At 69.5% G+C, this 56,311-nt stretch carries 52 protein-coding genes and 1 pseudogene (1 of these 53 cut by a window edge); 37 read left to right on the top strand and 16 right to left on the bottom strand.

Going from position 1 to position 56,311, the window contains the following annotated elements; translation table 11 throughout:
- A protein-coding gene (locus ACIHFD_RS57695; protein ID WP_397374173.1) for a hypothetical protein crosses the window boundary here: on the bottom strand, positions 1-420 show its 5' portion. The gene continues 162 nt to the left of window position 1, outside the view; only the first 420 of its 582 coding nucleotides appear in the window; the start codon lies at positions 418-420; its stop codon lies off the left edge, out of view.
- A 235-nt stretch (positions 421-655) separates the two neighbouring features.
- Here ACIHFD_RS57695 and ACIHFD_RS57690 point away from each other — a divergent pair, with 235 nt between their 5' ends.
- From ACIHFD_RS57690 to ACIHFD_RS57680, 3 genes are all read left to right on the top strand, one after another.
- Complete coding sequence (locus ACIHFD_RS57690) at positions 656-877, top strand: hypothetical protein (protein ID WP_397374172.1); 222 nt, start codon at positions 656-658, stop codon at positions 875-877.
- A 127-nt stretch (positions 878-1,004) separates the two neighbouring features.
- Entirely contained in the window at positions 1,005-2,054 is a 1,050-nt protein-coding gene (locus ACIHFD_RS57685) for a recombinase family protein (RefSeq protein ID WP_397374171.1), read from the top strand.
- 23 nt (positions 2,055-2,077) lie between these two features.
- A complete protein-coding gene (locus ACIHFD_RS57680) occupies positions 2,078-2,710 on the top strand; it encodes a hypothetical protein (RefSeq protein ID WP_397374170.1) in 633 nt (210 codons plus the stop codon).
- Positions 2,711-2,898: 188 nt separating this feature from the next.
- Here the strand turns inward: ACIHFD_RS57680 and ACIHFD_RS57675 are convergent, their stop codons facing one another.
- Positions 2,899-3,651 (bottom strand): GNAT family N-acetyltransferase, encoded by a 753-nt coding sequence (locus tag ACIHFD_RS57675; protein ID WP_397374169.1) that lies wholly within the window; start codon positions 3,649-3,651, stop codon positions 2,899-2,901.
- A gap of 345 nt (positions 3,652-3,996) precedes the next feature.
- Here ACIHFD_RS57675 and mobF point away from each other — a divergent pair, with 345 nt between their 5' ends.
- Positions 3,997-8,145, top strand: a complete 4,149-nt coding sequence (gene mobF, locus ACIHFD_RS57670) for a MobF family relaxase (protein WP_397374168.1) — start codon at positions 3,997-3,999, stop codon at positions 8,143-8,145.
- Positions 8,146-8,198: 53 nt separating this feature from the next.
- On the opposite strand, the gene ACIHFD_RS57665 is transcribed toward mobF, so the two are convergent.
- Entirely contained in the window at positions 8,199-8,468 is a 270-nt protein-coding gene (locus ACIHFD_RS57665) for a hypothetical protein (RefSeq protein ID WP_397374167.1), read from the bottom strand.
- Between the two features lie 501 nt (positions 8,469-8,969).
- Between ACIHFD_RS57665 and ACIHFD_RS57660 the strand changes: the two genes are divergently transcribed.
- From ACIHFD_RS57660 to ACIHFD_RS57645, 4 genes are all read left to right on the top strand, one after another.
- Entirely contained in the window at positions 8,970-16,895 is a 7,926-nt protein-coding gene (locus ACIHFD_RS57660) for a polymorphic toxin-type HINT domain-containing protein (protein ID WP_397374166.1), read from the top strand.
- A gap of 2 nt (positions 16,896-16,897) precedes the next feature.
- On the top strand, positions 16,898-17,287 hold the full coding sequence (locus ACIHFD_RS57655; RefSeq protein WP_397374165.1) for an ankyrin repeat domain-containing protein: 390 nt from the start codon (positions 16,898-16,900) through the stop codon (positions 17,285-17,287).
- Between the two features lie 157 nt (positions 17,288-17,444).
- A complete protein-coding gene (locus tag ACIHFD_RS57650; protein ID WP_397374164.1) occupies positions 17,445-18,227 on the top strand; it encodes a hypothetical protein in 783 nt (260 codons plus the stop codon).
- Positions 18,224-19,276, top strand: a complete 1,053-nt coding sequence (locus tag ACIHFD_RS57645) for a ParB/RepB/Spo0J family partition protein (RefSeq protein ID WP_397374163.1) — start codon at positions 18,224-18,226, stop codon at positions 19,274-19,276. The genes ACIHFD_RS57650 and ACIHFD_RS57645 overlap by 4 nt, the downstream gene beginning before the upstream one ends.
- A gap of 146 nt (positions 19,277-19,422) precedes the next feature.
- On the opposite strand, the gene ACIHFD_RS57640 is transcribed toward ACIHFD_RS57645, so the two are convergent.
- The 3 genes from ACIHFD_RS57640 to ACIHFD_RS57630 form a co-directional block, all read right to left on the bottom strand.
- A complete protein-coding gene (locus tag ACIHFD_RS57640; protein ID WP_397374162.1) occupies positions 19,423-20,016 on the bottom strand; it encodes a YdcF family protein in 594 nt (197 codons plus the stop codon).
- A 339-nt stretch (positions 20,017-20,355) separates the two neighbouring features.
- A complete protein-coding gene (locus ACIHFD_RS57635; RefSeq protein ID WP_397374161.1) occupies positions 20,356-21,147 on the bottom strand; it encodes a GntR family transcriptional regulator in 792 nt (263 codons plus the stop codon).
- A 132-nt stretch (positions 21,148-21,279) separates the two neighbouring features.
- Positions 21,280-22,062 carry a GntR family transcriptional regulator gene (locus ACIHFD_RS57630; RefSeq protein WP_397374160.1) on the bottom strand — a complete coding sequence of 261 codons (783 nt, stop codon included), beginning with the start codon at positions 22,060-22,062 and terminating at the stop codon, positions 21,280-21,282.
- 195 nt (positions 22,063-22,257) lie between these two features.
- Between ACIHFD_RS57630 and ACIHFD_RS57625 the strand changes: the two genes are divergently transcribed.
- The 22 genes from ACIHFD_RS57625 (at position 22,258) to ACIHFD_RS57520 (ending at position 40,282) form a co-directional block, all read left to right on the top strand.
- Positions 22,258-22,476: a BldC family transcriptional regulator gene (locus ACIHFD_RS57625; RefSeq protein WP_363984420.1), complete on the top strand. Its 219-nt coding sequence runs from the start codon at positions 22,258-22,260 to the stop codon at positions 22,474-22,476.
- On the top strand, positions 22,476-23,843 hold the full coding sequence (locus ACIHFD_RS57620) for a hypothetical protein (protein WP_397374159.1): 1,368 nt from the start codon (positions 22,476-22,478) through the stop codon (positions 23,841-23,843). Before ACIHFD_RS57625 ends, ACIHFD_RS57620 begins: the two co-directional genes overlap by 1 nt.
- Complete coding sequence (locus tag ACIHFD_RS57615; RefSeq protein WP_397374158.1) at positions 23,840-25,036, top strand: hypothetical protein; 1,197 nt, start codon at positions 23,840-23,842, stop codon at positions 25,034-25,036. The genes ACIHFD_RS57620 and ACIHFD_RS57615 overlap by 4 nt, the downstream gene beginning before the upstream one ends.
- Positions 25,033-25,797 carry an SsgA family sporulation/cell division regulator gene (locus ACIHFD_RS57610; RefSeq protein ID WP_397374157.1) on the top strand — a complete coding sequence of 255 codons (765 nt, stop codon included), beginning with the start codon at positions 25,033-25,035 and terminating at the stop codon, positions 25,795-25,797. Before ACIHFD_RS57615 ends, ACIHFD_RS57610 begins: the two co-directional genes overlap by 4 nt.
- Positions 25,794-26,048 carry a hypothetical protein gene (locus tag ACIHFD_RS57605; protein ID WP_397374156.1) on the top strand — a complete coding sequence of 85 codons (255 nt, stop codon included), beginning with the start codon at positions 25,794-25,796 and terminating at the stop codon, positions 26,046-26,048. The genes ACIHFD_RS57610 and ACIHFD_RS57605 overlap by 4 nt, the downstream gene beginning before the upstream one ends.
- Complete coding sequence (locus ACIHFD_RS57600; RefSeq protein WP_397374155.1) at positions 26,049-26,486, top strand: ATP-binding protein; 438 nt, start codon at positions 26,049-26,051, stop codon at positions 26,484-26,486. It abuts the gene before it with no gap.
- Positions 26,483-27,172: a hypothetical protein gene (locus ACIHFD_RS57595; RefSeq protein ID WP_397374154.1), complete on the top strand. Its 690-nt coding sequence runs from the start codon at positions 26,483-26,485 to the stop codon at positions 27,170-27,172. The genes ACIHFD_RS57600 and ACIHFD_RS57595 overlap by 4 nt, the downstream gene beginning before the upstream one ends.
- Before the next feature lie 3 nt (positions 27,173-27,175).
- The gene (locus ACIHFD_RS57590; RefSeq protein WP_363984433.1) at positions 27,176-27,553 is read left to right on the top strand and encodes a hypothetical protein; all 378 of its coding nucleotides are present in this window, start codon (positions 27,176-27,178) and stop codon (positions 27,551-27,553) included.
- 10 nt (positions 27,554-27,563) lie between these two features.
- Positions 27,564-29,894, top strand: a complete 2,331-nt coding sequence (locus tag ACIHFD_RS57585) for a hypothetical protein (RefSeq protein ID WP_397374153.1) — start codon at positions 27,564-27,566, stop codon at positions 29,892-29,894.
- A 236-nt stretch (positions 29,895-30,130) separates the two neighbouring features.
- The gene (locus tag ACIHFD_RS57580; protein WP_397374152.1) at positions 30,131-30,475 is read left to right on the top strand and encodes a hypothetical protein; all 345 of its coding nucleotides are present in this window, start codon (positions 30,131-30,133) and stop codon (positions 30,473-30,475) included.
- Positions 30,476-30,590: 115 nt separating this feature from the next.
- Positions 30,591-33,044 (top strand): DNA translocase FtsK, encoded by a 2,454-nt coding sequence (locus ACIHFD_RS57575; RefSeq protein WP_397374151.1) that lies wholly within the window; start codon positions 30,591-30,593, stop codon positions 33,042-33,044.
- A gap of 86 nt (positions 33,045-33,130) precedes the next feature.
- Positions 33,131-33,973 (top strand): M48 family metalloprotease, encoded by an 843-nt coding sequence (locus tag ACIHFD_RS57570; protein ID WP_397374150.1) that lies wholly within the window; start codon positions 33,131-33,133, stop codon positions 33,971-33,973.
- 46 nt (positions 33,974-34,019) lie between these two features.
- Positions 34,020-34,460 carry a hypothetical protein gene (locus tag ACIHFD_RS57565; RefSeq protein ID WP_397374149.1) on the top strand — a complete coding sequence of 147 codons (441 nt, stop codon included), beginning with the start codon at positions 34,020-34,022 and terminating at the stop codon, positions 34,458-34,460.
- Positions 34,457-34,954, top strand: a complete 498-nt coding sequence (locus ACIHFD_RS57560; RefSeq protein WP_397374148.1) for a Pycsar system effector family protein — start codon at positions 34,457-34,459, stop codon at positions 34,952-34,954. The genes ACIHFD_RS57565 and ACIHFD_RS57560 overlap by 4 nt, the downstream gene beginning before the upstream one ends.
- Positions 34,955-35,014: 60 nt before the next feature.
- The gene (locus tag ACIHFD_RS57555) at positions 35,015-35,404 is read left to right on the top strand and encodes a hypothetical protein (protein WP_397374147.1); all 390 of its coding nucleotides are present in this window, start codon (positions 35,015-35,017) and stop codon (positions 35,402-35,404) included.
- A gap of 107 nt (positions 35,405-35,511) precedes the next feature.
- Entirely contained in the window at positions 35,512-35,661 is a 150-nt protein-coding gene (locus ACIHFD_RS57550; protein WP_397374146.1) for a hypothetical protein, read from the top strand.
- Entirely contained in the window at positions 35,658-36,254 is a 597-nt protein-coding gene (locus ACIHFD_RS57545) for a hypothetical protein (RefSeq protein WP_397374145.1), read from the top strand. Before ACIHFD_RS57550 ends, ACIHFD_RS57545 begins: the two co-directional genes overlap by 4 nt.
- Positions 36,251-36,949: a hypothetical protein gene (locus tag ACIHFD_RS57540; protein ID WP_397374144.1), complete on the top strand. Its 699-nt coding sequence runs from the start codon at positions 36,251-36,253 to the stop codon at positions 36,947-36,949. Before ACIHFD_RS57545 ends, ACIHFD_RS57540 begins: the two co-directional genes overlap by 4 nt.
- The gene (locus tag ACIHFD_RS57535; protein WP_397374143.1) at positions 36,946-37,218 is read left to right on the top strand and encodes a hypothetical protein; all 273 of its coding nucleotides are present in this window, start codon (positions 36,946-36,948) and stop codon (positions 37,216-37,218) included. The genes ACIHFD_RS57540 and ACIHFD_RS57535 overlap by 4 nt, the downstream gene beginning before the upstream one ends.
- A 959-nt stretch (positions 37,219-38,177) precedes the next feature.
- On the top strand, positions 38,178-38,405 hold the full coding sequence (locus ACIHFD_RS57530) for a hypothetical protein (RefSeq protein ID WP_397374142.1): 228 nt from the start codon (positions 38,178-38,180) through the stop codon (positions 38,403-38,405).
- A 285-nt stretch (positions 38,406-38,690) separates the two neighbouring features.
- Positions 38,691-39,950 (top strand): hypothetical protein, encoded by a 1,260-nt coding sequence (locus ACIHFD_RS57525; RefSeq protein WP_397374141.1) that lies wholly within the window; start codon positions 38,691-38,693, stop codon positions 39,948-39,950.
- Positions 39,947-40,282 (top strand): hypothetical protein, encoded by a 336-nt coding sequence (locus ACIHFD_RS57520; RefSeq protein WP_397374140.1) that lies wholly within the window; start codon positions 39,947-39,949, stop codon positions 40,280-40,282. The genes ACIHFD_RS57525 and ACIHFD_RS57520 overlap by 4 nt, the downstream gene beginning before the upstream one ends.
- Positions 40,283-40,883: 601 nt before the next feature.
- Here the strand turns inward: ACIHFD_RS57520 and ACIHFD_RS57515 are convergent.
- A complete protein-coding gene (locus ACIHFD_RS57515) occupies positions 40,884-41,363 on the bottom strand; it encodes a MarR family winged helix-turn-helix transcriptional regulator (RefSeq protein ID WP_397374139.1) in 480 nt (159 codons plus the stop codon).
- Positions 41,364-41,451: 88 nt separating this feature from the next.
- Here ACIHFD_RS57515 and ACIHFD_RS57510 point away from each other — a divergent pair, with 88 nt between their 5' ends.
- On the top strand, positions 41,452-42,300 hold the full coding sequence (locus ACIHFD_RS57510) for an LLM class flavin-dependent oxidoreductase (protein ID WP_397374138.1): 849 nt from the start codon (positions 41,452-41,454) through the stop codon (positions 42,298-42,300).
- Positions 42,301-42,510: 210 nt separating this feature from the next.
- Here the strand turns inward: ACIHFD_RS57510 and ACIHFD_RS57505 are convergent, their stop codons facing one another.
- Positions 42,511-43,332 carry an alpha/beta fold hydrolase gene (locus tag ACIHFD_RS57505; protein ID WP_397374137.1) on the bottom strand — a complete coding sequence of 274 codons (822 nt, stop codon included), beginning with the start codon at positions 43,330-43,332 and terminating at the stop codon, positions 42,511-42,513.
- Positions 43,329-43,766, bottom strand: a complete 438-nt coding sequence (locus tag ACIHFD_RS57500; protein WP_397374136.1) for a MarR family winged helix-turn-helix transcriptional regulator — start codon at positions 43,764-43,766, stop codon at positions 43,329-43,331. The genes ACIHFD_RS57505 and ACIHFD_RS57500 overlap by 4 nt, the downstream gene beginning before the upstream one ends.
- A 147-nt stretch (positions 43,767-43,913) precedes the next feature.
- On the opposite strand from ACIHFD_RS57500, the gene ACIHFD_RS57495 reads away from it, so the two are divergent.
- Together ACIHFD_RS57495 and ACIHFD_RS57490 are read left to right on the top strand one after the other, a co-directional pair.
- Positions 43,914-44,042: a hypothetical protein gene (locus ACIHFD_RS57495; RefSeq protein ID WP_397374135.1), complete on the top strand. Its 129-nt coding sequence runs from the start codon at positions 43,914-43,916 to the stop codon at positions 44,040-44,042.
- A gap of 364 nt (positions 44,043-44,406) precedes the next feature.
- A complete protein-coding gene (locus tag ACIHFD_RS57490; RefSeq protein WP_363984463.1) occupies positions 44,407-45,000 on the top strand; it encodes a hypothetical protein in 594 nt (197 codons plus the stop codon).
- Positions 45,001-45,597: 597 nt separating this feature from the next.
- Here ACIHFD_RS57490 and ACIHFD_RS57485 read toward each other — a convergent pair.
- The gene (locus tag ACIHFD_RS57485) at positions 45,598-45,819 is read right to left on the bottom strand and encodes an SDR family oxidoreductase (RefSeq protein WP_397374134.1); all 222 of its coding nucleotides are present in this window, start codon (positions 45,817-45,819) and stop codon (positions 45,598-45,600) included.
- Between the two features lie 189 nt (positions 45,820-46,008).
- Here ACIHFD_RS57485 and ACIHFD_RS57480 point away from each other — a divergent pair, with 189 nt between their 5' ends.
- Positions 46,009-46,686, top strand: coding sequence for a hypothetical protein (locus ACIHFD_RS57480; RefSeq protein ID WP_363984342.1), 678 nt, complete (start codon positions 46,009-46,011; stop codon positions 46,684-46,686).
- Positions 46,687-46,893: 207 nt separating this feature from the next.
- On the opposite strand, the gene ACIHFD_RS57475 is transcribed toward ACIHFD_RS57480, so the two are convergent.
- Positions 46,894-47,280 carry an alkylmercury lyase gene (locus tag ACIHFD_RS57475; protein ID WP_397374133.1) on the bottom strand — a complete coding sequence of 129 codons (387 nt, stop codon included), beginning with the start codon at positions 47,278-47,280 and terminating at the stop codon, positions 46,894-46,896.
- A 96-nt stretch (positions 47,281-47,376) separates the two neighbouring features.
- On the opposite strand from ACIHFD_RS57475, the gene ACIHFD_RS57470 reads away from it, so the two are divergent.
- Both ACIHFD_RS57470 and ACIHFD_RS57465 read left to right on the top strand, forming a co-directional pair.
- On the top strand, positions 47,377-47,778 hold the full coding sequence (locus tag ACIHFD_RS57470) for a heavy metal-responsive transcriptional regulator (RefSeq protein WP_397374132.1): 402 nt from the start codon (positions 47,377-47,379) through the stop codon (positions 47,776-47,778).
- 40 nt (positions 47,779-47,818) lie between these two features.
- The gene (locus ACIHFD_RS57465; protein ID WP_397374131.1) at positions 47,819-48,289 is read left to right on the top strand and encodes a YdeI/OmpD-associated family protein; all 471 of its coding nucleotides are present in this window, start codon (positions 47,819-47,821) and stop codon (positions 48,287-48,289) included.
- A 67-nt stretch (positions 48,290-48,356) separates the two neighbouring features.
- On the opposite strand, the gene ACIHFD_RS57460 is transcribed toward ACIHFD_RS57465, so the two are convergent.
- Both ACIHFD_RS57460 and ACIHFD_RS57455 read right to left on the bottom strand, forming a co-directional pair.
- A complete protein-coding gene (locus tag ACIHFD_RS57460; RefSeq protein ID WP_397374130.1) occupies positions 48,357-49,448 on the bottom strand; it encodes a transposase in 1,092 nt (363 codons plus the stop codon).
- Positions 49,436-51,403 (bottom strand): DUF4158 domain-containing protein, encoded by a 1,968-nt coding sequence (locus tag ACIHFD_RS57455; protein ID WP_397374129.1) that lies wholly within the window; start codon positions 51,401-51,403, stop codon positions 49,436-49,438. Before ACIHFD_RS57455 ends, ACIHFD_RS57460 begins: the two co-directional genes overlap by 13 nt.
- Before the next feature lie 180 nt (positions 51,404-51,583).
- Between ACIHFD_RS57455 and ACIHFD_RS57450 the strand changes: the two are divergent.
- Positions 51,584-53,241: pseudogene (locus ACIHFD_RS57450) on the top strand (Tn3 family transposase).
- Positions 53,242-53,595: 354 nt separating this feature from the next.
- Here ACIHFD_RS57450 and ACIHFD_RS57445 read toward each other — a convergent pair.
- From ACIHFD_RS57445 to ACIHFD_RS57435, 3 genes are all read right to left on the bottom strand, one after another.
- A complete protein-coding gene (locus tag ACIHFD_RS57445) occupies positions 53,596-54,243 on the bottom strand; it encodes a Crp/Fnr family transcriptional regulator (protein ID WP_397374128.1) in 648 nt (215 codons plus the stop codon).
- A 937-nt stretch (positions 54,244-55,180) separates the two neighbouring features.
- On the bottom strand, positions 55,181-55,867 hold the full coding sequence (locus ACIHFD_RS57440) for a hypothetical protein (protein ID WP_397374127.1): 687 nt from the start codon (positions 55,865-55,867) through the stop codon (positions 55,181-55,183).
- Between the two features lie 33 nt (positions 55,868-55,900).
- Entirely contained in the window at positions 55,901-56,128 is a 228-nt protein-coding gene (locus ACIHFD_RS57435; protein WP_397374126.1) for a hypothetical protein, read from the bottom strand.
- Positions 56,129-56,311 lie beyond the last annotated feature (183 nt).

Raw genomic sequence — 56,311 nt, 5'->3', positions numbered from 1 at the left:
CCGCGGTTGTACATTCCGGGCGCCGTCACCGGTCGAGACGATGCCGGAGTTGTCGCCGCCGATAGCGATCGACCGCTCGCCTTCGGCCGCCACCTGAGTCGCCTTCTGCTCAGCGGTCGCCGTCTCAGGCAGGGCGATGCCGGCGGCCGGGGTGCGGTCGGCGCGTGTCTGCGCGCGCAATGCCACCACCGCGACCACGAGCCCGGCCGCGCCCAGCAGCATGCCAGTGAACATGCCGATCACGCTGGCCCGTTGATCCAGGGTGGACAGCAGTTCCGGGGGCAGATGCAGCGGATCGGCGAAGAACCACAGCAGCCCCGCCACCAGCGAGGCCACCAACACCACGAGCGCGATGATCGCCATGCCGCGCCACAGCCGCGACCCTGGCGCGCGTTCCGCCTCGAGCGTCGTCTTCGACATGCCTCCAGAGTGCTCCCCAACCGGCGCGAGCGGGACCGAAAGTAGCGAAGGCGTTACCTGCCATCACGACAGTGCAAAACGGTCGTTTACGGGACGGCCGTGCAGAGGACTCCGGACATCGGCGTTTCCGCAGAAACGCGCGTCCCGAAACTTGTCCCGAAAGCCTCCCCGGGACTCTTGTGTTTCGGGACGGTTTTCGGGACAGTGAGTAAGCCCACCGAAGAGAGGCCAGCTCATGAAGATCAACCAGATCCGCGACATCGCCCGCTGCTACGACGACGGCGGCACGGTCGAGAGCTGGGACGTCATCACCGACGACGGCCCCGCGACCGTCCACGCCACCCTCGCCGCGGCGGTCCAGATCGAAGGCGTCGGGGTCCCGATCGAGATCACCCCCACGCCGGAGTTCCTGGCCACCCTGCGCGAGTGGCAGGCGGCGGGCATCGGCACCGACTGACCGCGAGGGCGGCGGGCCCTCGGGGCGCCCGCCGCCTCCTCCTGTCGCTGTCCGAAGTCGTCTGCACGGATGTCCGAACTCCCGTGCACGGGAACGTCCCGGCACAACAGATCGTGAACGGAGCATCATGACCGAGACGGCGGAGCGCCGGGGGCTCGCGAACGCGATCCGCGTCGGCTACGCCCGGATCTCCACCCGCGCCCAGGACCACGCGGCGCAGCTGGAGTTGCTGGGCGGTGCCGACTGCCGCGAGATCGTCGAGGAGACCATCTCGACCCGTCGCGCCGAGCGGCCCAAGCTCACCGCGACGTTGAACGGCATGAAGGCGGGCGACACGCTGGTCATCACCAAGCCCGACCGGGTGGCCCGCAGCGTGAAGGAGCTGCTGGTCTTCCTGGAAGACGAGCTGGCGCCGCGCGGCATCAACCTGCACATCCTGAGCGGCATCTGCGCCGGCATCCACCGGCCGAACGGGCAGACGATGGGGGACAAGATGCTGTTCCTGGTCGCCGCGATGGCCGCCGAGATGGAGCGCGACCTGATCCAAGAGCGGACCCTGGACGGCCTGGCCGCCGCCCGCGCCGCCGGCCGTACGGGAGGCCGCCCGGTCAAGGTGAGCGACGACGTGCTCGCCGCCGCCCGTGCTCGCCGCGCGCGCGGCCAGTCGGTCACGCAGATCGCCCGAGAGCTCGGCGTGGGGCGCAGCACGCTGTACCGGGCGCTCGAAGACGACGACCCCGCTCTTGACGCAAACGCCATGACGGCGGCCGCCGCCGACCACGACGTGGACCAGGACCCCGACGACGACCAGCCCGCCGTCCCGGCCACGGCAACGAGCTCGCCGAGCCCGGCGCCGGAGCCCGCCGGCGACGACGACGTCGCGCGGCCGTGGACCTCCGAGGCCGACCCGGCCCGGCGGCCGTCCTGGTACACCGACGCCGAGCTCGACGCCGTCCAGGTCGTGGCGACCGGCCGCGGTGACGGCGTCTACCGCGTCATCATCGCCGGTGAGCTGCTGGGCACCGTCGGCCCAGCCCGCCATGGATGGAAGGCCCGCCGCCGTAGCGGCACCGAGGTCACGCGCACCCCGGGCATGCGGCGAACCCGCAACCAAGCCGTCGTGGAACTGGTCGCCGACACCGAGTTCTCCTGGAAGATCCACCACGACGCACTGTGACGATCGAACCGAAGGAACCCGACATGACGTCCACCGTGCGCAGCGTGCTGCTGCCGGACCTCGACATCGACATCACCCACGCCATGAACGAGCTGGAGGAGCTGCTGCTGACCTACGCCAGCTACGAGTACACCGGCGACGTCGAGCCCGGCGAGCTGCCCGCCCCGCTCGCCCACCGCGCCGCGCTGGAGGCCCTGCAGCGGCTATCGGAGGCGATCACGCCCACCCAGGGCGAGCGCGCCGTCAAGGCCGGCACCACCGGCCGCCTGCTGGCCCCGGGCGGCAGCTACGAGCTCGTGCCCCTGCGCCTGGTCGAGGTCGAGGCGGCCGACGTCGACACCCTCGCCGCGGCCGCCCGGGTACTCGGAGACCCGCACGCCCGCCAGGCCGTACGCGACGGCCTGGAGGACGGCCGCGCCGACCTGCCCGCCGGCGAACTGGTCAAGCGCGCCGCCCAGCTGGCCGGGCTGCTGGACCTGGCCGACACCGACGACACCACGATGCTCCGCGAGCGCCTGGCCGCCGCCGGCCCCGCCGACGACGTCGTGCTCACCGGCGCCGAAGAGGACGCCTACCGGCGCACCGTCGACCGGCTCAACGCCATGTGGGCGCTCGGCGACCCGCTCGCCCGCTTCATCTACGATGGCCGCCGCTGACCCCCGGGTACGGGCCCGACGGCTCCCCCTGAGCAAGGGCGGCCTGAAGGACCCCGAGAGCCCCCGGCCCCCTTGGAACTGCGAGGGGGCCGGGGGCTCTCTTCGTGCCGGGTTCCCCTGGAAGGGGAGGGTTTCTGGACTTCCTGGACAGGTCCACGCGCACGCGCGCGGGAGGCAGATGACAGTGCTCAGCCGGGCAGTTGCCGGCGGTGGAAGATCCGCTCGTCCGCGCCAGGGACCGCGTTGGCATGGATGCCCAAGACGACCCACAAGTCGATGGGTTCGCCGGGTTGCTGGACCTCGAATCCGGAGCGGCGGTAGAAGGCGTCCAGGCCCGGGGTGGGCGGCATCTGTCCGTACAGCAGCATGTACCCGCAGTGGAAGTAGATCTGCTTGCAGCGTTTTAGCAGAGCGGCGCCGACGCCTTGGCCGCGGGCGTGCTCGGCGACCGCGACGGCTTTGATCTTTGTCAAGGTCACGCTGGCCAGCATGGTCGTCTGCTGTCCGCTCTGTTCGGACAGGGAGATGAGGCCGCTGCGGACAAGTTCGGTGACGAGATTGCCGGGTGGGTAGGCGAGCAGGGTGCCGACGACCCCCTGATCGCGGTGGTCGGCTACCAGCACCAGCGAGGCGTGCAGATAGGCGCTCACCACGCCGCCGGTGGCGAACTCGATCGCCATGTGTCGCTGGAAATCGAGCTGTCCCTGGCGGATGCCCGTCCGCAGGCCGGCGCCGCTGGAGCCGTCGCGGACCGCCTCCGCCAGGGCGTCGTCGAGCTGTACCCCGGCCAGCGGGGCAAGCTCAGCGATGGCGGGCAGGTCGGCCGGGATGGCTTGCCGCACCCGGATGCGCGCGGGGCCCGCCCATCCCTCGGTGAGCGTGCGTTCGGTCAACTGCCCACCGGCCGCTGCTGCCCGTCGCAGGCGCCTGCCTTTGCTCATGGGCGCGTGATCCTTCCGATCGACGAAGGCGTGCAGGTCGCCTGCCCGCGCTCAATCTCCAAGTCTCATCGACCGTTTCGGGATGCGCTATCGGTATGCGCGCGCGGGCGCGCCCAGAGTGCTCGAACCCCAGAGCCAAGATCTCTAAGAAGGATCCCTGCATCCCATCAAGCCCACTCAGCAACACCCCCAAATCCATTCACTGACTCACATTGTTAGAACTTTCGACTCATAAGTGTCACTATTGAAGTGAAAGCCATGATCAAAGTAAGAACCCACGTATGGCTACGCGCATACAAGGAGCGAGAAAGCCGCAGATCACGGGCGCGTTCGGGGGTGGTCCGGGTGGCATGGGTGACGGTGCTCGGTCCGGACCGGACGCAGATCGACTACCGGCTGAGTGAGGGCGCCGGCTGCGATCAGGTGAGCTACCGGCTGGCCGACGGCCAGGCTCCCGGTGAGGCCGCGCCGGCGATTGCCGAACAGGAGGCGGGGCGCGGCCTGACGTGGATCGGGGCCGGCCTTGCCGAGCTGGGGCTGGCGGAGAAGGGGATCGCGGCAGGCCTGCCGTTGACCGCCGAGCATCACAAGGCCGCCCGGGCGCTGATGGACGGCTGCCACCCGGGCACCGGCGAGCGGCTGGTCGAGCCGAAGAAGGCGAGTCACCCGCTGTCGCGTCTGGCCGCGATCCCGTTGCTGCAGGCGCTGCAGCAGGCCGCCGACGAGCGCGAGGTCACCGTGGAGACTCTGGTGTCCGGGGTGAAGTGGGCGGTCAAACGCGCGGGCAGGCTGGCGCGCGGGGTCGAGCGTGAGGGCGCGGCCCACCAGATCCCGATCGGGGACGCCGAGCGGCTGGCGGCCGCCGCTGGCCTGGACCTGGACCTGGACGCGCTGTATGACCCGGACCGGCTGGAAGCCGCCCGCGCTCACCGCGACGCTCGGGTGCAGGTCGGCAATCGCGGCTACGACGTGACCTTGGATCTGCCGAAAAGTGTGAGCGTGTTGTATGGGCTGGCCGATCCCGCGTTAGCCCAGGGGATCGAGGACGCCTTCGCCCGGGCCGTGGCCGACACGGTGGCCGCCATCGAACAGTGGGCCGGGTACGGCATCCGCGGCCAGAAGGGCGACGGCAAGCTCGGCAGGCGGGTGGAGGGGACGGGCCAGATCGGGTGGATCATGTGGCACCGATCGGCCCGGCCGACTGGCGGGCAGGTCGGCGACCCGCATCTGCACGCCCACGTCGTGCTCGCGAACATGACGCGCTGCGTCGACGGCACGTGGGGTGTGTTCGGCGACGGCAGCCGTGATCTGTACCGGCATGACAAGGCCGCCGGCACCTTGGTGCAGGCCCGGTTGCGGCGCCTGCTCACCGAGCGGTACGGCCTGGCCTGGACGCGGGACCCGCACACCGGCGCGTGGGAGATCGTCGGCGTTGGCGCCGAGCTGCGGGAGCTGTACTCCAAGCGCGGCGGCCAGGCCGCCGCCGAGTTGCTCGGCGCGATGGGCCTGGACGATGTCGCCACGGCGAGCACCGCCCAGCGCAAGGTGGCCGGCGCCCGGACCTGGGAGGCCAAGAACAGCGCCCCGGCCGCGCCGGTGGATACCCGGGCGTCCTGGCGCGCGCAGGCCCGCGCCGCTGGCTACGACCCGGCCGCCGTGACCGCCGCCTGTCTGGGCGCCGCCCAGGGCTTAGCGGAGCGGCCCAGCCCGGCCGCGATCGCCGCGTGGATCTGGCGGCCCGACGATGGACTGACCGGCCACACCAAAATCGTCTCCCGGTCCGACGTGCTTGCCGAAGTGATCGATGCGCTGCCGGACGGCGTCGCGAGCCTGGCCGACGCCGACGCGCTCACCGACCAGGTCCTCAAGCACGGCCCCGTGATACAGCTGGCGACGCCCGCCAGCGCCGCCACGTTGACCAACGGCCAGTGCTACACCTCCAGCGACATCATCGACGCCGAACAGCAGGCGCTGGCCTTGACGCGCGCCGAGTACGGCGCGGGCCTGGCCCTGGTGGACGCGGCGGCCGCCGAGCTCGCGCTGGGCGCGTTCGAGGCCGGCGCCGGGATCGCCCTGTCGGACTCCCAGCGCCAGGTGCTGGAACGCCTGGTGGGCGGCGGCCACGGCGTGGAGGCGGTCATCGGCGTGCCCGGCGCGGGCAAAACCATGATCATGGCGGCGGCCCGGTCGGCGTGGGAGAGCCGCGGCCTGGTCGTGGCCGGCGCCGCCACCGCCGCGGTGGCGGCCATGGGCTTGGCCGCCGAGTCCGGCATCGCCTCCGACACGATCGCCACCTGGCTGCTGCGCATCAAGAGCGGGCCCGGCCTGAACGGCGTCGACGTCCTGGTCGTCGATGAGGCCGCGATCGTCGATGACCGGCAGCTGACCGTGCTGCTGACCGAGGCTCAGCGCACGGCCACGAAGGTGGTGCTGATCGGCGACCCGGTCCAGCTGCGGGCGATCGGCGTCGGCGGGCTGTTCGCCGCGATCCACCGCCAGGTCGACGGCCTGGTGCTGGGCGAGAACCGGCGCCAGCGTGACGCCGGCGAGCGGGCCGCCCTGGCGCTGTGGCGGGGCGGGAAGCGTGAGCAGGCGCTGCGCACCTGGGGTCAGGCCGGGCGGGTGCATGCCGGGCGCGGCGCGGACGACACCATGGCGGCGATGCTGGCCGACTGGCAGCAGGCCCGCCAGGCCTACCAGGGGGACGTGCACGCCGAGCTGGCGAACGTGGCGCTGCTGGCCGCCAGCAACGCCGACGTCGACCGGCTCAACGCCGCGGCGCGGGCGGTGCGCCGCGCCGCCGGCGAGATCACCGGCCCCGACGTGCGCTACCGCCAACCCGGCGGCCGCAGCATCGCTCTGGCGGTCGGCGACCACGTGCGCGTGCACACCAACGACTACCGGGCCCGGCGCGGTCAGGGTGCCAACGTGCTCAACGGCTACCGCGGCCGCGTGATGGCGATCGACGAGCGGCGGCGGGTGCTGGTCGAATGGCGCGCCCCGTACGCGGACGGGCCGCGCGTGGAGCAGGAATGGATCACCCCCGGCTACGTCGCCGCCGGCGGGTTGGGCCACGGCACCGCCCTGACAGTCGCCTCCGCCCAAGGCGCCACTGTGGACCGGGCGCTCGTCTACGGCCACGGCCTGGACCCGCACAGCCTGTATGCCGCGATGTCCCGGGACCGGGAGACGGCCCGCCTGTATCTGCCGCGCGAGCTGCTGGAGAGCGACGCCGACAGGGCCCGGCTCGGCGAGCCCGACAACCACGCCATCGAGCTGCAGCGTGCGCTGGCCGCCTACGCCGCCACCCTGCGCGGCGATCGCGCCGACCGCCTGGTGACCGCCGAGCCCGAGCCGATCGCCCGCCAGCACACCGAACGGGAGCGCGCCGCCCAGCTCACCTCGCCATCGACGCGCGCTCCGCGGACAGTCGAGCAGCTGACCGGCCGGGCCCGCGACCCGGACCGCCACGACGCCGAGCGCACTGCAGAGCCGTCGACGGCCGCCGGCCCGGCCGACGCCGGTGACGACGGCCTGCGCCAGGCCCAACGGGACCTGCAGGACGCCGAACGCGAGGCGAAGGCCGCCGTCCAGCGCGCCAGCGCCCTGCTGACCCTGACCCGGCAGCCGCACGGGGTGGGCCTGCTGTCCGACGCCCAGCTGGCCGCCCGCATGAAGCCGCTCACCCAGCACGCCACGGCGGCGGCCCTCACGTTCGCGGCCGCCGAACAGGAGGCCCAGCACTACGCCCGCGACGGCGGCGGCCTCACCGAACGGGCGCTGCAGCAGATGTGGGCCCGGCTCACCGAACAGGTCCGCCAGATCGACGCCGCCGAGCACGCCGCCCACCGCCTGCAGCAGGCCCGCCAGAACGTCCTCGACGACCGTGAACAGCTCCGCCAGCTGCGCGAGCGCGAGGCTGATCTCCAGCGCGAGCTGGACGGGCTGGGCCGGCTGCGCCCCTCCCACCGGGCCCGCCGCCGCGAACTGGACGCGACTCTGCCCCGCCTCCGCGAGGACCTGGCCGCCGTGCGCGAGCACCTGGCGCCCGTCCTGAAGGAAGGCCCCGCCCTAGAGCGGGCCGCCCAGCAGGCCGCCGCCGCAGCGCCGCCCCGGGCGGCCTGGCCGCTGGTGCGGCGCCAGCACCACGACCTCGAACGCGACCTGGCCACGGTCCAGCGCGCTGCCCGGGCCCGCGACGTCGACGACGCCACCTACCGCGCCGGCCGCGCCCGCCATACCCACGAGGTCGCCCAGCAAGAGCTGGCCGCCCTCCGCGGAGAGCGCGAGCGCCGCGCCGTCCTGCCGCCCGACCGGCGCGAGCTCGAACGCGCCGCCCGCGCCGAGCACGCCCGACGCCAGCGCGCGGCCGCCGCCCGGACCGACGACCCCACCCGCCCCACACCTGGGCTGCGGCGCGAGCACGAGCGCCGCCAGGCCTACCGGCCGCCACCCGACCGCGGCGTCGACCGCGGTCCCGGGCTGAGCCGCTGACCCGCCCGGACCCCGCCGGCTACGCCGACGGGCGGCGGGGACCCGGGGATGGGTCAGCGCATGCTTTCGGCCATCAGCTGGTCGATACGGTCCGGATCGGTTCCGGTGGCGGCGGCGATCAGCGGCACCAGGCCGCTTGCCGCGGCGATGTGTTGCCCGGCGAGCGGGCCGATGCTCACGTGCGGGGCGTCGGCGACCGGGTCGTCAGGCAGGTCGTTGCGCCACAGCTGCGCCCACCAGCTGCCGGTGCCCTCATCCCAGCCCCACACGCTGCGGTTCTCCCAGCCTTGCAGAAGAAACCCGAAGGGCCCAGAACGTCTCATGCTCGTCTCCCCTCGCCCGTCACGCTTTCGCCATGGTCATGGTTACGTGCGGTGGGTTCCAACCGGACCTGGACAAACTTTCCCAAGATCCGGCCATCACGCTGCTGACCTGGTGACGAGCACGGTGTGCCCAACCACCAGGTTGCAGAAGTTCCGCCCTGATTGCGGCCACCGACGGCCCCCTCTGCCAACGAGACGATCTCACGCGGACAGCGCCTCAACCACTGCGCGACACATGGTCCAAGGTCGTGGGCTTTCATCCGGTACGTCACACTCCGTGCCGTTTAGATGGCGAAAATCGCTCTTGTTGCGCGATCTTGCGATAGTTACGCTTTGCCCGTTTGGTAACTGCTCCGAGCCGCACGAGTCAGGACCGTTCCTGCCGGGTGGGGTGGAGCGACGTCTGGCGCCCCTCGCGGGTGTCCCTCGTTGTGGGTCGGAGTGTGACGGCGTATGCGCCGGTATTTGGCGTGGGCTCGTTCTGGGCGAACGTCCGCCGTGGTGGCGGCGATTCTCGTGAGCCTGGTGCCCGGATTGCTGGGCTTGCAGCCGTTACCGGCCGTCGCTGATGCGCTCGCGCCGGCCGCGACGGTCGCTTTCCAGGGCTCGCCGGAGACGCCGAAACAGGCGTTCGGGTCTACCAAGGCCTTGCCGACGCTCACTTCGAGTGAGGCGACGCGGACTTCTGCCGCCGCGGGTACGCCGGCGAAGAGCGTCAAGGCGCCGAAGAAGGCGCTGCCGCAGGAAGAGCGCACGGGTGTCACACGTGAGCCGAGGGTGGCCCGCAAGCCGGTGAGCGACGCTTCGGTGTTCATGGCGCAGTTGGCGGCGGAGCCGCCGTGTGGTTCGTATCAGCCGTGGCAGCGGGGTGTGTACGTCGCTTACGGGACGAATGTCTCGTATAACAAGCAGATCTGGAAGGCCATCCAGAACATTCCGTCCAGCCTCAATACCTTCCCGCCGACGACGAACGACCCGTCGTGGCAGTTGGTCGGTCCCTGCCCGCCCCCGCCGGCGCCGACGATCACCTCGATGTCTCCAGACAACGGCATGCAGGTGATGACGGCCACGCCCACGTTCAGCGCTACGGCCACCACGTGGGCGGGCGGCACGATCAGCTTCGACTTCGAGGTGTGTGACACCCCGTCGATGTACGGCTGCCGCACGTACAACGACTGCTGCCGGACGTCGTCCGGCAGCGTGACCGTGCCGGATGGCGTGCTGGCGTGGGGACGCCAGTACTGGTGGAGGTTGACTGCGAGGGATGCTTCCACCATCGGTGGCCAGAGCTCGTCCTCCTCGACGCGGACGTTCGTTGTCGGTGTGCGTCAGCCGACGATCACGTCGCAGTTGTCCACGTCGGGCGGGAGCGGCCAGGAGTTTCATCAGCTGGCCGGCAATTACACGACCGGGTTCACCGACGCGCAGGTCAGTTCGGTGGGGCCGCCGTTGTCGGTGGTGCGCTCGTACAACAGCGTGGATCCGCGGCGCACCGGTATCTTCGGCGCCGGTTGGTCGACCCGGTGGGACATGCGGATCGTCCCGGAGCAGATCCGGGGCCGGGAGTCGCTGCTGGTGACCTACCCGGACGGGCGCCAGGTTCGTTTCGCGAAGAAGGCTGATGGCAGCTATCAGCCTCCCCCCGGCTTGCCCGCGACCCTGGCCGAGGCCTCGAAGTCGCCGACCTGCCCGGCGGGGACGACCTGCACGGGCTGGGCGCTGATGGACAAGACGTCGACGACGTATGTGTTCGACGAGAACGGACGCTTGACGAAGATCGTCGATGGGCGGGGGCGTGCGCAGACGCTCGTGTATGGGCAGGATGGCAAGCTCGCCCAGGTCACCGCGCCGGGGGGCCGGTCGCTCCAGTTCGCCTGGACCGGCGCCCACGTCACGTCGGTGTCCACGGCGCCTGTCGACGGCAAGCCGCTGACCTGGACCTACTCCTACAACGGCGATGTTTTGGAGAAGGTGTGCAATCCCGAGGAGGGCTGCACACAGTACGCCCACGCCTCTGGGTCGCTGTATCGGACCACGGTGCTGGACTCCGACCCGATGGGCTACTGGCGGCTGGGCGAGAGCACCGGGACGGATGCGAAGGACCTCGGCTGGGGCAACGAGGGTAGTTATTACAGCGGCGGCACGCTCGGCAAGCCGGGTGCGCTGAGTGGTACCTCTGACACCGCCGTCGAACTGGACGCCGATGACTATGTCTCCCTGCCGGTGGATGTTCTTCCGCGCGTGGGCAAGTGGGCGTCCTTTGAGACGTGGTTCAAGACGACCAGCACGGGTCCGATCCTGCAGGTGCAGTACCAGTGGGGTACGACCAAACACTCGGTCCTGCAGGTGGCGGCTGATGGCAAGCTGTCTGCGGCCTATCTGCCCTCGACTACGCCCATCACCTCCGCGGCCGCGGTCAACGATGGCGGCTGGCATCATGTCGTGCTGACCGTCGCAGGTGATGCACATACCTTGTACCTGGACGGTCAGGTCGCAGGGACGCTGACGGCGGCGGTCGACAACCCCGAGGACTGGCCGTACGCGTCGGTGGGCGGGCTTGCCGCGAGTTTCGACGAGGTTGCCGTCTATGACCGTCCTCTGTCGGCTACCGAAACCGCCACCCACTTCGCCGCCCGCGCCGCGGCGCCGAACAAGCTCACCAAGGTCACTCTGCCGTCCGGGCGCGTCTGGGCTGACAACGTCTATGACCCGGCCAGCGACCGTCTCACGACTCACACCGACCAGCACGGCGGCACGTGGAAGATCGGCGAGCCCGTCTATGACCGGACCACCGGCCTGAGCACGGTCGCCGTCACCGACCCGCAGGACGGCACCCTCCCTCTCCAGTACGTGTACGACGCGTGGCGCGGTTACCGGATCACCTCGTTCACCGACCAGCTGGGCAAGAAGACGACCTACAGCTACGACACCGGCGGCTTCCCGCAATCGGTCACGGACCCGAACCTCAACACTGTCACGTCCTACAACGACGCCCGCGGCAACGTGCTCGAGAGCTGGACCTGCCGGACGACCAGCTGCCAGATTGTCCGCAGCGAGTACTACCTGAACGCCACCGATCAGTTCGACCCGCGCAACGACCGCCTGCTCAAGGTCCGCGACGCCCGTTCCGCGAGCGCCACCGACAACACCTACGTCACCAGCTTCGAGTACAACGCCTACGGCGATCTGACGAAGCAGACCACCCCGGCCACACCCGACTTTCCCAACGGCCGTTCGTCCACCGTCGCCTACACCGACGGCAGCGAGCCCGCCATCGGCGGCGGCACCACGCTGGCCAGGCTGGTCAAGACGCGCACTGATGCCAAGGGCAACGCCACCAGCTTCGGCTACCGCGCCGCGGGCGATTTGGCCGAGCAGACCGACCCGTCCGGGCTGGTCACCAGGTTCGAGCACGACGCGCTGGGCCGGGTGAGTGCCCAAACTCAGATCTCCGATGCCGAGCCCGGCGGGGTGAAGATCACTTTCACCTATGACAAGTTGAGCCGGCTGGCCACGCAGACGGCGCCGGGTGTGAAGAACGAGGTCAGCGGTGTCACGCACACGGCGAAGACCAGCTACACCTATGACCCGGACGGCAACACGCTCACCGAGACCGTCACCGATCTGACGGGTGGCGATCCGGAGCGGACCACGACCTACACCTACGACGCTTTCGGCCGTCAGGAGACCAGCACCGACCCTGAGGGTGGTGTGGTCCGTAGCAGCTGGGACAAGCTCGGTCTGCAGTCGACCGTCACCGACGAAGTCGGTTCGGTGTTCGGCTACACCTACACCAAACGCGGCGAGCTGGCCTCGCGAACGTTGAAGAACTGGACCGGCAGCCCGGTCAACCCGCAGCCAGCCAAGGAGATCGTCCTGGAGTCGTTCTCCTACGACGACGGCGGGCGTCTGGCCGCGCGGGCGGACGCGATGGGCCGCAAGACGTCCTACACCTACTATGGCGACGATCTGCTGTCGCAGGTGGTCGGTACGGATGTCAAGCTGAACGGCTCCACGACGCCCAAGGACGTGGTGCTGGAAGCCAACACCTACGACCCGGCGGGCAACCTCGTCAAACAGGTGATCGGCGCGGACCCCATCACCGGCGTCGGTATCACCACCACCGATTACGTCTACGACGCCGCCGGCAGGCTCACCTCGGCCACGCTCGACCCGGCCACGCTCAAGCGCAAGACTGCCTACGAGTACGACGCCAACGATCTGACGACCAAGGAGACGTGGACCGCGGCGGGCACGACGCGCCAAGAGGTCGTCTCCTACGGCTACAACCCTGCGGGCATCATGACCCGGCAGACGGTGGAGAACGGCACCGACGACCTGGTCACCACCTGGACGGTCGACGACCGCGGCCTGATCACGGCCACCACCGACCCACGCGGCAACGCCACTGGCGCGAACGCCGCTGACTACACCGCTACCAGCCGTTTCGACGCGCTCGGCCGTCTGATCGAGATCAAGGCGCCCAGCGTGCAGATCGACAAGGCCGGGACCGCCACGCAGGGGCGTCCCACCAGCCGGATCGGCTACAACACCGCGGGCTGGCAGACTCACGTCGTCGACCCAGAAGGACGGCTGGCCACCTCCGGGTTCGACAAGATGGGGCGGCGTACGTCGCTGACCTCCATGCCGTACACGCCGCCTGGCGGCACCGCGGTCACGCCCACGATGGCTTACGGCTATGACCCGGCGGGACGTCTGATCAAGACCACCGACCCGCGGGGGCAGGTCACCACGACCGAGTACGACGCGCTCGGTAACCCGGTCCGGGTGACCGATCCGCCCGCCGCAGCCGGGCAGGCTGCCGGCAAGTGGGTGTCGGAGTACGACCTGGCAGGCGAGCAGTTGGCGGCGATCGACCCGACCGGCGCCCGCCGCGAGGCTACTTACGATGACCTGGGCCGACAGATCACCAGCACCGTGATCGAACGCCGTCCGACTAGCGCGGCCTACACCACCGCCCTGGAGTACAACGCCGCCGGTGACCTCACCAAGGCGGTCCTGCCGGGCAACAGGACCATCGGCTACACGGTCAACGCCGCCGGAGAGGTCACCGCGGTGACCGACCCGAAGAACGACACCACCCGCTACGACTACGACCTGGTCGGGCGGCCCGCCAAGGTCACCAACCCGCTCGATAATGCCATGGTCGGCGACTATGACCTGGCCGGCCGGCTCACCAGCGTCACGAGCTTGGACGACAAGGGCGCGACCGTGCGCACGGTCGGCCTGGGCTATGACGCCGCCGGCAACCCCACCCGCTACACCTCCGGCGAAGGTCACGTCACCCGCCGCGGCTACGACGCCACCAACGAGCTCACCGAGTTGGTGGAGCCGGTCTCCGACAGCAAATCGATCACCACGAGTTTCGGCTATGACGCCACCGGCGCCCGCACCCGGCTCACCGACGGCCGCGGCAACGCCACCTGGACCAGCTACAACACCCTCGGCCTGATCGAAACCCTGACCGAGCCGGCCACCACCGCCCACCCCAACCTGGCCGACCGCACCTGGACCCACGTCTACGACCCTGCGGGCAACGAGACCGCGCTCATCCAACCGGGCGGGGTCCGCCTGGACCGTGAGTACGACAACCTCAACCGCGTCACCAAGATCAGCGGCTCCGGGGCGGGCATCGTCGCCGGCGACAAGACCTTCGGCTACGACCTGGCCGACCGCCCCACCACGGTCAGCGACCAGACGCTGGAGTACAACGACCGCGGCCTGCTCACCAAGGTCACCGCGCCGTCCGGGACCAGCAGCTTCGCCTATGACGCGCTCGGCAACCCCACCCAGCGCGTCGACGTGACCGGGACCACCAGCTACACCTGGGACGAGGACAACCGTCTGCGGACCGTCACCGACCCGGTCAGCGGCCGCACCAACACCTACGACTATGACAAGGCCGACCGGCTCACCACCATCACCTCCACCAGCCCGGCCAACACTCAGGCCTTCACCTACGACGCCTTGGATCGGCCTTTCACCCACACGCTGAAGAACAGCACCGGCGGCCAGCTCGCCAAGATCACTTACGGGTGGGACAAGGACGACAACCTCACCAGCAAGAAGACCGAGGGCCTCGCTGGCGCCGGCAACAACGCCTACGGCTACGACCGCGCCGGACGGCTCACTTCCTGGACTGGCCCGGACGGCACCACCACCGCGTATGAGTGGGACGACGCCGGCAACCGCACCAAGGCTGGCAGCAAGACCTATACCTACGACGAACGCAACCGCCTGACCTCTGGTGACGGCAGCACCTACGCCTACACCCCGCGCGGCACCCTGGCCTCCCAAACTAAGAACGGCACCACCCGCAACCTGACCTTCGACGCCTTCGACCGGCTCATCAACGACGGCGACGCCACCTACACCTATGACGCCTTCGACCGCATGCTCACCCGCCAAAAGTCCGGCGGCCAGCAGCGGTTCGTCTACGCTGGCCTCGACAACGACATCATCGCCATCACCGACCAGGCCGGCACCGTGCAATCCAGCTACGGCCGCGACCCCTCCGGCGCCCTGGTCAGCGTCAAAGAAGGCGCCAACCCGGCAGCGGGCGCGATGACCGACCTCCACCAGGACCTGGTCGGCACCTTCACCGGCACCGCCCTGTCCAGCACCACCACCTACAACCCCTTCGGCGAGGTCACCGCACAGACTGGCACCAAACCTTCGCTCGGCTACCAGAGCGAGTACACCGACCCCGACACCGGCAACGTCAACATGCACGCCCGCTGGTACCAGCCAGGCACCGGCGCCTTCGCCTCCCGCGACACCTGGACCCTGCCCCCGACCTCCTCTATTCAGGCCAATCGCTACACCTACGCGAGCGGCAATCCAATGACCGGCCTCGACCCCTCAGGCCATGCCGACGCGATCCATTGCGGTTGCGGCAGTGGCGCAGGTGTAGCAAACGCCCTCCCCGGCCTGGCAGTGAACGGTGCTGCTGCCGCCGCTGCGGCAGCTAAAGCGGCCTTGGCACTAGCACAGGCGGCTGCCGCTGCCGCCGCCGCCAAGGCGGCTGCTGCAGCTAAACAGGCCAAAAAGGCGGCACGAGACGCCAAAAATAATGCAACAGCCCCTCAAGGGTGGAAACCCACAAAAAGCCCGAATAACACACAACACCCGGATGACCGCCGCCAGCACAGACAACCGCGCGGGTCGGACACGAGACCGGACACGAGACCGGACACGAGGCCGAACACGACACCCCAGGGACGTCCCCGCTGCTCGACTAAATGCGACTCAAAACCAGGCAAGCCCAAGGACAAAAAGGAAAAAAAGGTAAAGACCAAGGGTGGCGTACGGAAATCCACATCCGCGCACCTGCCCAGGCGCCCATGCCGCCCCGGAGAGCCCTGCAAGGATCCGAACCGCATCGAGTTGGGCGACGGTTCCACCGGAACGGCATGGGACTCTGGCGTTGACCCATACGACCCTGATACCGATACCGACAACATCATCAACTGCGATGAAGGCTTAAGCTACTCCGGGCAGTGTGTCGACGGCGCTGGTGTGGTTGACCCCGACGAATCTGCGGTAGTTCCCGTTGGTGACCCGCCACCACCGAACATCTACTCGTGTGACGAGGCGCCCAACAGCTTCATCTCCGGCACCCGGGTACTGATGGCTGATGGCAGCACCAAGGCCATCGAAGACATCAAAATCGGCGACCAGGTCATCGCAACTGACCCCGCGACCGGCCAGACCAAGGCCGAACCCGTGACCGCCCTGATCACAGGCGAGGGCACCAAACACCTCGTCAAGATCACCGTAGACACAGACGGCGACCGCGGAACTGCCCTCGACATGATCACGGCGACGGACAACCATCCCTTCTGGGTGCCGGCGCTACGTGAGTGGCTCGAGGCGGGGCAACTCCAGCCCGGCATGTGGTTGCAAACATCCGCAGGCACGTATGTCCAGGTAACGGTAATCAAGGCGTGGACGGCGCTCCAGCGGGTCCACAACCTCACGGTCGGTGAGCTGCACACCTACCATGTGGTCGCAGGTGACCAGGGTATCCTTGTCCACAACGATGGTCCTGGCGAACGGGAGCGAGGCCCGGACGGTCGTTTCCTGCCTAATCCAAACCCTCTTGATCCTGATTCTCGATACGATCGAGTGACGCTCTGGGAGAAGACCAAGCGGGACATCCGAAGCGCTGCGCCGACGGATGCAAATGGTGACTTTATTGATCCCAACACAGGTCAGGTTATCCCCAAGGGAGGCCCCTTCCACTACGGACACAAGCCTGGCCATGAATATTGGCGAGCCCGCGATTGGGCGCGAGACAATGACTTGTCCCGGGAGGAGTTCATTGCTCATCAAAACAATGCAGACAACTACCAGATCGAGGATCCGCACAACAATATGAGTCATCAATACGAGAGTCACTGTTAGTGATGATTGATCAAGACGGACGGTCTGAGCTGCATCAAGCCGCCTTCGTGGGCGACGCCGATCAGGTTGCACTCCTCGCAGAAGGGGGGCTGGATGTAGATCTTGCTGACCGTGATGGTTTTACTCCGCTCCACTTCGCGGCACAGGAATGGAATGCGAATGCCGCGCGAGCATTGCTGGATCACGGTGCATCTGTCGATCCAGTAAATCGCCACGGAAACACTCCGCTGTTTATTGCGGTTTTCAATTCTCATGGAAGGGGGGAGTTGATTTCCCTTTTGCGTAACTTTGGGGCAGATCCATTCAGGGAGAACAGCCACGGTCAGACTCCCCTCGGTCTGGCGAGGCTGATCGGTAATTACGACGTGGCACAGTATTTCGCGGATCTATAAAATGGCCGGGAGACTCGGCTGACCGACCTGGGCCTGCCCGAAGACCCCCTCTCGGCACGTCGTGGTGACCTGACGATCAGTTGATCATCTGACAGAGTGGCTCACGTCCGAAGTACCAGCCCACAGGCTGGGAAGCATACGGAAGAACGGAGCCACCATGGCCGATGGCCATCTCGCGGCGGCGGCAAAGGCGCGGCGGGCCAAGGTCCACGTCGTCCTCAACCAGAAGGGCGGCGTTGGGAAATCCACCAACGCCGTCCAACTCGCGGCCGTTAACGCTGACACCTCTGGAGAGCAGGACTCCACCGTCGTCCTATCGATCGACCCGCAGGGATCGGTCGTGTTCTGGGCCGAACGAATCCAGGCAATCTTCGAGGAACTACTCAAAGCCGATGCGAAGAAGGCTGCGGAGCGCGCCCTGCCCTTCCACTTCGTGCAGGGTTATGACTCGCTCGAAGAGCTGGCCGATCTGCCCAATCTGCCCGGTATCCAGGACATTTGGGTGGACACCCCCGGCTGGATCCCCACTGCCAACCTGCACGCTAAGGACCCGTTCGAGGACTCCGGGTTCGCTGATGCGCTTCGTACGGTGCTGGATGTCGCCGATGACGTGCTCATCCCGATCGAGCCTGAACCGCTTGCCTTCCAGCCGACATACAACACGATCGAGCATGTGGTGAAGCCTCGCGGCTTGCCGTACATGGTGGTGGTCAACAACTGGGATCCGCGCGATGGTGAGGGATTCCGCGACCAGACCATTGAGTTCATCGATGGGCAAGGGTGGAACCGAGCGAGGACAGTGGTCCGCCACTATCGAGTCCACACGAACGCGTCGGCGGACGGCTTGCTGGTGACGACTTACCCGAAGAACCGGGTCTCCCTGGAGGCCCGGCAGGACTTCTACAAACTGGCCCTGGAATTCGGGAGGATGTCGCGGTGAGCGTCGCCATGTCAGGAAAGCGCACCAGCCTGGCGTCGCTGCGGGTCGGGAATGTGTCGGAGCCGTCGAAGCCCAAGTGGCCGGACAAGGTCAAGTTCGCCGACATGGCCGACAACCCCGGCAACCCCCGAGACGCGCTCCGCGATCTCGAAGGGTTGGCCGCCACTATCAAAGAGAGCGGCATCCTCCAAGACCTGGTCATCGTCCCACGTGAAAACTGGCTCGCGGCTCACCCTGATCACGACAAGCCCATCAATGAGGGCGGGATCGGCGACAAGCCATTCGTCATCCTCATCGGGCACCGACGCCGTCACGCTGGCGAACTGGCAGGCCTGGACGAGGCGCCCGTCAAAGTACGGGAGGACGTGGCCGCAGCCTCACGGCGGAACGCACTGATCGAGAACGTTCAGCGCGACGATCTGTCGCCGCTGGAGGAAGCGAACGCGATCCGCGACCTCATGGCAGAGGAGAACCTGTCTCAGGGAAAAGCAGCAGCCCTCCTGGGGAAGTCAGGGGCGTGGGTGTCGTTTCGGCTGGCGCTGCTCGGTCTACGGCCGGAGCTCCAGCAGGCGCTCATCAAGGGGGATCTCAAGCTGGAGGATGCACGCAGGCTCGGCAGGCTGCGCCACGACCAGCAGATCTGGCCAGATCCAGAACCGGACCCAGACCTACCGTCCCCGGCTGCAGCCCCCATAACTGAGCCGTTCTCTCAGCCTGAAGTGGCATCGGATTTGGGGCCGCCGGTCCCGCACCCCAAGCCTGAGCGGACGGCCCCCGCATCGTCTGGCGATGGGAGAACAACCCCCCCATCGCCCCAGCCTGTTCCCCCGGAGAACACGGAGCCGCTGACCACGCCCAGCCGCGGCGAGCCTCTCCATGAGGTCAGCCTGAACGAGGCACTGCGGTTGGAAGGGGCCGCCAACATGGTCAGCGATCAGCGAGCACTCCGTCAGATGACTCACCGCCATCCCGCGAAAGCTCGCGCGATCCTGAAGATCCTGGAGGACGCAGTCGCCACCTTGCGGAAGGGACTGGCAGACAATAAGTAGGCTGTCTACAGGTCTTAACGCCGTTAACGGGCAGTCATCGGAACCCCGCAGTAATATGTAGGCGATCTACAGGTATTAACGCCGTTAACGATGTAGGGCGCCCGATCCGGTACGGGCGCCCTACGGAAGTTGGCGTTTGGCGCTGGTCAGGCGACCAGCCGCGCGGTGTATCCACGATCTACGAGCCTGAGGTATGCCTCGCGGACATCATCAGGCATGGGCTGCGGAATAGCGAAGCCGCGCTCGGCATAGAGCTCGATGCGCTGGGTGTCCCCGACCAGCATGTTCGCGACACGACCGACGTCCCCGATGGAGGCCACGTAGTCGTCGAGCGCCAGGGGAAGGGAGCCGCAAATCACCTCGACCTCCGGCCAGATCTTGCGGCAGGTGGCGTAGGCCCGCCGCTGCTGGTAGGGGCGGCTGATGAGCATGATCGATCGCGGGGTGATTCCCCGCTGGGCGAGCAACTCCCGGGTCAGGGTGAGGTTCTCGGCTGTGTTGGTGGCGGCGGGCTCGACGAGGATGGCGTCGTCCGGAACCCCCAGGGAACGGGCGTGTTCCTGGTAGTGGACAGCCTCCCCGCGAGGGAAACGCGCCACTGTGGTTGGGGCGTTCGCACCGGTGAACACGATGAGCGGGAAGATGGCCTGCCGCCAGAGTTGGGCCGCGTACGTGGCCACGCTCAGGTCGTGACTACCCAGGCCGACGCCGACGTCGACGGGCCGGAGTTGGTGGCCCATCTGGTGGTAGGCCCAGAGGGTCGCAACGTCGTCTCGGATCGCCGGCGGCAGTGAAGTTCTCTTCGCCCCATCGTCGCCTTGGTGAGTGGAGAGGCCCCCGTGGTGGGCTTGAGCCGCCGTTGCGGCTGCAGCAAGCGGTGCAGGGAGCTCGGGCAGTGAGCTTAGCTCGCCGTAGACCGCAGCCATTCTGCGGTGTGCGGCCTCCACTCTGTTGGCGAGCTCATGCAGTTCGTCCGAGAAGCCGGGACGTTGCTGGTTTCGCAGGGCATTCCGCAGTTCGGTCTCAGTACTTGCCCATCGAGTTGCCAGTTCTGTTGGGATCTCGACCATGGTCGCCTCTCAGTCCGGGATGGGAACCGTGTAGGTCCAGCGGAAACGTGGTCCTACGTACAGGCCGCGGGCGTACTCGACAACGTAGTCGTTGTGGCGCGCCCACCTGGTGAAGTCGATGACTGGTACCGAGCTGGGAAGTTCCAAGAGAGCTGCCTCTCCCGGCAACGGCATGCGCGGCCACAACTCTTCAGTTACCGCTGTCGGCCCAAGCCCCAGGTCGTCAAGCACTGAATAGCCGCCGCCAGCGCCTGCGGTGCCAACAGTGGTCATCTCGATAGCGGTGTTCTCCACTTCGCTCACGCGGTACCAGCTCGTAAGGGACTGCGTGGGGCGGCCGTCGGCGTCGCGTACCAGGCGGGCCCGCTCAATGACCTCGGTTCCAACCGGCAAGGAGAGCGCGGCTGCTACATCGGGACTAGCCGCTACACGCTGGACGGTTGGTGTTTGGTCGGTACGCCGCCAAGGCTGCCCGCTGGCCTCTCGGTCCGCGGCAAAGGCGGGTACCCCGCGTGCCCGTCGAGAGCGCGAGTACCGCTCCGCCCCGAGCCACCGCATTGGAGCCTTGTAGGTGACCACCGTGCCGGCCCGCCGCTTCACCTCAACGAGTCCTTCCTCCGCGAGCTGCCGGTACGCATCAAGGACCGTCTTGCGATCAGCAGCGAACTGTTCCGCCACGTCAACCGCTCGTGGTAGCAGCGAGCCGGTCTCATATTGGCCGCCCCAGATGGCTTGGCGGTAGAACGCGGCGATCTCTTCCGGTGTGACCCGCATTTCGCCCCCTTCCGTTCTCAGCATCATAAAGGTCCTCCCTGCGGACCTATTGACAGGGCGTTCGGTCCCCTCACACAATCCCGATAGGTCCGTAGAACGGATCTAAATGCTGCGTGCGTCGAGAGTCCGGTTTGGGGGGCAATGGGTGCCAGGAAAGGGTCAGTCCGGGATCTCGAACGTGTACGACCAGGAGAAACGGCTCGCGGCGTGGATGCCGCGGGCGTACTCGATCGGCCTGCCGTCAGCCGTTCGAGTGATCCGGTGCAGTTCGACGACCGGCTCGCCGGCCGGGAGTTCGAGAAGCAGGGCTTCGTCGGCTGTCGGCATTCGCGCTGCCAGGTTCTCGGTGATCTCGTGGGGAGGCAGCCCCTGGTCGGTCAGCACCTGGAAGCCGCCGGAGCTCCCGGCTATCCCCGGCCGGGGGTCCACGAGAGGCGTGCCGTCAACGTCGGCCTGGCGGTAGTACGAGGTCATGGTGTGCGTTGGCGCGCCATCGCGTGTCATCACCCGGGCGCGCTCATACACCGGATCCCCAACGGAAATCCCCAGCGCCGCCGCCGTTGCTTCGTCGGCCTGCACCAAAGCCACATCCTGCGACTGGCCGCCCTGCTGGACGATGGCAGGGCTGTCGCCGCGGCCATCAGTGTGAGCCTCAACTGTGGTCACCTGCCATCGGTGGCGGGCGTACCGGTCGGGCCCCAGTTGGCGGACGGGGTGGGCTTGGCGGACATAGACGCCGGAGCCGTGAACGGCGTTGACCAGCCCTTCGGCCTTCAAGGTCGCCAGCGCCTTGAGCACGGGGTTCTGCGTCACGCCGTACCGCTCGGCGAGCACCCGCACCGCGGGCAGCTTGAATCCAGGCGGGAGCTGCCCGGATTTGATCTCCGATCTCAGGTCGTCGGCGATCCGGCGCGAAGGCGGGATCTGTTCTGGGTGCTGCATGAATCCACCCTACGGGAATTGCTGTACAGCACCTTGACCGCGCCCTGTGACACGTCTACCGTAAGTGCTGTACAGCACTTGCTGTCGGTCACTTCACTTTACGTCTTGAATGCCCGATTCAGCAAAGAGCTGCGACCCCGGTGCATCACCACCGGGGCCGCGGCGAGTCGCGACACCTGAAGGGAACCCCGACTCATGACAATCATCGCTGATCTGTCCCCGACCGGCGACAGGCTACTGACCTCCCAGGAGGTCGCCAGTCTCTTCCGCGTCGACCCCAAGACCGTGGCCCGGTGGGCCGTCACGGGTCGAATCGCGGCGATCCGCACGCCGGGCGGCCGCCTCCTCCGATTCCCCGAGGCCGAGGTTCACGCCGCCCTGCAGATCCCCGCTGACTTCGTAGAGGTGGCGTAATGGCCACCCCTCCCGTACAGCTCACTGCCACCGAGCAGGCCAAGGCCCTGCTGGCCGACGCGGCGAACAAGGACCGCTTCTACGAGAACTCCTCCATCTGCGATGACCAGCTTCGCTACGCGTTGCGCAAGGGCGACGACGCCGCGACCGCGATGTACGCGGCGCAGGCCGCGACCGCGCACGCGATGCTGGGCGTCGTCGACCAGCTCGGCGAGCTGCGCGCGGAGGTGCGCCACGCGGTCGGCGCCCCCCGCGAGGACCTGTTCCAGCTCGCCAGCGCGCTGCGCGGCCTGGCCACCGCCCTGACCACGTCCGCCGAACGCGACGCCGACGTCGCCGGCGCGATCCGTGCGCTGACCGGCACGCTCGCCGAGCGCATGGACACGCAGGCCGACCAGATCCTGGCTGTACGTAATGAGGTCGAGGAAGGGCTGGCCAGCGTGGCTGGCGGGGTTGAGCTGCTGGCCGACCGCCGCCGGAGCCGCTGGTGGTCCCGCCTGCCGTGGCGTCGGCACCGCACGGGTGCGCAGCCCCGCCCCAGCATCACCGAGGTGCGCGAGGCCCTGATGGGCACCGCTGCGGCGAACGCGATCACGGCGACCGGGGAGAAGGCGCTGAGCCTGCTGGCCGGCCTCGACGCGGCCGACCAGGACACGACACGGCCCTTGGTCCTGGCCGGCGGGGCGCCCGCCCACCAGGCATGGTGCGTCATCAACCAGATCGCAGCGCAGGGCCGGTTCCTGCCGGACGCGCTGCGCGATCACTGGTTGGTGCGGCCCGCTCAGCAGCAGCTGGAGGAGACCCTGCAGCGGGTGCTCACCACGGAGCTGACGGCGGCCGCCGCGGTGGCCGACCTCCGCCAGGCGGTCACCGGCCTGACGGCCGCGGTCGAGGTGGCCGCAGCCACCACCTGTGACGAGCGCGGGCTGCAGCCGGCGCGTCGGCGCTCCGACGCGACGCCCTCGCGCCCGCCCCTCGACACCAACACGGTGCTGCCGGTGGTGCCCGCGATCCCCGCTGGCCAGGACGCCCTGGAGCGCCTGGCCTACCTGCGGGAGGTGCTGGCGGACTTGGCGGTGACGCTGCCGGACAACCCGAACCGCTCGGGGCTGCGGCAGGGCCTGGCCGCCACGGTCTACGAGGCGTGGGAGGCCACGCACGCGGTCATCGCCAAGGTGGTGGACTCCAGCGTCTCCGGCCCCGTGCAGGACGCCGTGCTGCTTCTGGGCTCGGCGCTGGAGGAGATGGGCCCGGCCGGGGTGCCGTCAATGGAGTCCGTGCTGGCCGTCAGCAACCGGCTCACCGACCTGCTCAAGGTCGTCGCCGCTGAGACCGTGGGGGCGCGGGCGGAGGTGGACGCCCGATGAGCATCGCCCTTCCCAACCGCGAGCCGTCCCACCAGGAGGTCGACCGTCTCCTGTCGGAGATCGATCGCCGTTTGGTGCTCGACCAGGCCCCGCCCGCCCCGCCGCCGGCGCCGCTGGTCGACGAGCCGGTGGTCGAGGTTGAGACCGAGGTCGAGACCATCGTCAACCGAGTCGACCCCGACGGCGAGGACTGCGGCCAGGACGACGAACTCGGCGACGACGACCAGGACGACGCTGCCGAGATCGTCGATGCCGAGCTCGTGGCCTTCGAGTCCGGCGAGCTCGCCGAACTCGAGGTGTCCGGGGAGACCCGGCGGGTGCAGCGGCTGCGCCTGGAGGTTGCCGAGGCACACCAGCTGGCGCGTCTGCAGGCCGATGAGGCACCGCTGCAGCTCGAGTCCAAGAAGTTGCGCAAGCGCCGCGCGGACGTCATCGAGGCCGCCCGGCTGCATGAGCTCTCCCAGGACCCGGTGGCTCTGGCCTACCGCGACGCCAAGGTCCGCCGCATCACGACCGTGATGCTGATGGCGGCGGCCGGCATCGGATTGGCCGTCTCCAGCATCGGCGTGCAGGCCTCGGTGGCCAAGGCCACGCACCTCGTGGAGCACAGCTTCGGCTGGTGGGCCGCGTTCCTGGTCGAGCTCGGCATGAGCCTGCCGCTGCTGGCCACGGTCGGCGTGCAGGCCTACTCGGCGATGCGCGGCAAGGTCGTGGACCGCAAGTCCGAAGCAGGCCGGAAGATGTTCCGCGCCGAAGCGCTGCTGCTGACCCTGACGCTGGTGCTCAACTGCTGGCCCGCCTTCGTCATCGGCTCGTTCGATCTGCTGACGCTGATCGTGCACAGCCTGGGCCCGGTCGGGGCGGTGGTCTCGGTGTGGGTGCTGCCGGCGTTGTGGTCGGTGCTGGAGGTGCTGCCCGTACCGGAGGCCGGTACAGGCCGTACTGATGGCCGTACTGGCCTTCAGTACAGGGCAAACGCCAGCCGCCAGTACAGCGCTCCGCCGCCCCGTCCGAGGGTCGACATCGAGGCGCTGACCGCCCGGGCGCGCGCCCTGATCGCCGCCGGGGAACTGTCGGCGGACGCGGGCGTGGGCAAGTTCCGCGAGGCGCTCGGATGCGGCAGCACGCCCGCGAGCAAGGTCAAGCAGGCGATCGTGGCGCAGGCCGCTGGGCAGGCCGGGGGTGCGGCATGAAGCGCGCGACCTCGGTGACGCAGGCGCTGACGCTGTGGCCGGTCGACCAGCACCAGGTGGGGCCCGGCCGCTGGCACTCCCTGCCGCAGGGCCAGGAGCCGGTGCAGGCCGTCCTGGCTTTCGAGGCCGACGACCCGTACGCGGCCCACCTGCTGTTCCCGCACTCACACGGCGACGCCGGCGAGATGGTGTCCTGGCAGTTCGCCCGGACGCTGCTGATCGTCGGGCAGGGCACGGCCGCAGGGGAAGGCAATGTCCAGGTCGGCCCGCACGAGGCGGCCGGTTACCTGGTCATCACGCTGGTGCCGGAGCACGGCATCCCCCTGAAGTTCTTCGCCGCCCGCGCCCTGGTGGCCAAGTTCGTCCAGGCCACGATCGAGGCGGTCCCGATCGATCGTGAGCACGAGCGGATCGACTGGGACCGGGAGCTGGCCGCGCTGCTGGGCCACCGGGTCAAGGTGACCTTCCGCGAGGCCGACGGCTGCTTCGGGCGTACCCGGCCCGGCACGCTGGCCGCCGACCCCACGGACCGGGCCATGGTGGTCATCACCGTGCCCAGCAGCGCCGGTTCCCTGGCCAGCTGGCGCATCAGCCGTGACGAGCTGGCCCGCGAGGTCGAGCGGGCGCGCCGGGTCATCCGGGCCCGCAGCAGGGACATCCTGCTGGCGGTGCCCGGGGACGCGGAGCTGCTGCTGGGCGTGGGCGCCGTGCAGGAGTTCCTGCTGGCCAGCTTCCACACCGCGCTGGACGGTGCGTCATGACCGCCGCGATGGTGGCGCCCGCCTGCGGGCTGGGGCGCGAGGAACTGGTGATGCTGGCGGCCGCCTACAGCGAGCTGCTGGCCGCGGCCCGGGCGAGCGTGGCGGCCGCCGAACTCGGCGAGGCCGACCCGCTGGTCTACCTGCGCGAACACCTCGCCGAGCACGGCCAGCTTCCGCCGGCCGGGGCCCGGCCGGTGCGCCTGCTGGCCCAGGCCGCCGTCCCGTCGACGCACCGGGCGGGGGTGGCGTAGATGGCGATCACCATCAGCGCGCCCACCGCGAGCTCACGCGCGTTCGACGGGCTCCCGGCCGCGATTGCGCAGGCCAGAGCCTGGGTGCGCGAGCTGCTGCCGGCCGGCTGCGACCGGGTCGACGACGTCGTCCTGGTCGTCAGCGAGCTGACGACCAACGCGGTGATGCATTCGGCGTCAGGGGCGCCGGGTGGCCGGTTCGCCCTGCAGGTCGAGGTGGACGCGGCCGCTCACAGCGTGGGGGTGACCTGCGTCGACCTGGGGCCCGCGCTGGTCGCGGCCAAGCGCGGCGAGGGCGAGGGCGGGCACGGCCTGGCCCTCGTTCGGGAACTGGCCGACACCTACGAGGTCCGCGCCGAGCCGACCAGCCGCACCGTGTGCTGCTGGCTGGACTGGGCTGAGCAGAGCGAAACCGCCAACGGCGGGGGGCGGCGATGAGCGCCCTCGCCGTGGTCGCGGCCCTGGCCGGGCAGACCGGCCAGGGCCCCGGCCTGCTGTCTGTTTCGTCTGTTTGGTCTGTTTCACAAGCGGGCTGGATGGTCACCGAGCCGCTGTTTTGGCTGGTAGCCGGTGTGCTGCTGGCCGGGGCGCTCGCCCTGGGGATCCGGGCCGGTCACGCCGGGATCAACCCCCGGGCGCTGTGGCGCAACGAGCGGGACCTGCGCCGGCCGGGCCGGATCTGGGCCCGCTACGCCCGCGTGCTGCTGGCCGCCGGCCTGCTGACGGGGGCGTGCGCCCTCGGCGCCGCCCTGGTCGTGCTGGTCGTCGGGGTGGGCCTGGTGGCGGGGGCCGGGGCGCTGGTCTGGTACTGGCTGCGCCTGGGCGCCGACTGGGTCGAGCCGCGTACCAGTGCCGCCGACCGGCGCATTCTGGGCCAGCCCGACCCCTACCCCTACCTGCGAGAGCCCGCCCACGACGACCTGCCCGGCGACCTGCCCGGTGACCTGGGCGACCCCGGCGACCGGCGCGACGTGGTCGGCGCCGTGCTCGGCGAGGTGGCTGAGCTGAGTGGCCCACCGCAGACGTTCGAGCGGGCCAGGCCCCCCGGCCCGGCCGGCACCGCCGACCCCGCGCCGCCGCCCGGCGGCGTGGTGGTCGTGACCCGCAACCCGAAGGAGACCTAGGGCATGGCCCGATACGAAGATCTCGCGAACCTGCCGACCAGGACCACCGAGGACGTGCGCGGCTACGGGCGCGAACTCGACAAGGTCGCGCTTGACCTGATCACCGAGCTGGAGTGCCGCGCCCATGAGCTGCGCGGCGCGTTGATCGCGATGCTCAAGTACTGCAAGGCCAACCACATCGGCGATGGCAAGTCGATCGGGTGGAAGGCGTCGCGGTCGGTGGCGACCATCTACACCGCCACGATCGCGCTGCGCGCGGTGCGGCTGGCGGCCAAGCGGATCTACCCGCGGATCGAGAAGTTCTGCGGCGTGGAGCTGGAGGAGCTGCGCCGGCGCAAGGGCAAGACCAAGTCCCCTGATCACGACCCGCTGGACGTGTGAGGCCCACATCATGAACGGATTCGACGACGACCGCGCCGCGGCGCGCGCTGTGCGCAAGCTGTCGCGGCAGATGGGCGCCGATCGGCGCACCGACCGTGAGCAGGGCTATGAGTTCCCCAAGGCGCTGCGCATCGGCGCCCCGTGGGCGCTGATCCCGCTGACGTTCCTGGCCGCCGCGGTGCTGCAGCTCGCCTTTTTCGCCTGGCAGGTCGAATGGCTGGGAGGCGTGCTGTTCGGCGGGTCCGCCGTGGCGTTGAGCCTGCTGCGCTGGAAGCTGTCGCACCAGCGCACGTGGTGGCGCAAGGTGCTGGAGGTCGCCGACGTCGCCGCGCCGCTGACACTGATCATGCTGGTCGTGGCGTTCGGCTACCACGTGGAGGTGATGCTGACCTTCCTCGCGGTCGGCATCACGCTGGCGATCGCGCACAACATGCGCCATGCCCGCCACAGCGAGGGCGGCGAGCTGGTCACCACCACCGCCGCCGGGCAGGCCGGCGGCGGCAAGGACCGCGCCGCTGAGTGGCGGGCCTGGACGGCGGAGAACCTGCCCGCCGCGCACGGTTCGCAGCTGACCGTGCTGGAGGACTCCGGGGAGCGGCTGACCGCCGGCGTCGAGCTGCGGCCCGGCCAGGTCCCCGAGGACATCACCGAGGAACTGCCCCGCATCGAGTCGTGGGCAGGCGGCATCCGCGAGGGTGCCACCGCCATCGTCGGCAACTTCCAGAACAAACTGCTGCTGATGATCCCGCGCAAGGACGCCCTGGACAGCCCGATCCCCTGGCACGGCCCGCACGCGCCGGGTGAAAACATCATCGAGCCCATCGAGCTTGGCCGCTACCGGGACGGCTCCCCGCTGGCCATGGTGTTGCCGCACACCAAAATCAACGGCAAGCCCAAGGTCGTGGCGCACCTGCTGACCGCGGGCATGCCCGGCGCCGGCAAGACCGAGGCCGGGCAGGTCAGCGACTTCTCCATCGCCTGCCGGGCGGAGTCGGCGCTGATCTTGTGTGACTCGGTCAAGGCAGAGCAGTCGCTGCACGGCCTCGACCAGGCCGCCGCCTACGTGGCCAGCACCGCCCCGATGATCCGCTGGCTGCTGACGCGGCTGGTCAACCACACCATCCCGGCGCGGGCCGCCTACCTGGGCAACCCCGCCCGCAACCTGCTGGGCAAGCACCTGACCAACTGGGTGCCCGGCTGCGGGCTGAAGTTCCTGTCGGTCCACTTCGCCGAGGCCGGCGCGCTGGTCGGGGTGGAAGCGGTCACCACCATCGTGGAGCGCTGCCGCTCGGTCGGCATCTGGATTGACTTCGAGCTGCAGCGCGCTTCCCACACCAAGGTCGACACCGACGCCCGCGCCATGTTCGGCGCCGGCCAGTCCTTCGGCGTGGAAGACGAGGTCGACGCCCGGATGGTGCTTTCGGACCGGCTGGTCGACCTGGGCGCCGACCCGTCGGCGTGGGGCACCGACAACCCGGGCTACGTGTACATGGAAGCCCCGTGGGTGCCCAAGGCCCGCCGGACCATGCCCGCCCGCTACGACAACATCGGCGCCGCCGACCTGTCGGCGGCCGTCGCCGAGTACCGGCACCTGTTCCAGGACCTGGACCCGGTCACCGCGGACTCGCTCGGCAAGCCGTACGCCGAGTTCGTGGCCACCCGCGTCGCCGCTCGTGACGCCGCGCCGCGCCAGCACTCCTTCAACCCGGCCGCCCACGGTGGCGCCGTCGCGTCGGCACAGGCCGCGGCGCTCACCTCCCCCGCACCATCACCCGCCCCCTCATCCACCCCGCCGACCTTGGACGGCATCGCCATGCTGATCCCTTCCCAGCCCGACCACCACGACCCCGACGAGCTCACGCCCGAGGAGGAGACCCAGATGAAGAACGAAGCAGCCGACGAACTAGCGGCATCGTTCGCCGAGATGGTCGACCGCGACGACGACCCGGACCTGGCGTTCGAGACCGCCGCCGAGCTGCGCGCCGCGACCGACGACGTCCGGCTCGGCACCGCCGGCGACCTGCCCGCGCCGGGCGCGTTCGTCCGCGATGAGTCGGCGGACATCGAGTTCCCCGGCCAGCCGCCGGAGGGCCCCAAGATGCCCAAGGCGGAGGCGGTAGCGGTCCTGGTGGAGATCCTGGCCGGGATCGGCGTGGGCAACGAGTTCGCGCCCAAGGACCTGTACCAGGCGGTGCAGGAGCGCACCGGCCACTCGGGGACCTGGGTCCGGCAGACCCTGCCGCTGCTGGCCAGCCAGGGCTACATCGACGCGACCGCGGCCCGGGGCCGTTACGTCGTCCTGGAGACCGACCTCAAGCCCGAACTCAGCTACTCACGGTGACCAAACGGGGGCCGTCGCGGGCGTTGTCCGGCCCCCGTTGTTTGACAACGACTCGCCCGCCGTTAAACAGACAAATCGCCTAATGATCTTGGTTTTCCTAAAGACCCGGGATGTCAAACAACGACCGTCAAACAACCCCGGGGCAGCGATACCAGCCTCTCGCGCGGCCAGGCGGCCGCGCACGCACCGTAACCACGCAGCCCGCCACGCCACCGACCGGAGGAGGCGCGTTTCCCGTGATCTGGAGCCCTGCACCCGGCGACCACCGCCCATCCTGGCGCCCGTCCCGCCGCCTGTCCCGCACACCGATCACCCCCACCACCCCGCCGCTCGTCTCCCCGCCGCCGCCCTGGGAGGTCCTGCTGCCGATGCTGCAGGTGGCGGCCCTGCTGGGTGTGGTCGGGTGGGCGGTGTTCCTGGCCGTCACCGCCGACCCGTGGCTGGCCATGCTCGTGGTCGGCCTGACGTGCGGCCTGGCCCACAAGATCGTGACGGTGATCCGCGCCGTCGAGCGCGCCCAGCAGGCGGAGCCCGTGGCCTTCGACGCCGGGCGCGTGGATCTGGACCACGACGACTGGTGAGCCGGCGCCTGCCTCGCGCCGGGAGGGCCCGGCCGGGAGGGCGCGCCGACCGAGGACGGGCACCGCCCACCCCATCAAGATCCACCTTTCATGATCGTTTGCTGAGGAGACGCCCATGGCAACCCGCCGCCGTTCCGCCCGCAAGCCCCGCACCGCTGCCCGACCCCGCACAGCCCGCCCTCGAGCCGCCCGCCCTCGCCGAAGTGGCCCCTCCCGGGTCGGCCGGGTGTGGCGGTGGAGCGCCCACCGCATCGGCCAGGCTGTACGCCCGGCGGAGTCGGATCTCACCGGCACGCATGACGAGAAGGGCCTGGCCCTGCTCATCACGGCGGCAGTGACGACCGCCGCCCTGGTCCTGGCGAACCCCTGGCAGCCACTCCCCATGATCACCATCGTGGTGGGGGCGCTGGCGGGCACGGCGTCCGCCGTCGTCCCGGTGGCGGCCGCCGCCCTGGGCTGGCGCCTGCTGCGCCATGGCGAGCACGGTCTGGTCCGGGTGGTTACCGGATGGACTTTCATGATCATCTCGGTTGCCGGGATCGCCCACCTGGCCGCCGGCCAGCCCCCGGCCGAGGCCGCCGTGCGAGCCGGGCAAGGTGGCGGCCTGGTCGGCTGGGCGATCGCCACCCCGGCCACCGCCGCACTCCCCATCATGATCGTTTACCCGGTGCTGGGCATGATCGCGCTGGCCGCGCTGGGCGCGATCGCCGCCGACGCCGTCACCACGCTGGCCGACCGTCACCACCAGGACAGCGCGGAAGGGCCGGCAGAAGCGAGGGCGGCCCGGCCCGTCCTCCAGGACCTGACCCCCGCCGACGACGACGAACCCGCCCCAGCCCCCACTCCAGTCCCTGGCCCTGCACCGTCGACGCGGGCCGCGGCCGCCGTCACGCAGGCGGGCAGCCCGGCCGCCACCGCGCCGACTGTGCCGGCCGCGCCTGTCCGGCCGGTGGCGGTGCCCGACCCCGAGCTGGTCACCGAGTCCACCCCGTACGACAGCCCCGTGATCGCTGACACGCCCGCCGGCAGCCCGCCCGCCCAGCGCGGGCAGGCAGAAGCCGGGGCCGTCGGCCCGACGCTGCCGGACCTGGACCTGCTGCGGGCCGGCCGCGCCAGCAAGGGATCGGCCCGCACCACCCAGGCCGTGGCCGACCAGCTCAACCAGGTGCTGACCGACTTCAACCTCAAGGCACAGGTGGTCGGCTTCACCCGCGGCCCCTCGGTCACCCGCTACGAGATCACCCTGGGGGCGGGGGTGAAGGTGGAGAAGATCACCGGCCTGGCCAAGAACTTCGCCTACGCCACCGGCCAGGAGGCCATCCGGGTGCTGCCGGTGGTCGCCGGCAAGTCCGCGATCGGGGTGGAGATCCCCAACGCCGAGCGCGACCTGGTCTCGCTGGGCGACGTGCTGCGCTCGCCGGTGGCGCGCCAGGACCATCACCCGCTCATCGCCGGGCTGGGCAAGGACGTCGAGGGCCGGGTCATCGTCGCCAACCTCGCCAAGATGCCGCACCTGCTGATTGCCGGCGCCACCGGCGCGGGCAAGAGCGTGTGCGTCAACGGGCTGATCTGTTCGGTGCTGATGCGGGCCACCCCCGATCAGGTGCGCATGATCCTGATCGACCCCAAGCGGGTCGAGCTCAACGTCTACGAGGGCATCCCCCACCTGATCACGCCCATCGTCACCAACCCCAAGAAGGCCGCCGAAGCCCTCGAATGGGTGGTGGGCGAGATGGACCGCCGCTACGACGACATGGCCGCGGCCGGGTTCCGGCACATCGACGACTTCAACGCCGCCGTGGCCGCGGGCAGGCTGCAGCCGCCGCCCGGCAGCGAACGCAGCTACGAGCCGTATCCGTACCTGCTGGTGATCGTCGACGAGCTGGCCGACCTCATGATGGTCGCGCCGCGCGACGTCGAGGACTCCATCGTGCGCATCACGCAGCTGGCCCGCGCGGCGGGCATCCACCTGGTGATCGCCACCCAGCGGCCCAGCGTGGACGTGGTCACCGGCCTGATCAAGGCCAACGTGCCGTCCAGGCTCGCCTTCGCCGTTTCGAGCCTGACCGATTCCCGGGTCATCCTCGATCAGCCCGGCGCGGAAAAGCTCCTGGGCCAGGGCGACGCCCTGTTCGTGCCGATGGGCGCCGGCGCGCCGATCCGGCTGCAGAACGCCTTCGTCTCCGACAAGGAGATCGCCCAGATCGTGGCCCGCTGCCGACGCGGCGCTCCTGCCGCCGATCTGGCCGGGGCCAGCCCTCGCGACGACGGACAGGGCAATGGCGGGCACCAGAACGACGGGCCACGGGACGGCGGGCGCAGTGACGGCGGGGACGGCCAGGCCGACGCCGGGCTGCTGGCCGAAGCCGCCGAGATCGTCGTGCGGACCCAGTTCGGCTCCACGTCGATGCTGCAGCGCAAGCTGCGCATCACCCACGCCCACGCCAAGTCGCTGATGGACCAGCTGTTTCAGCACGGCGTGGTCGGCCCGAGCCACGGGGGCAAAGCCTGCGAGGTGCTGATCAAGCGCCAGGACGCGCTGGAGGCCGTCCTGGCCCGGTTGCCGTGATCAGCGCTGACCGCTGCGGGTGCTCGCCCGGCCACCAGGCCGGGCCGGTGCCCGGAGCGACCAGTTCCCCTGGACCCGAAAGGAGCATGATGAGTCCCCTCGAACCCGTCGCCCATCGCGGCGCGGCCGACGACGTCGACCAGGCCGACACTGAGCGGCTGGCCGGGCTGGTCTGGCGCGTCCAGCACGTCGGCCGCCTGGCCGCCGTCAGCGTCCTGATCGACCCCGAGCTCGGCGACAGCGCCGCCACGGTCGAAGGCCACCGCTGCGGGCACGCCCCGCTGATTGCCATCGGCCGCGACCTGCTGGACGACGACCACGTCGACACGCTGACCGGCACCCTCGCCCACGAGCTGGCCCACCGCGACCTGGCCCACCACAAGCGGTACCTGCCGTCCTGGCTGGCCATCATCCGTGGCCTGGCCGGCATCGGCGCCGCCTTCGCCGCCTTCACCGCGCTGATCACGCCCACCTGGCGCTGGTGGTGGGCGGCGGCCGCGCTGCTGGTCGCCGCGCTGGCGCTGGACGTGCTGCGCGCCTGGCTCATGCGGCTGGAGGAGTACGACGCCGATGCCCGCGCCGCGGAGATCCTCGACGCCCATGACCTGCCTGGCCGGCGCATCGTCACGGCCATGCTCACCGACCCCGCCAACCGGCCCTATGACGCCTGGCACACCTACGTCGGGTGGCTGCTGTCCTCCCACCCCAGCGACATCGACCGGGTCCACGCCCTGGGCAGCGGCCGCCGCGCCGGCCGCCTGGACTGGCGCACCGCGCTGTGCTGCGTGGCCACCGGCGAGCGGCTGCTCTCCAAGGCCCACCGCGCCGCGCACCGCGCCGCCGGCGACGGCGAGCTGAGCCGCTGCCGCCCGGGCTGGTGGCACCTGGCGCCGGTGTGGTGGCGCCCGATCGGCTGGCCGCCCCGGTAGACCCCGCTCCGCCCACGTCCGACTAACCCGAAGGAGACCAAACCCCATGACCATCACGACCATCGTCCAGCGCCCGCCGCGCGCTGAGGCCCGGCACCTGCTGGCCTGCGCCGCCGAGCGGGCCCGCCAGCACCCCGACCTGCTGGCCCACCCGGTCGACCACGCCGTCCTGGAAGCGGTGCTCGGCGCCACCGGTGCCCTGCTGGGCGACCGGCGCGGAGCCGAGCGGCTAGGCGAGGCCGGCGACCAGCTCCGCGACCACACCATCGACAGCGCCGACCCGCACGAGGCGGTCATCGCCCACACCCTGCTGGCCATCCTGCACACGCTGGCGGGCGGCCCCATCGCCGGTAGCCAGGCGTTGGAGCACCTGCGCGACGCCGGCGACCTGGCCGACACCCAGAACCCGACCGACGGCGACCTGCTGGTGCAGTCCGCGCTCACCGGCCTGGCCTACGCCCTGCTGGCCAGCCGGGACAGCCAATGAGCACCCGCCCGCCGGCAATCGACGCCCGCGCGATCGCGACGTCGATGGACGACACGCTGGAGCGAGCGACCACGGCCGTCGACGGAGCCCTGGCCCGGGTCGACGCGAAAGCGGCCATGCTGCTGGCCTTCGCCCTCGGTCTGGCCTCCGCCGTCGTCGCGCTCGCGGTGGCCAGGCCCCGCTTCCACCCCGCGGCCCTGATCGCCGCCGGCGGCGCCGGAGTGATGCTCGCCGTGGCCGCCGTGCTCCTGCTGCTGGCGGTGCGGCCGCACCTGCCCCGCACCGGCGCCACCGGGTTCGTCTCCTACGCCCGCGCCAAGAACGGCGGCGACGTGAAACGACTGGTGACGACCGCGGGCGGCTTTGACCATCTCCACCACATGTCCGGCCTGGCGGTGGCCAAGTACCGCATCGTCCGGCGCGCGGTCGACCTGGTGATCATGGCCGTCTTCATGCTGGCCATCGCCATCCCCGCAGGACTCATCGCCGCGTGACGGCTTGGACTCCCTGCTCACTGCCATCTCACCCCATCAAACGACAGGAGACACGCGACGATGATCGACTTCGAGGGCGACGGCCGTCACCAGGACGACCTGGATCTCGACGACCTCATCATGGTCAAGCTGGACGCCGAGCCGGTCGAGCCGGCCCGAACCCAGCACAGCCACCCCGACCGGGTCGACCAGGCCGACGCCCGCGCCGACGCGCTGCGCTGGTCCAGCCGGCTGACGATCAACCGGCACGACCCGCTGGCGGTGATCCGCAACGCCGAGCCGATGCTGGCGTTCCTGGCCGCCGCCACCGACGAGCACGACCTGTACCTGCGGCAACGCGCGGGAAACCTGCAGTCCGCCAACGACGACGAACGCGAGCCCGACGACGACGGTGCCGCCTTCGCCCTGCGCGCGGCGGTGCTGTACGGCGCCATGACCGGCGCCGCCTGAACAGCCAGACGGGCGCGCATCACCGTGACCTTCCGCCAAGAACGCTCACGGCGGGCGCGCCCGCACCCCAACCAATCCCGACAGACCAGAAAGGGCTGATCACCATCATGACGCACACCCACAGCACGAGAGCCGGCACCTGCCTCGACTGCCAGGGCACCGGCCAGCTCACCGGCACGCCAGCCGGCAACGGCCTGGCCATGGGCGCTGACTGCCCGACCTGTGGCGGCAGCGGCCAGAAGGGGTTGGGCCGATGAACGGCCAGACCCCAACCACCGCCCTCGCCCAGGCCGCCGCCCAGGCATCCGGCCTGGAGGAGCGGGTCGTCACGGTGCTGCTGAGCGAGTACGACGCCCTCAAGGCCGAACAGCGCTCGCGCATCGGCTTCCGCGATCAGCTGCTGTATGCCGTGCTCACCGCGGCGGCCGCGATCGCGGCCGTCACCGCCACGGCCGGACGGCTGGAGTTGCTGCTGGTGCTCCCCCTGGCTGGGACGGTGCTCGGCTGGACGCACCTGCACAACGACCACATGATCACGTCGATCGGCCGGTACGTACGCGACCGGCTGGGGCCACGACTGGCCGGCCTGGTCGACGCCACCGACATCCCGATGTTCGAGTGGGAGACCGAGCACACGGGCGACCGCTGGCGGGCTTCACGCCGGCGGTTGCAGCTGGCGGTCAACCTGGGCGCGTTCTGCCTGCCGCCGCTGGCCGCCCTGACCCTCATCTGGGCGGCGGGCCCGCACACCGCCGCGGTGCTCGCTGTCTCCGTCGCCGAGCTCGCCGTGCTGATCGTGCTGGCCTGGCAGATCGTCCGCTACGTCGAGCTGGGCGGTGGTGCGCGATGACCGCGATGCCGGCGATGCCGGAGACGGCCGATGTGGTGCTCACCGGTGTCCCGTACGCCTACCACGACCACGAGCGGGACCAGGTGGTCACCACGACCGCCTACACCACCCGCGAGCCCGGCCTGCTGATCCGCAGCCGCGACCCGCAGGAGGGCGAGGACGGGGCGCACTGGCTGATCGTGCACTGGCAGGGCGATGCGGTCCAGGGCGTGAGGGACTACGCCTCGCCGTGGATCGCCCTGGTGGTGGCCGACCAGCTCGGCGCGCTCGGCGTCGACTGGCGGCGGCCCGGAGAGGCGCTCAAAGCAGCGGGTGCGCCGGACGGGCTGTGGGACGCGCTGTTCCCGGCCGCGCTGGACGCCCGCGCCGACGACCTGCTGCTGGCCGCCTCCACCTACGACGACATGAACCGGTGGGACAGCCACGAGGCGCTCATGAGTCTGCTGGCCGCCGGCTGGGAGCCGGAGGCGCTGACCAGCCGGCTCACCGAGCCGGGCACCGCAACGCCGCTGGCCGCCCGGGTGGCTCCGTTGCTGCAGGCGCTGGCGCCGCTGGACGGGCGGCCGCGGTGGTGCGGCCAGTGCCTGCCCGCGGCTCGTCAGAGCGCCGATGAGCGCGGCTGGCTGACGCCCTGCCCGCGCTGCCACACCGCCGCCACCCGGGCCGCCACCGGGACGGAGGGCGCTCTGTCATGAGCACGCTGTCGGAGGTCGAGGTGATCGCCGCGCTGCTGGAGCGTCTGCCCGAGGCTGACGCCGTTGAGCTGGTCACGCTGGCCCGCACCTGTCCGGAGTTCGGTGTGCAGGCCCTGCTTCCCCGCGTCCAGAGCGTTCTGGACGAGCTGCGCCACCGCCTGATCGAGGTCATCGCCCAGGCCCACCACGAGGCCGCGCTGGCTGAGGAGTGGATCGCTTCCTTGGAGGCTCTCGCCGAAGCCGAGGCGGACGTGGAGAGCGCCGCGTGACGGTGCCGACGTTGCGGGTCCCCGCCTGGCCGTGCGCCGGGCGGGGTGCCCTGCCCTCGCCTGCTACCCCGGGCGAGGGCTTCGCAGTGCCCGACAAGGGCTGTAAAGGCCCCCTAAACAGGGATTCTGACAAAAAGAGCGCGCGATCTGTAAAGGTGTCTGGTAAAGATCTGGACATGTCGGCGCCGTACGCGGCCGGCCCGCCCCACCCCTGTGCGTCGGTGCCCGATCTGCGCCCCTCCCGCCCTGTTTGGGTTCGCCATGCGCGACACGCCGGGGCTTTCTGGCGCGAAGGCGTTCATCCACAGCTTGTCAACGTGGAAGGATTCAGGACTGACTCGACTTTGATCACGACGCCGGGAGGCGCCTCAGGCAAAGAAAAACGCCCCGCAGGCTGCGGGGCGTCGAACAACTTCATCTCGTACGTCTCGTTTGAATCGATCAGCTCAGTTGCTTTGGCCGGCGAAAAGCGGATCGACGTCAACGGGATTTGTCACGTCTGGAGACGACCATAGCAGCCACTCCAGCGGTTGTCCCACTGCGCCCTGAAGACACGCCGGGGCGGCAGCCGCAATCCGCTTTCTCGATTCCATTCGGTGAGCAGCTCGGCGATGAGCTGGTCACCGAGCGGACCTACAGCTGCGCTCCCGGTGAGCGCACCGATCCGGTGCCGCGCGCGACGCCGCCGCTACATGGGATGCATGGGGTTGGCCACGATCCCATCCGATGCGGTACGGACGCCGGTGCCGGTCCTGCGGCCGCATCCTCCCCGCGTTACCGCTGCGGTGGCGACCATCTCCCGGGCGCTTCTCCGCAGGGAGCAAGCACTGGGGAGAAGCGCATGCCCGGGGCCGGCCAAGCGGGCGTCCACGTGATGATCGAAAACACGGAAAGTCGTTACGCGACACGCCCACGCAATCCTGGATTCCGGGTTCGGCGTTGCGCCATGATTGGCGACCATGAGCGGAAGCAGACCCGGACCACCGAAGACAGTGGTGGCCAAGCACCCGCTGTCTTGGACCGACGCCCAGCTGTACGCCAAGGTGACGGCCCTGCAAGACGAGTGGGGCTTGCCACTGGCGCGCACGATCGAGCGTCTCGTTGCGCAGGCCCTCAACCACACGCCCACACCGCAAGAGCAGCAGAGGCTTCCTCTCGAGCACGACGACACGGTGGCGGCGGCCTAGCCGTACCAGCTGCGGCGCAACGTGAAGGAGAACCCCTAGCAACAAGAAAGCCCCGCAGAGCGGGGCGTTTCCTGACGAGCGATCCACTACATCGTTCGGCTCCCACATGGTTTCGCAGGCCCGGTGAGCTGAGCGACAAGGAGGATCCCTCGGCCGGTATTACCGCGTCGGCCTGGATGGCCGCTTGCGGGGTTTTGTTGTGCCTCCTGAATTGGACTCAGAAGGGCAATCGCCATTATGGCATCTGAACGTGGGGCCATGCCAGCATGCCCCGAGGCAGGAACCGTGGCGGGTCGGACACACGCCACTAAAACGCCCAACCAGCAGCGCCGCTCCGGCGTTCGCTGGACGGTGCTCACCGGCGTGTCGGACCTGCCTGCCCTGTTGTCCGCGCCGTCGCGGGCGCTCATCGCCGCGTCCGTCCCGAGGGGCATGCGCCGGGCCGGCTCCCAGCGGGAGTGGCTGCTCGCCCTGAAGGAGGACCCGGAGGTCCTCGAACTGCGGTGTGACGGCTACACGAACCTGATCCGGGTCGCGAACGTCATCGCCTGGCACGTCGACTGGAACACCATGTGCTCCCGCCCGACCCTGAAGCGGATCGTGGAGCGGACCGGCCTGTCCAGGGACACCGTCCGGCGGTGGGTGCGGTGGCTACGGCATCGCGGCTGGCTCGGCACGGTCGAGGAGGGCTCGACCGTGAAGACTCGCAAGGGCACGTACGCGGGCCTGCTGGACGACGGGCTCGGCAATCGGGCCGCCGAGTGGGTGCTGGCCGTGCCGCGCCGCACGCGGCAGGACCGCCTCAATGAACACGCGCACGATCAGGCAGTTGACCAGGTTGAACAGATAAGTGCACTCCCCTCCTGTTCTTCACGTAGTGAAGAACAGATCTGTCCCACGCGCGCGGGCGAGACACATCGCCGCTCCCGTGATCATTCCCGTATTTCGCCGACATGGGGCCTGCACGCGACGCCGCGGACCAAACGAGATCGACTGGCAGCCTGTGAACGGCTCCGGCAGGAGTCGCCGATCTTCCGGCTGATGTCGGCGTGGTACCTGCGATGGCTGCTGGCGAGCTTCTTCGACGCCGGGAGCACCCCCGCTGACCTGCTGCACGGGCTCGACGTGCGCGAGGACGACAGCCGCTGGACCTACACGTGGAAGAGCGCGAGAGAGATCCGGCACCCGGCCGGGTGGGTGATGCACCGGCTGTCGGCATGGATCGGACCGGACGGCCAGGTGCTGCCGCTGCCGTCGCAGCGCCGGGCTGCGGCCGATGCCCTGCGGCACGCTGAGCAGGAGGACCGCCGTCAGGAGTGGGCGCGGATGGCGGCAGCGGCCGGCTGGGTGCCCGCGCCGCGCCCGGCCGCCGAGCCCACCACTGCGGCGGCGGGTCTCAAGACCGTGGAGCCGCCGCCTGCGGCCCCGGCGGGACCGACCGCCGTCTACCGGGCGGCGCGCGCGGAGCTGGAGCGTCGCCGCCAGGAGAGGGAGGTGGCCGAGCTGGCGATGATCGCCGCCTGGCGGGCGCGGAGGTCGTCGTGACGGCTGCGGAGCAGTGGGCGGCGCTGGCTCGCATGTGGCTGGCCGCCACATCTCCGCGAGCGGCGCAGGCGATGCGAGAGCGGGAGCAGGAAGCCGCCAGGCGCCGCCGCGAGTGGCGGCCGGGCGAGAGCTGGCGGGGCAAGCGCGCCGACGGGGAAGCCGAGAAGGATCTGGAGCAGGTCCGGTGGGCGATGGAGTCGGAGATGGTGGCCGACGGCCCGAGCGAGGCCGAGATCGAGGCTGCCCGGGAGGCGCTGCGGCAGGCCACGTCGCTGGCGCGGGCACGAGCTCGTGCGCGGCAGGAGCGGGAGGGGCGTGGGGGCGGTGGGTGAGGGGCGGGCGTGTCGCGAGATCGAATCTACGTTGTAAAGGGCGGGGAATCGCACAGCCCTCCGCACAGCTGCCGGTGCGGCTGCTCCCCCTACCGGTGATACCGGACATACGGGCAGAATTCCGGCTCTCGATGCCATGGAGTCGCGCCCCGTGCGGTGGGTCGGGGGCGTGCGGCGACAGGGTCGGGGAGAGGTTGTGCGATACGCTCCCCTTTACAACGTAGATTCGACGCACGCCCCCAGCCCCGCTTTTCCGGGTCGGTAGCCAGCATCGGCTTTCTGGGTGGCCTCGCTGTAGTCCTGGGGAAATTTCCAACGGATTTTCCTGACCTGCGCTGATGCGGGCCTGCCCTTCCTGCTCAACCCGCGAACCGCTGACTTGGGGCGTGGCGGGCGAACGTTTCCGTTCCGCTGTTTCTTCCGGGCCGTACCCGCGACGACACAGCCCTGCAGCGTGAAGCCCGCGACGCTGATCTCGCCGGCCATGAACGGGTCGCACCATCATCATCCACACCGGTCTGGCCGCCGACACCGACCGCCCCGGAGTTCCGGCCGGTGCCCCGCTGCCGGCCGCGCCGGCCGCTGTCGGCGTCGTACGTCGCTACCGCTCCATCCCCGACGCGCCGTCGGGGGCCAGGTGGGCCAGCACGCTCTCGGCTATAGTGCCGAGGGCGTCAAGCTGCCCGGGGGACAGCAGGTCGATGAAATGCCGCCGGACGGACTCCACGTGCAAGGGCGCGGCCTCCTGGATCGTGCGCAGTCCATCCGGGGTCAGCACGACGACGGCGCCCCTGGCGTCGTTCTCGCACTCCTCGCGGGCGACGAGCCCGCGCTGCTCCATCCGGCTGATGTGGCGCGAGAGCCGGCTCTTGGACCAGAGCATCCGGTCGGCCAGCTCGGTGAGCCGTCGCCGGTGCCCCTCTGACGAGGTCAGCGCGGACAGCACGTCGTAGTCAGGCATGGACAGTCCCGAGTCGGCCAGCAGGTCGCGGCCGACTTCGGCGTCCAGCAGCAGTCGCATCCGCCGGTAGCCGATCCAGGCGCGGAACTCGGCGGTGTCCAGCCATCTCGGCTCAGCCATGCCTCCACCCTAGCGGGTTTAGTTGACATGTAACCAACTTCATTGCTTAGGTTTACATGTAAACATCCATGACGAAGGGTCGACGGATATGCGCATGTTCGGGCTGGGCCTGTCTACTTCGGCCGCGCCAGGCGCGGATCCGGTGGGCGACGCCAGAGTGGCTGAGGAACTGGGGTTCGATTTCGTGTCGGCTTCCGACCACCCCTGCGGCGCCGTACCGACGTACGAAGTGTGGACACTGCTGACCTGGGTCGCGGCCGCCACGTCACGCATCCAGGTGGCCACCAGGGTGCTCGGCATGCCGTACCGGCCGCCCGCGATGGTGGCGAAAATGGCCGAGAGCCTGCACCGGTTCTCGGGCGGCAGGCTCATCCTGGGCCTCGGCGGCGGCTATTCCGATGACGAGTTCCGGGCCTTCGGGCTCGGCGTGCCCTCGCCGGTGGAGAAGGTCGACGGCATGGTGGAGGGCATCCAGATCATCCGCGGGCTGTGGTCGGAGCCCACCTTCACCTTCCACGGCAGCCGCTATCACACCGAGTGTGCCGACCTCGAGCCCAAACCCGACCGGCCGATTCCTATCTGGCTCGGGACGTACGGCAAGCGCGCCCTGGAGGCCACCGGGCGGCTCGCCGACGGATGGATCCCGTCGTACGGATTCGCGCCGCCGGAGCAGGCCGCGGCCCTGCGAGCGCGGGTTCTGGCCGCTGCCGAGGCGAGGGGAAGGACGGTGACCTGCGTCTACAACATTCCGGTTCGCGTGGGGGAGTCTCAGGTGTCGGAAGGAGTGGTGTCCGGGAGCGCCGAGGAGGTGGCCGAGCGGCTGCTCACGTTCGCCGGGCTGGGATTCTCCTCGATGAACCTCATGCCTGTGGGGGACTTCAGGCAGCAGGCGGAGCGGCTGGCGTCGGACGTCGTCCCCATCCTCAGGGCGGCATAGCTCACCGAGCCGGGGCGCTGTCCGGCCGCAGGCCCGCTTCCGCACGTCATGGCGACTGTCCTGCGCTCCTCCACCGCTCTTGGGGTGCCATCGGAATACGGCAGAAACGGGCCGCCCCGCTCAACGAGGTACGGGACCGGCACCTGAGGTGCGTCGGCGGCCCCATCGGCTACACCGACTACTCGTCCCTGACCCCGGCCGCCGCATGATTCAACGGAGGTCAAGGAAGGGCCGCACCCGGCCGGCCACCACCGCGGCCGTCCTGCCTTCCGGGCCGAGGTGGTCGAGCCGGTCGAGGGTCTCCAGGGCCGCGTCCGGCAGCATGTCGCGCAGGGCCGCGAACTCCTCCCGGTGTGCCGCTTTCGAACGCCCTCCGCACAACACCAGCACCGCCGCCTTGACCGCCGCGAACTCGGCCAGGCGGCCCTGCTGGGCGGCGATCTGCCCGTGTTCGGCAACGTTCGCCGCCAGCAGCGGCCGCATCCGCCGCCAGCCCGCCCCCCGGTAGAACAGCCGCATCACCGTACGCAGGTACCAGTGCGGCAGCTTCTCCATGAACGGCGGCGCCCCGCCCGACCCTCGGATGAAGTGCACGAACGCTCCATAAGGGTCGCCCGCCGCCAGTCGCTCCCGGTAGGGCGCCATCCAGTCGGTGGGCACGGGCGCGACCGGCACCCCGGGCTCGTAGACGGCGATCCGGTCGAAAACGCCGGACGTGCGCGCCGCCTCCAGGAGGGCGAGCCCGCCGTAGCTGTGCCCGAACGCCAGCCGCGCCCCCGTCTCGGCCCGCACGGCGAGCAGGTCCTCGACCTCCTTGCGTAAGGAGTAGTCCGGTCCTAAGGACCCGCTGTCGCCCCGCCCCCGCCGCTGCACCAGGTGCACCGTAAACGAGCCGGCCAGCGCCGAGGCCAGCGGCAGGTAGTCGTCGGCGGTGCGCAATGTCCCGCCGAACAGGATCATGGCCGGTCCCCCGCCCATGGTGCGGTAGGTGATCGCCGTGCCGTCGGCTGAGGTCACAACGGTGTCGTTCATCGTCCTGCTCCCTTCTCGAGCCGGTCGAACGTGCTGAGCAGCCGGGCGGTCTGCTCGGCGTACTCCTCGTAGGCGATGCCGCTCTGCTCCACCAGCACCGCCAGCTTGTCCTCGAAGCCGCGCCGCACCGAGGTGACGAGCTCCTCGCCCGCCTTCGTCAGGCTGAGGCGGTGCCGCCGCCCGCCGCCCGGGTCGGGCCGCACGTCGAGTAGCCCGTCGGCGGCCAGAACCCCGGTCATGCGGCTCACCGACGCCTCGGTCACCCCCAGGTATTCCGCCAGCGTGCGCTGCGTGGTCGCGCCCAGCCCGCCCACCAGGGTGAGGGCGAGGAAGCGGCTGTAGGAGATGCCGTGGCTGGCGCGCAGCAGCCGGTCGGCCGCCCGGTCCAGGCGGGCGGTCAGCACGTGCAGGTCGAGGCTCAGGTTCCGCTCCACACCTTCTAACTTAACATGCTAACTTAGAAAAGCAAGTTACTGACGACAGTCAGCCGGGAGACGGGTTTGTTCGACGACCCGATGCCATCGCCTGCCCCCTCTTCGACTCCGGCCGGGCTCGATCGGTCAGGCCGGTGAAGCGCGTGGATGGCCGAGCAGCGCCGCGACATCGGCTACCTGGCCCTGGAACGGCAGGCCTACCGCGCGGCGACGCGGGTGAGCGGCTGGGCGAACAGCGCGAGCAGGAGGGCTGTCGCACGATCTCGCAGGAAGTAGGGCTTGTCGGGGTCGATCAAGTCAGGCAGGAGGTGGAGGTATTGCTCCTGGCCAGCCAGCTCACCAGCAGGTGCAGGTCCCGCTGCTCGTTGGTGTCCACATCTTGGACGCTACGCGGGTTCTCGATCGAGGCGCGAGGCGATGGAACGACATCCGGCGTTGGCCACGTTTGGAAGACCGCTACGGCAGAGGCCCACTGACCTGGGGGTACCTCGTTAACTTCGGGACCGGACCTGATGCATCCGGCAAAGTGGGCCCTCATGATCTTTAGAAGGCCGCCTGGGAGGGGTCCCGAGACCATGCAGGTAGGTCCTGTGCCACGGGCGTCGCTCCCGTGCGGCCAGTCGAAGGGAATCGATGACCAATGGGCCTGTTCAGACGACGCAAAGACGGTCGCCTCCTGAAGAGCGCGCTGAAAGTTGCCGGTCTTACCACAACAGAGTTCGTCGCGTTGATCTGCGAAGCAACCCTGCGTTCAACCGGGATCGTCATGAGCGACGTGCAGATGGGCACAGGTCTCCTCATGCTCGACGAGGCCGCAGGAAGCGAGAAGGCAACCCGTGACATTCAAAGGCTGGCCGAGTTCCTTCCCACCGCCCGTGATCGAGCTCTTGCCGCAGCGTTTCCCATCTTCGTGTACAGCCGGTTCGCTCAGCAGTACCCGGAATTTGGTGGCGTCCACGTCCTCGCCGCCGACGAGCAGCACGCACGCCACGACGCCGACCTGTATCGGGCGATCAATGACGAGCTGGGCTGGACCCAGGTTGGTCTGATCCATCAAGACCAGCCCTCTGAGGAAAGGCAGGCTGCCTACGCTGCCACGACCACAATTGGAGCCGACGACCAGTTCGGACTTGACCGCGCCACAGGCATGCTCGCCGTCATACGGCTACCCACATCCCCGTCGCACTACACCGGGCGCTACCCCTGGCGGACCTACCTACCGAACCCAACATGAGCATTAGTGGCCGGTGTTGGCGCAGACCCAGCCGAAGCCGGGCGTGCCGGATGGCGTGGCGGCGCTGAGTCTCGGCAGGTGGTGGATCAGCCGGGTCGACTATCCGTGCGTAGGTGAGAGCGCGGACCTGCTGGGCTTGATCGAAGAGTCGCCTCAGATCGGCATGGAGAGCCGAAACGTCTCCCGAGTGGCCGCTGACGCGGGCCAGCTTCACCTCATAAACCAGCCCCCGCCAGGCATCGCGGCGACGGACTGCATGAGCTCCCCGCCCAGAGCAGTCCAGGAAGCGAGTCGCAGCAGCTAACGCGGCCGATGCGATGGCCAGGAATGCGGCAGGAATCCGACCGTCGGCGGAGGCCAGTCCAACTGCACCAGAGACCGCGGCCAGGACTACGGCGGGCAACCCGAGCAGAAGGTCGGCGTAGTACCAGACCTTGGCGTAGCGAGCTTGCTGACTGCGTTGGCGTTCCGCATGCGCCTGGAGTTCGTCAAGTTCGCCCCGCATGATGCGTAGCTGGTCGCCCGTCTCTCCCGTGGTCTCTGACATGTGGTCATCGTGACGGATCTCGATCGGGCCGTACAGGCGCCCGTGACGGTTCACCGCTGCCACTGTTCGGGTGTGATGTCCTCGACGGGCAGTGCGGGGCCGAAGATCCCGGCGTTGTTGACGAGCACGTCGATGCGGCCGAACCGGTCGGCGGCCGCGAACAGGCTCCGCACGGACTCGGGTTCGGTGACGTCGGTGGGGACGGCGAGCGTGTTGTCGCCCGCCAGCCGTCCCGTTTCCCGCAGGGCTTCGGCTCTGCGTCCGGCGAGCACCGAGGTATCCCGCTCGTCGCAGGGCGAGTGCCGCGTGCCGGCCGATTCCCGATCCGGCTCCGGCGATGACCGCCATCCGGCCGCCCTGGACGTTCACGCGTGTCAGCGTACGGCCTCGCGCCGCCGAGCCATGAAGGTGAGTATGGCTTACTCAGGCGCCCGGCCTGTCGGGGAAAGCACGATCTTCGCATGAGACGTGCATACCTGGCCTTAGGCACGGCCGCCGTGCTGATGGGGCTGACAGTCAGTTCAGCGGTCGCGGACACGGTTGACGGGGAGATCCACGGCTGTGCGGGTGTCCCCTTCGGGGATCTGCGGGTGATCGATCAGGACGCCGGGCAGAAGTGCCTGCCGCGGGTGGAGCGGGCGGTCGACTGGAACTCCAGCGGTCCGGCGGGTCCGGCCGGTCCGGCGGGTCCTGCCGGGCCGGCGGGTCCTGCCGGGGTCAGCACCGTGTACCAGGGCTACGACAGCAACGGCCAGCCGCCGGGCGTCGCCTACGCCCCGGAGTTCCAGGAGATCCTCAAGCCCCTCGCGCACCTGAACGTCCCGGCGGGCTCCTACCTGGCGAGCGCCCAGTTCGCGCTGCGCAACGACTTCGACAACTCCGTGCACTCGGCGGTCTGCCGGCTCACCGGCCGCTTCCCGCCCAGCGAGGACCCACCGGACCAGTTCTCGCTCAACAGCATCCTGGTGCCGCGCCAGGCCTACTACAGCATGCAGCGCGCCTTCACCCTGACCGAGCCGGGCCAGATCGTGCTGTCGTGCAAGACGGACGCCCCGGGCTGGACGGCGCGGGCGGTCAACATCCACCTGACCGCGGCGCAGGTCTCCACCGTAGTGAACCAGGACATCAAGACCGAATGAGTACGAGCGCTCATGACGGCGCCCGCCGGCGGCGGCGACGCTGAGCGCATGACAACGCGGACCATCGCAGCGGCCGCCGCCGGGGAACCTGGCCGCGCGCGTCACGAACATTGACGCACGAGCTTGCCGCGAACCACCGCCGGATACCTGCTCTTTCAGAGCACGGAAGCTCGTCGGTCAGCACTGCCGAACCCTCCTCTCGCAGGGTTAGTGCGGACGTCGCATGATCGATCGCAAGGTAGGTGCGGACGTCGCAAGGTTCGCGCGGATAGGACAGCGGCGCAGCGCCTCTGACAGTGCCGCCGCCAGCGCTGCCACCGTCGGTGCTCCGTCCAGGCGGCCCTGCTCGTCGCGGTACATCCGGCAGGCCAGGCCGGTCGGCGTCGCGGGGTCGGCGAACGGGTCGCGGCCGTCGATCAGCAGCGTTGGTGAGCCGCGCATCTGCCAGCGTGCCGCCTCCTCGGCGTCCCGCACCGTGCGGCGCGTGATCACGGCGGCCGCTGTGGTGCCGGTCTCGGCCAGCGCCTGGGCCAGCCGCGTCTCCAGCGTGGGCGCGTTCGGGCAGTCCGGCACCGTCACCACCACCAGCTCCATCGCCTCATCCTCCTCCTGCTCTCGTGCCCGGGTCGGTCCTTGGTCCGACGGTAGACCTTCCAGTGCGCTGGAAGGTCAAGGCCGTAGCCTGGGAGTATGCGCATCGGGACGCTGGCCGCCGCCGCCGGGCTGTCGGCCAAGACCATCCGCTTCTATGAGCAGGCCGGCCTGCTGCCGCCTCCGCCCCGCACCGGCGCCGGCTACCGCGACTACCCGGCCGAGGCCGCCGACCGGCTCGCCTTCATCCGCGACGCCGCCGCGGCCGGCCTGTCCCTGGCCGAGATCCGCGGCGTGCTGGCCGTCCGCGACGCCGGACAGCCGCCCTGCCGGCACGTCACAGAGCTGATCGAGACCCACCTGGAGCAGGTCGAGCAGCGCATCGCCGAACTGCTGGCCACCCGCACCGTGCTGCAGGGCCTGCACCGGCGGGCCCGAGACGTCAACCCGGCCGAGTGCGGACCTGAGGAGATCTGCCGCATCCTGACCAGCACCGGGTGAGCCCTCGGCCGATAGCGCTCAGCGTGGCAGGATCGAAGCCGTGCACGACGAGCAGCACTACACCGCCGACAGCCGGGCGGGCGGGCGCGGGCGCCTGTTCGTCCCGGTGCCGTTCGACCCGGACCAGGTGTGGGCGCCCAAGCCGGTCCATCATGTGACGGGCACGCTGAACGGCAGGGGCATCCGCGCGGTGATCGTCGAGCACGAGGGGCAACGCGGGTTCCTGCTCGGCCCGGCCTGGCTGCGCTGCGGCCCGGAACCGGGCACGCGGGTGAATGTGGCGCTCACCCCGGAAGGGCCGCAGCGGGCCGATCTCGCCGAGGACCTCGCCGCCGCGCTGGAGGCCAGCCCGGCGGCGGGCGCCTTCTTCGACGCGCTCGCCCAGTTCTACCGGCGGGCCTACCTGCGCTGGATCGACGCCACCAAAAACCGTCCCGAGGTACGGGCGCAACGGATCGCCGAAGTGGTTCGCCTGCTGGAGGCGGGCATCAAGCAGCGCCCAGGAACCTGAACGCCGCCAGACGATCCGGCCTCACCTCCCCCTGCCAGCCGCGTGAACCGGCCGCCTGAACCGGGGGTCAGACGTTCTCCTGAGCGGCGTCGGGGGCGCCATCGTGGAAGGGCCGCAACCCGGCGGCCACATCAGCGCGCAAGAAGGCGTAGCGGCCCAGGAAATTAATGTGGTCGTACTGGATCGGCGACAACCGCGCGCACATCTCCTCGGTGACCGGGAATCCCTGCTCGCGCAGGTGCTTGACGGCGGCGTCCAGATACAGGCTGTTCCACCAGATGACGGCGTTCAAAGCCAGACCCAGACTGCCCAGCTGATCCTCCAGGCCCTCGCGGTAGCGCTGGCGCAGCTGGCCCCGGTTGCCGAAGGCGATCTTCCGGGCCAGGCGGTGCCGGGCCTCCTGCACGTTCAACTGGGTGCCGATCATCCGCCGGTAGCCTTCGTCGGCGATGTACTGCAGCAGGTGCAGCGTCTTGGAGATGCGGCCGTAGTGGGCGAACGCCTCGCCCAGGCCGGTGGTGCGGCCATCGGCCGACAGCATCCGGATCAGGTCGTAGGCGCGCACCGTGCCCATCGTCAGGGAGCCGGCCACCCGCAGCATGTCGCCCCAGTGCGCGCGGATCTTGTCCAGCCGGATGGTGTGGCGGGACATGTGCTCCAGCGGCCCGTAGACGGCGCGGGTGTTGGTCCGCCACAGCCGGGTGTCGGCCAGGTCGGCGATGCGCGGGGAGAACTGGTAGCCGCAGATCGCGAACAGGCCCGAGACGATGTCGGAGTAGCTGGCGGTGTCGGTGACCACGGTCTCGGGCTTGGGGCCGCCGTCGAGGTTGAAGATGGCGTCCAGGATGAACAGTGAGTCGCGCAGGGTGCCGGGCACCACCAGCCCGCCGATGCCCATCACCTGGTCGTTGACCACGTTCAGCCAGGTCGCGCCGCGCTGCCTCGCGAAATAGACGGGGTTGTGGCCGGTGTGCAGGTTCTGCACCGGCACCACGAAGCGCAGCCCGTCGGCCGAGGCGATGTGCCCGCCGCCCCAGCACTTGACGATGTCGAGGTCGGCCTGGGCGGCGATCAGGCGGGCGTTGGCCGCCGCGATCGTCTCGCCGCGCAGGTAGCCCTGGTCGACCTGCAGCAGCCGGGCCCGGCTCAGCGCGGGCACGTTCGGTTTCTCGGCACCAGGCCGACGTTGCACGCCTCGGCCACGATCAGCGCGGCCAGGCTGACCCCGAAGTCCTCCATAGGGGAGTCGGCGCCGGAGATGTGGGTGAAGTCGGCGGGCAGGCCGGTGCGGTCGAACACCTCCAGCAGCAGCTCGGGGAAGTCCAGCCGGGGCAGCATGTCGTCCAGCAGCGCGCGCAGCTCCTTCATCAGTGGCGGCTCCTCAGCCGCACCGAGCTTGTCCAGCTGCAGCCGGCCGCCGACGAACTGCACCGCGGTGTTGGCGCCGAGCCCGGCCAGCACCCGGGCATAGGCGCCCTCCAGCGCGCCGGCGAGCTCGGCCAGATGCCCAGCGGGTTCGATCTCCAGCTCCAGCGAGGTGAGGATGCGCGGCCGCGCCTGCTGCCACGCATCCCCGTCCAGCAGCCGGGCCCGCGGGTCGCTCCACCGCTCCGACCCGTCGGCGAACACATCGCGCCGCCGCAGCGCCTGGTGCAGGTGCATGATCGCGCACAGCACGAACGCGGCCTTGTCGATCTGCCCGTCGGGCAGGTCCGGGTTGCGGTAGACCAGCGGCCGCCACGACCCGATGATCAGCTGCTCGTGCGCGGTGATGTCGCCGGGTGCGTACCGGCGCCGGTTCTTGGCCATCGCCGCGGCGGTGCGCACCATCGCCAGCACCGCGCTGCCGGCCTCGACCGCGCGGAAGCGGATCACCTCCAGCAGCAGCTCGATGAAGCCCTGCACCGTGCGGTAGCGCTTGACCAGCTCGGCCCGCCACTGCGCGGCCGCGTCATCGTCGGTGGCAGGCACGAAGGCCGCGACCGTCTCCACCGCCGAGGCCAGCTTCTCCCGCGGCACCACCTCCTCGATCGCTTTCCACACCTCCACCAGCGACACCAGCCGATCCTCGGTCGCCTCCGGCGCCGACATCAGCACCTCCACCGCCGAGGCCATCGTGCGCGCCGCCTTGCGCAGCTTCGGGAACGTGCGCAGTTGCTCGGCCTTGCCCGCCCGCTCGGCCCGGGCCAGCAGATTGGAGGTGATCAGCAGGTCCAGCACGTCCAGGGCGTCATCGACCGAGGATGTCTCCAGGTGCCGCACGGTGGCCAGCAGCGTGGCCGCCTGCCGATCGCTTTCCAGATCCCGCAGCGTCGGCGCCTTGGAGGCCAGCCCGTAGCGGGCCAGCGCGGACAGCTTCACGGCCAGCACCGGCTCCACCCGTACCGCCCCGGCGCCCAGACCGCCGATCTCGGCCACCCGATGCAGCTCCGCCACCATCACCCGGCCCGAGGCCCGCGTCGGCATGGTACGCAGCCGCTCCAGCTCCGAGACCCGCCGATCGGCAGGCACCCGCAGCAGATCGGCCAGCCGCGCCCGCAACTGCGGGCCGGCGCGCTCGGCCAGCGTGCGATACAACCGGGCGTGCTCGGCCCGGCGCACCTCGCTGATCAGCCGCGTCAGCGTCGTGATCCCGGCGGGCAGCAGGATGCCCTCGCGCAGCATGTGCACCACGGCGCGGTCGAACAACGCTCGCGGCCCCTCGATCGTCGACCACACCCGGGCGGCCAGGTAATCCCGGACCTCCTGCTCGCGTTTGGAGAACTCCGACAGCTCCAGCAGGTCCCGGATCTCCCAGGCGTGCTCGTAGGCGGTCTTCGGCCGAATCAGGTACTCCGGCGCGCACGCCGGGTCGATATCGAGCTGTTCGGCGACGAACTCCAGCACCTCCTCCGGCACGTCCAGGGGGTCTTCGGCCAGGAAGGTGCCGAGCATCCGCACGGTGCCCCACTGCACCGCCCATCCCAGCTTCGTCGCCGGGCGGCGCTTGCCCGACAGCGCCTGCAGCGCCTTGGCGTCCAGCCGGAAGAACTGCTCGAGTTCGGCCACCGACACCTCAGGCCGGAACCGGCGATAGCGGGCTACTTGCTCATCTGAGAGGAAATCCACAGGCATGAGCAGGCACGTTAGGGGGCCCGACCAGGGCAAACAGCCGTCGTCACCGAATCGTCGTCAAGATCGTCTCTCTAGCGCCAAAACCCGGTCCGATCCTCCCCGGAGGCCTACCTGCGCCAGTTCACCCCGAACGTGCTGGCCGCGATCGACTTCCAGGGCGGGCCGGGCACCGGCGAGCTGATGGAGGCGGTGGCCCTCTTGAAGGAGATGAACCGGCTCGGCGGCCGGAAGGTGCCCGCGGGGGCGCCGACCGGCTTCGTGCCCGCCAAGTACGCCGACTACCTGGCCAAGGCCCGCAAGTCGGGGGAGGACACCGCCTACCGGCACTTCTGGGAGCTGTGCGTGATCTTGTCCCTGCGGGACGGGCTGCGCAGCGGGGACGTGTTCGTGCCCGGCTCGCGCCGCTACGCCGACCCGGCCACCTACCTGTACACGCCCGAGCAGTGGGCGCCCCGGCGCGCCGAGTACTGCCGCCTGGTGGGCAAGCCGTCGAACGCGGCCCAGGCGCTGGAGCAGGGCAAGGAGGAACTGCACGAGGCTCTGCAGGAGCTGGAGAAGACGCTGGCCCAGGCGCTGCCAGATGACACCGGCATGGTCCGGCTGGATGAGGACGAGCATCTGGTGGTGCCGCCGCTGTCGGCCGAGGACGTGCCCGCTGAGGCCAAGGCGCTGAAGGACGAGCTGGCCGCGATGCTGCCGTTCGCGCCGATCGCCTCGCTGCTGATCGAGCTGGACGCGCGCACGCACTTCCTGGACTGCTTCACCCACGCCGGCGGGCGCAAGCTCAGCACGTCCGTGGAGACCAAGCGCAACATCTTGGCCGTGCTCATCGCGATGTCCACGAACCTGGGCCTGGCCCGGATGTCGGAGGCGTGCGGGGTGTCCTACGACGTGCTGGCCTGGACGATGGAGTGGTACGTGCGGGAGGAGACGCTGCGCGAGGCCAACACGGTCATCGTCGACCACCACTACGGCCTGGAGCTGGCCAAGGTGTTCGGCGGCGGCACCATGAGCTCCTCCGACGGCCAGCGCTTCCCTGTCCGGGGCAAGACCGTGACCGGCCGGAACATGGTCATTCACGGCGGTCAGGTGCTGTCCACCTACACCCATGTCTCCGATCAGTGGTCGACGTACGGCACGAAGATCATCGTGCCGACGGCGCGGGAGGCGCACTTCGTCCTGGACGACTTCCTGGGCAACGCGACCGACCTTCCGATCGCCGAGCATGCGACCGATACTCACGGCGCCACGTTGATCAACTTTGCGTTGTTCGACCTGGTCGGCAAGGCGCTGACCCCGCGGCTGCGGGATCTGACCCGAGTCACCCTGGTGCGTGACGAGACCCCGACCGAGATCACCAAGCGTTACCCGCACGCCGGGCCGCTGCTGGGCGCGCGCTGGAACGAGGACCTGGTGGCCGGCTGCTGGCCGGACCTGCTGCGGATGGCCGGGTCGCTGAAGTACGGCCAGGCCACCGCTTCGCTGATCGTCGGCAAGTGGTCGGCCGCCTCGCGGCAGAACACCCTGGCCGCCGCGCTGAAGGAGTGGGGCATGCTCAGAAGGACCGTGCACCTGGCCAAGTACCTGTCGGACCCGGCTTCAGGAGGAAGATCTCGCGGCAGCTGAACAAGGGGGAGAGCCTGCACGCGCTGCGCCGCGACCTGCACTACGCACAGCAGGGCACGATCACTCGGCCGCATCTGGAGCAGCAGACGGAGCAGGCGTGGTGTCTGACGCTGCTGACCAATTCGGTGGTCGCGTGGACGACCGAATATTATTCTCGGGCGGTGCTGGAGCTGCGTTCGCAGGGCCGGGATGTGCCCGATGAGATCTTGTAGAAGTCGGGTGGGAGGTGCACGGGCACATTGCCGTGGCCAGCGGCTGGCGGCCACGTGATCCAGTCGCCTTCCACTCTCACGTCACGCCACGGGCGGAGGAGTGGCGAAGGAATGGGCGTCCCGGGCCAAAGCGTGGGACGAAATCGTGCATCAATGTATGACGCCATAGGTGGGAGTCTAGAAATGATGGCAGTGGGCCGGAAACACACAATTTCGTCCCACGGCGCGGTGCGCCCCGAGTGCGGTGCGCGCCGGGGCGCTGCCTGGCGGATTGGCTGCGACCGTACTGGGCGCGATCGCGTTGCCGAACGAAAGAGCGTCCGCACGGCTCGTGGATAGTCGCGGACACGACGATCATGGCGGAGCCGCAGCGCCGGCGTCAGCAGCCGCAGCGAACACGCGAAGCCGAGCCGGATCTGTGATCGTGATATGCCGGGGCAGCCCGGAGTAGCGGGTCAGTTCCATACTGCGTAGGTCAGCGAGAGCACGAACCACGGTCTTGCGTGAGTCACCGATCCAGCTCCCCAAGTCCTGCTGGGAGAGGGAAGCGCCGCTTGTTGGGACACTGATGGTGCCATCGCGATGGCGGATCGGGTCATTTTCTGGCCGACAGAGCTCCACGAGAAGCCCGGCCAGTCTCTGCGCAGCGGTGGGGTAGTCGCGGATCGTGCGCAGCCGATCGGCCTCCTCCAGTCGCCACTGCTGCAAGCGAAGCAGGGCAGTGGAGGCGTTGGAGGCCCGACGCAAGAAGTCGGCGAAGCTACGAGTGGACAGAGTCATCGCATGCAGCTCGTGGCACGTGATCGTCACCGTCTCGGTCGGCACCGTCCCAGTTAACGCAGCCGAGACACCGATGAGCTCACCAGGCCCGTACAGCCGCAGCAGTACGGGACGGTCGGCCTTGATCGTGGCGCCTTTGGCCCACCCGGAGCGAATGACGGTCACCTGGCTGGTGGCAGTCCCCTCGGCGACGATGACCGTGTCCTTGTCATAACGGCTCACCGAACTACGAGCGCGTAGCGTGCTTTGCTCTTGCGGGGTGAGCATGCCCCAGAAATTCCGGAAGTGCACTGGGTGATCTGCAAGCGGGGTGGCCACTTTCTCACCACCCGTACAAGGCGAGCAGTACGGCAGGCAGGGAAGCCATCAGTGTCGCCGCCGCCGTGAGGACCCGTGCCCGGGTACTGGCGGGGGTGGTTCGCACGATGTAGATGGCCAGCCCGATAAAAGCGAGGGTGACCAGTGCGCCGACGAGAAGGGACAGCGGACGATCAGGAGGCACGACGCTACTCCAGGGTCGATCTTCGGCTTGGGATATGGACTTTCTGACCAGCAGTCGGCAGAACGCGGGTCTGGATAAACGTCTGGAAGACCAGGCACGCGCGGACGACAGCTAGCGATGACCTGAACGGTATGCCTGCACCTTGAAGTGCGGAAGGGAGGGCTCTGGGGGCGAGAATGTGAGAAGCCCCGGTGCTTCCAGACACCGAGGCTTTCTCACCTGGTCAGCGCCACATCCCAAGCCTTGAAATCAACGCTGTCCCTGTCTCTTAGTATCTCAAAGACGGTGCGAACTCTCGGGTCAGGTGACCCAAGAAGTGCATGCGGATGCATTTCCTATTCTTCGTTGTTCGGCTTCCCCGACGAGACATCGGTGCTGACCGGGGCCACGCATTGAGCGCGTTTCGGCGGCAAAGGCGCAGAGCCCGCGCTACCGGGTCATCCTGACCGTGTATGAGATGAAGGGCTGGGCCGCGACACGGCTGCGCTCACGGCTGCGCTCACGCGCTGGCCGACCATCTGACCGCGCACGGCCGGGTGCTGGAGATTGCTCGCCCGGCCGCTGGCCGGCATCTACGACCCGGGGCCGGGGTCGGATGCTGCACGCCGCAGGTGTCAACGGGCCCTGAGCGAGAACCGCCAGGCTGATGCCCCCGCCCTAGATTTTCCCCAGGTCCGCAGGCCGAGGGTTGGCCAGGTGGAAGGCCTTCATCTCGATCTCACGCCACGCGCCTTCCCACTGACTGACGTCGGCTTCGCAAGCGCGGACGATCGCGCGCACGATGCGCAACGAGGGCAGGCGCTCCAGGTTCGGGCTCAGCGCGTCATACAGCGTGCTGGCAGGGATGTCGGCGCCGCCTCGTTTCGTGATCTCCCAGGCCGACAGGTTGCCGGCCCATGCGCGAAGGGCGCGTAGCTGGTAGCGGAACTGCTGGGGTGTTTTCGCCTCCCAAGGGTTAGGGGATGGAGGGCCGGCCGGTCGCCTTTCAGGCCCGGCCTGCGCAGGCCGGGCGTACCCGACGTCGGTGTCGGGGTGCTGCGTTCGGTCTCGATTGGACGCCTCGCGAGTCTGGGCATCGGCGGCGCGGGCCAGTTCCCAGTGGGCATGGATGAGCCTCTGGTCGTCCTCACTGCCCCCGCACGCCTGGACGTACGCGGAGGCCACCTGCCAGGTAGGGCAGCGGTGCCCGGCCGCGGCGTCGGCGAGGACCGAGACCGAACGGTGTACGAGTTGCCCCATCGCGCGATAGGGCGGAGAGCCCGCGCGCTCACGCACCGTGCGCAGCGCGCGGGCCAGGTCCGCGACGGGGCCATCCCAAGTGATCGGCTTTTCAGGCCGTGCCATCTCGACGTTTCCCTGCGGTGTGATCGCGCGAGATCAGCGGCCGTTCAGGGGCGGCAACGGCCGGTCGCCGCCAGCTGCGGACAGGGCGGCCAGCGCCACGCCGAGAGCCAGCACGGGGTCAACCCCCAGCGCTACCAAAGCGACCACGAAGACGAGCACCACGACCCACACGAGGCCCCGGACGGCGACGATCGGGGGCAAGGGCCAAGACGGCAGGGCGAAGCCGGGTACGCCGGGAAGGCGGACGGCGATAGGAAACATGACAACTCCAGTTTCGAAGGTCCGGGCGAGCTCCAACAGATCGCGCCGCCCCTACTGGAAGCCCCGGCGGGTTGCCCTCCGCCGAGACGGCCCTCCGCGCGGGTCCGTGCGACCAGACGCAAAGTAGCTGAGAGTGACCTGGAGTTCCTGGGCGGCTTGACATGAAAGCACTTACCAGGCAGG

This window comes from Nonomuraea sp. NPDC051941 (genome assembly GCF_044593615.1).
The sequence above is the reverse complement of the archived record's forward strand: the minus strand, read 5'-3'. Positions and strand labels throughout refer to the sequence as shown.

What these genes read in the sequence shown, in the direction of transcription:
- ACIHFD_RS57585 (WP_397374153.1), top strand. Translation starts at nt 27,564, where the DNA reads ATGAACGGATTCGACGACGACCGCGCCGCGGCGCGCGCTGTGCGCAAG.
- ACIHFD_RS57565 (WP_397374149.1), top strand. Translation starts at nt 34,020, where the DNA reads ATGACCATCACGACCATCGTCCAGCGCCCGCCGCGCGCTGAGGCCCGG.
- ACIHFD_RS57625 (WP_363984420.1), top strand. Translation starts at nt 22,258, where the DNA reads ATGACAATCATCGCTGATCTGTCCCCGACCGGCGACAGGCTACTGACC.
- ACIHFD_RS57530 (WP_397374142.1), top strand. Translation starts at nt 38,178, where the DNA reads ATGAGCGGAAGCAGACCCGGACCACCGAAGACAGTGGTGGCCAAGCAC.
- ACIHFD_RS57665 (WP_397374167.1), bottom strand. Translation starts at nt 8,468, where the DNA reads ATGAGACGTTCTGGGCCCTTCGGGTTTCTTCTGCAAGGCTGGGAGAAC.
- ACIHFD_RS57575 (WP_397374151.1), top strand. Translation starts at nt 30,591, where the DNA reads ATGGCAACCCGCCGCCGTTCCGCCCGCAAGCCCCGCACCGCTGCCCGA.
- ACIHFD_RS57470 (WP_397374132.1), top strand. Translation starts at nt 47,377, where the DNA reads ATGCGCATCGGGACGCTGGCCGCCGCCGCCGGGCTGTCGGCCAAGACC.
- ACIHFD_RS57495 (WP_397374135.1), top strand. Translation starts at nt 43,914, where the DNA reads ATGGCCGAGCAGCGCCGCGACATCGGCTACCTGGCCCTGGAACGGCAG.
- ACIHFD_RS57605 (WP_397374156.1), top strand. Translation starts at nt 25,794, where the DNA reads ATGACCGCCGCGATGGTGGCGCCCGCCTGCGGGCTGGGGCGCGAGGAA.
- ACIHFD_RS57610 (WP_397374157.1), top strand. Translation starts at nt 25,033, where the DNA reads ATGAAGCGCGCGACCTCGGTGACGCAGGCGCTGACGCTGTGGCCGGTC.
- ACIHFD_RS57685 (WP_397374171.1), top strand. Translation starts at nt 1,005, where the DNA reads ATGACCGAGACGGCGGAGCGCCGGGGGCTCGCGAACGCGATCCGCGTC.
- ACIHFD_RS57595 (WP_397374154.1), top strand. Translation starts at nt 26,483, where the DNA reads ATGAGCGCCCTCGCCGTGGTCGCGGCCCTGGCCGGGCAGACCGGCCAG.
- ACIHFD_RS57620 (WP_397374159.1), top strand. Translation starts at nt 22,476, where the DNA reads ATGGCCACCCCTCCCGTACAGCTCACTGCCACCGAGCAGGCCAAGGCC.
- ACIHFD_RS57455 (WP_397374129.1), bottom strand. Translation starts at nt 51,403, where the DNA reads ATGCCTGTGGATTTCCTCTCAGATGAGCAAGTAGCCCGCTATCGCCGG.
- ACIHFD_RS57480 (WP_363984342.1), top strand. Translation starts at nt 46,009, where the DNA reads ATGAGACGTGCATACCTGGCCTTAGGCACGGCCGCCGTGCTGATGGGG.
- ACIHFD_RS57560 (WP_397374148.1), top strand. Translation starts at nt 34,457, where the DNA reads ATGAGCACCCGCCCGCCGGCAATCGACGCCCGCGCGATCGCGACGTCG.
- ACIHFD_RS57435 (WP_397374126.1), bottom strand. Translation starts at nt 56,128, where the DNA reads ATGTTTCCTATCGCCGTCCGCCTTCCCGGCGTACCCGGCTTCGCCCTG.
- ACIHFD_RS57570 (WP_397374150.1), top strand. Translation starts at nt 33,131, where the DNA reads ATGATGAGTCCCCTCGAACCCGTCGCCCATCGCGGCGCGGCCGACGAC.
- ACIHFD_RS57630 (WP_397374160.1), bottom strand. Translation starts at nt 22,062, where the DNA reads ATGCAGCACCCAGAACAGATCCCGCCTTCGCGCCGGATCGCCGACGAC.
- ACIHFD_RS57615 (WP_397374158.1), top strand. Translation starts at nt 23,840, where the DNA reads ATGAGCATCGCCCTTCCCAACCGCGAGCCGTCCCACCAGGAGGTCGAC.
- ACIHFD_RS57590 (WP_363984433.1), top strand. Translation starts at nt 27,176, where the DNA reads ATGGCCCGATACGAAGATCTCGCGAACCTGCCGACCAGGACCACCGAG.
- ACIHFD_RS57540 (WP_397374144.1), top strand. Translation starts at nt 36,251, where the DNA reads ATGACCGCGATGCCGGCGATGCCGGAGACGGCCGATGTGGTGCTCACC.
- ACIHFD_RS57675 (WP_397374169.1), bottom strand. Translation starts at nt 3,651, where the DNA reads ATGAGCAAAGGCAGGCGCCTGCGACGGGCAGCAGCGGCCGGTGGGCAG.
- ACIHFD_RS57545 (WP_397374145.1), top strand. Translation starts at nt 35,658, where the DNA reads ATGAACGGCCAGACCCCAACCACCGCCCTCGCCCAGGCCGCCGCCCAG.
- ACIHFD_RS57555 (WP_397374147.1), top strand. Translation starts at nt 35,015, where the DNA reads ATGATCGACTTCGAGGGCGACGGCCGTCACCAGGACGACCTGGATCTC.
- ACIHFD_RS57680 (WP_397374170.1), top strand. Translation starts at nt 2,078, where the DNA reads ATGACGTCCACCGTGCGCAGCGTGCTGCTGCCGGACCTCGACATCGAC.
- ACIHFD_RS57440 (WP_397374127.1), bottom strand. Translation starts at nt 55,867, where the DNA reads ATGGCACGGCCTGAAAAGCCGATCACTTGGGATGGCCCCGTCGCGGAC.
- ACIHFD_RS57550 (WP_397374146.1), top strand. Translation starts at nt 35,512, where the DNA reads ATGACGCACACCCACAGCACGAGAGCCGGCACCTGCCTCGACTGCCAG.
- ACIHFD_RS57490 (WP_363984463.1), top strand. Translation starts at nt 44,407, where the DNA reads ATGGGCCTGTTCAGACGACGCAAAGACGGTCGCCTCCTGAAGAGCGCG.
- ACIHFD_RS57690 (WP_397374172.1), top strand. Translation starts at nt 656, where the DNA reads ATGAAGATCAACCAGATCCGCGACATCGCCCGCTGCTACGACGACGGC.
- ACIHFD_RS57515 (WP_397374139.1), bottom strand. Translation starts at nt 41,363, where the DNA reads ATGGCTGAGCCGAGATGGCTGGACACCGCCGAGTTCCGCGCCTGGATC.
- ACIHFD_RS57535 (WP_397374143.1), top strand. Translation starts at nt 36,946, where the DNA reads ATGAGCACGCTGTCGGAGGTCGAGGTGATCGCCGCGCTGCTGGAGCGT.
- ACIHFD_RS57640 (WP_397374162.1), bottom strand. Translation starts at nt 20,016, where the DNA reads ATGGGCCACCAACTCCGGCCCGTCGACGTCGGCGTCGGCCTGGGTAGT.
- ACIHFD_RS57505 (WP_397374137.1), bottom strand. Translation starts at nt 43,332, where the DNA reads ATGAACGACACCGTTGTGACCTCAGCCGACGGCACGGCGATCACCTAC.
- ACIHFD_RS57650 (WP_397374164.1), top strand. Translation starts at nt 17,445, where the DNA reads ATGGCCGATGGCCATCTCGCGGCGGCGGCAAAGGCGCGGCGGGCCAAG.
- ACIHFD_RS57475 (WP_397374133.1), bottom strand. Translation starts at nt 47,280, where the DNA reads ATGGAGCTGGTGGTGGTGACGGTGCCGGACTGCCCGAACGCGCCCACG.
- ACIHFD_RS57655 (WP_397374165.1), top strand. Translation starts at nt 16,898, where the DNA reads ATGATTGATCAAGACGGACGGTCTGAGCTGCATCAAGCCGCCTTCGTG.
- ACIHFD_RS57600 (WP_397374155.1), top strand. Translation starts at nt 26,049, where the DNA reads ATGGCGATCACCATCAGCGCGCCCACCGCGAGCTCACGCGCGTTCGAC.
- ACIHFD_RS57510 (WP_397374138.1), top strand. Translation starts at nt 41,452, where the DNA reads ATGCGCATGTTCGGGCTGGGCCTGTCTACTTCGGCCGCGCCAGGCGCG.
- ACIHFD_RS57635 (WP_397374161.1), bottom strand. Translation starts at nt 21,147, where the DNA reads ATGATGCTGAGAACGGAAGGGGGCGAAATGCGGGTCACACCGGAAGAG.